Annotated in this window: 52 protein-coding genes, 1 pseudogene and 1 riboswitch (2 of these 54 only partly in view); of the genes and pseudogenes, 21 read left to right on the top strand and 32 right to left on the bottom strand. The window is 68.8% G+C overall.

Annotated elements, in window-relative coordinates:
- The 7 genes from AC1DYK_RS12180 to AC1DYK_RS12150 all read right to left on the bottom strand — a co-directional run.
- Positions 1–12: the 5' end (the start) of an ABC transporter ATP-binding protein gene (locus AC1DYK_RS12180; RefSeq protein WP_478166535.1), read on the bottom strand. Its footprint begins 1629 nt before the window's first position; the window shows 12 of its 1641 coding nt (coding positions 1–12); its start codon is at positions 10–12; its stop codon lies beyond the left edge, outside the window.
- Positions 9–851, bottom strand: coding sequence for an ABC transporter permease (locus AC1DYK_RS12175; protein WP_478166534.1), 843 nt, complete (start codon positions 849–851; stop codon positions 9–11). The genes AC1DYK_RS12180 and AC1DYK_RS12175 overlap by 4 nt, the downstream gene beginning before the upstream one ends.
- Positions 848–1825: an ABC transporter permease gene (locus AC1DYK_RS12170; protein WP_478166533.1), complete on the bottom strand. Its 978-nt coding sequence runs from the start codon at positions 1823–1825 to the stop codon at positions 848–850. The genes AC1DYK_RS12175 and AC1DYK_RS12170 overlap by 4 nt, the downstream gene beginning before the upstream one ends.
- A 38-nt stretch (positions 1826–1863) precedes the next feature.
- The gene (locus AC1DYK_RS12165; RefSeq protein WP_478166532.1) at positions 1864–3444 is read right to left on the bottom strand and encodes an ABC transporter substrate-binding protein; all 1581 of its coding nucleotides are present in this window, start codon (positions 3442–3444) and stop codon (positions 1864–1866) included.
- 22 nt (positions 3445–3466) lie between these two features.
- A complete protein-coding gene (locus AC1DYK_RS12160; RefSeq protein ID WP_478166531.1) occupies positions 3467–4849 on the bottom strand; it encodes an aminotransferase in 1383 nt (460 codons plus the stop codon).
- Between the two features lie 39 nt (positions 4850–4888).
- A complete protein-coding gene (locus tag AC1DYK_RS12155) occupies positions 4889–5929 on the bottom strand; it encodes a histone deacetylase family protein (protein WP_478166530.1) in 1041 nt (346 codons plus the stop codon).
- Positions 5930–6028: 99 nt separating this feature from the next.
- A complete protein-coding gene (locus AC1DYK_RS12150) occupies positions 6029–7072 on the bottom strand; it encodes a helix-turn-helix transcriptional regulator (protein ID WP_478166529.1) in 1044 nt (347 codons plus the stop codon).
- Between the two features lie 138 nt (positions 7073–7210).
- Between AC1DYK_RS12150 and AC1DYK_RS12145 the strand changes: the two genes are divergently transcribed.
- Both AC1DYK_RS12145 and AC1DYK_RS12140 read left to right on the top strand, forming a co-directional pair.
- On the top strand, positions 7211–7975 hold the full coding sequence (locus AC1DYK_RS12145; protein WP_478166528.1) for an IclR family transcriptional regulator: 765 nt from the start codon (positions 7211–7213) through the stop codon (positions 7973–7975).
- 102 nt (positions 7976–8077) lie between these two features.
- Positions 8078–10393, top strand: a complete 2316-nt coding sequence (locus AC1DYK_RS12140) for a molybdopterin guanine dinucleotide-containing S/N-oxide reductase (protein ID WP_478166527.1) — start codon at positions 8078–8080, stop codon at positions 10391–10393.
- A gap of 7 nt (positions 10394–10400) precedes the next feature.
- Here AC1DYK_RS12140 and ruvB read toward each other — a convergent pair whose 3' ends face one another.
- Positions 10401–11456 carry a Holliday junction branch migration DNA helicase RuvB gene (ruvB, locus tag AC1DYK_RS12135; RefSeq protein ID WP_478166526.1) on the bottom strand — a complete coding sequence of 352 codons (1056 nt, stop codon included), beginning with the start codon at positions 11454–11456 and terminating at the stop codon, positions 10401–10403.
- 115 nt (positions 11457–11571) lie between these two features.
- On the opposite strand from ruvB, the gene AC1DYK_RS12130 reads away from it, so the two are divergent.
- The 6 genes from AC1DYK_RS12130 to AC1DYK_RS12105 are packed head-to-tail and all read left to right on the top strand — an operon-like array spanning position 11572 to position 17385.
- Entirely contained in the window at positions 11572–12189 is a 618-nt protein-coding gene (locus tag AC1DYK_RS12130) for a CDP-alcohol phosphatidyltransferase family protein (RefSeq protein ID WP_478166525.1), read from the top strand.
- A gap of 13 nt (positions 12190–12202) precedes the next feature.
- Positions 12203–13963, top strand: a complete 1761-nt coding sequence (locus AC1DYK_RS12125) for a bifunctional alpha/beta hydrolase/class I SAM-dependent methyltransferase (RefSeq protein WP_478166524.1) — start codon at positions 12203–12205, stop codon at positions 13961–13963.
- Positions 13960–15294 carry a phosphatase PAP2/dual specificity phosphatase family protein gene (locus AC1DYK_RS12120; protein WP_478166523.1) on the top strand — a complete coding sequence of 445 codons (1335 nt, stop codon included), beginning with the start codon at positions 13960–13962 and terminating at the stop codon, positions 15292–15294. Before AC1DYK_RS12125 ends, AC1DYK_RS12120 begins: the two co-directional genes overlap by 4 nt.
- Entirely contained in the window at positions 15287–15715 is a 429-nt protein-coding gene (locus AC1DYK_RS12115; protein ID WP_478166522.1) for a hypothetical protein, read from the top strand. The genes AC1DYK_RS12120 and AC1DYK_RS12115 overlap by 8 nt, the downstream gene beginning before the upstream one ends.
- A 33-nt stretch (positions 15716–15748) precedes the next feature.
- Complete coding sequence (locus AC1DYK_RS12110; RefSeq protein WP_478166521.1) at positions 15749–16435, top strand: lysophospholipid acyltransferase family protein; 687 nt, start codon at positions 15749–15751, stop codon at positions 16433–16435.
- Entirely contained in the window at positions 16432–17385 is a 954-nt protein-coding gene (locus tag AC1DYK_RS12105) for a phosphatidate cytidylyltransferase (protein ID WP_478166520.1), read from the top strand. The genes AC1DYK_RS12110 and AC1DYK_RS12105 overlap by 4 nt, the downstream gene beginning before the upstream one ends.
- An 18-nt stretch (positions 17386–17403) precedes the next feature.
- On the opposite strand, the gene ruvA is transcribed toward AC1DYK_RS12105, so the two are convergent.
- Entirely contained in the window at positions 17404–17976 is a 573-nt protein-coding gene (ruvA, locus tag AC1DYK_RS12100) for a Holliday junction branch migration protein RuvA (protein WP_478092190.1), read from the bottom strand.
- A 33-nt stretch (positions 17977–18009) separates the two neighbouring features.
- Here ruvA and AC1DYK_RS12095 point away from each other — a divergent pair, with 33 nt between their 5' ends.
- On the top strand, positions 18010–18957 hold the full coding sequence (locus AC1DYK_RS12095; RefSeq protein WP_478166519.1) for a PhoH family protein: 948 nt from the start codon (positions 18010–18012) through the stop codon (positions 18955–18957).
- Position 18958: 1 nt separating this feature from the next.
- On the top strand, positions 18959–19411 hold the full coding sequence (gene ybeY / locus AC1DYK_RS12090) for an rRNA maturation RNase YbeY (RefSeq protein WP_478166518.1): 453 nt from the start codon (positions 18959–18961) through the stop codon (positions 19409–19411).
- A 16-nt stretch (positions 19412–19427) separates the two neighbouring features.
- On the opposite strand, the gene dtd is transcribed toward ybeY, so the two are convergent.
- Both dtd and AC1DYK_RS12080 read right to left on the bottom strand, forming a co-directional pair.
- The gene (gene dtd / locus AC1DYK_RS12085) at positions 19428–19868 is read right to left on the bottom strand and encodes a D-aminoacyl-tRNA deacylase (RefSeq protein ID WP_478092186.1); all 441 of its coding nucleotides are present in this window, start codon (positions 19866–19868) and stop codon (positions 19428–19430) included.
- Positions 19865–20785: a cation diffusion facilitator family transporter gene (locus AC1DYK_RS12080; RefSeq protein ID WP_478166517.1), complete on the bottom strand. Its 921-nt coding sequence runs from the start codon at positions 20783–20785 to the stop codon at positions 19865–19867. Before AC1DYK_RS12080 ends, dtd begins: the two co-directional genes overlap by 4 nt.
- Positions 20786–20913: 128 nt before the next feature.
- Here AC1DYK_RS12080 and AC1DYK_RS12075 point away from each other — a divergent pair, with 128 nt between their 5' ends.
- Together AC1DYK_RS12075 and AC1DYK_RS12070 are read left to right on the top strand one after the other, a co-directional pair.
- Positions 20914–21420 carry a FecR family protein gene (locus tag AC1DYK_RS12075; RefSeq protein ID WP_478166516.1) on the top strand — a complete coding sequence of 169 codons (507 nt, stop codon included), beginning with the start codon at positions 20914–20916 and terminating at the stop codon, positions 21418–21420.
- Positions 21417–22025: an OmpA family protein gene (locus AC1DYK_RS12070; protein ID WP_478166515.1), complete on the top strand. Its 609-nt coding sequence runs from the start codon at positions 21417–21419 to the stop codon at positions 22023–22025. The genes AC1DYK_RS12075 and AC1DYK_RS12070 overlap by 4 nt, the downstream gene beginning before the upstream one ends.
- A gap of 138 nt (positions 22026–22163) precedes the next feature.
- Here AC1DYK_RS12070 and tyrS read toward each other — a convergent pair whose 3' ends face one another.
- Positions 22164–23396, bottom strand: a complete 1233-nt coding sequence (gene tyrS, locus AC1DYK_RS12065; RefSeq protein WP_478166514.1) for a tyrosine--tRNA ligase — start codon at positions 23394–23396, stop codon at positions 22164–22166.
- A 157-nt stretch (positions 23397–23553) separates the two neighbouring features.
- Between tyrS and AC1DYK_RS12060 the strand changes: the two genes are divergently transcribed.
- Together AC1DYK_RS12060 and AC1DYK_RS12055 are read left to right on the top strand one after the other, a co-directional pair.
- Complete coding sequence (locus tag AC1DYK_RS12060) at positions 23554–24906, top strand: peptidoglycan DD-metalloendopeptidase family protein (protein WP_478166513.1); 1353 nt, start codon at positions 23554–23556, stop codon at positions 24904–24906.
- Positions 24907–24947: 41 nt separating this feature from the next.
- Complete coding sequence (locus AC1DYK_RS12055; RefSeq protein WP_478166512.1) at positions 24948–26054, top strand: anhydro-N-acetylmuramic acid kinase; 1107 nt, start codon at positions 24948–24950, stop codon at positions 26052–26054.
- A 227-nt stretch (positions 26055–26281) separates the two neighbouring features.
- Here AC1DYK_RS12055 and erpA read toward each other — a convergent pair whose 3' ends face one another.
- The 3 genes from erpA to rplM form a co-directional block, all read right to left on the bottom strand.
- Positions 26282–26653, bottom strand: a complete 372-nt coding sequence (erpA, locus tag AC1DYK_RS12050; protein WP_442283613.1) for an iron-sulfur cluster insertion protein ErpA — start codon at positions 26651–26653, stop codon at positions 26282–26284.
- Positions 26654–26775: 122 nt separating this feature from the next.
- A complete protein-coding gene (rpsI, locus tag AC1DYK_RS12045) occupies positions 26776–27168 on the bottom strand; it encodes a 30S ribosomal protein S9 (RefSeq protein WP_214681933.1) in 393 nt (130 codons plus the stop codon).
- A 12-nt stretch (positions 27169–27180) separates the two neighbouring features.
- A complete protein-coding gene (gene rplM / locus AC1DYK_RS12040) occupies positions 27181–27612 on the bottom strand; it encodes a 50S ribosomal protein L13 (RefSeq protein ID WP_015867439.1) in 432 nt (143 codons plus the stop codon).
- Positions 27613–27828: 216 nt separating this feature from the next.
- Here rplM and AC1DYK_RS12035 point away from each other — a divergent pair, with 216 nt between their 5' ends.
- Positions 27829–28788, top strand: coding sequence for a 23S rRNA (adenine(2030)-N(6))-methyltransferase RlmJ (locus AC1DYK_RS12035; RefSeq protein ID WP_478166511.1), 960 nt, complete (start codon positions 27829–27831; stop codon positions 28786–28788).
- Between the two features lie 132 nt (positions 28789–28920).
- Here AC1DYK_RS12035 and AC1DYK_RS12030 read toward each other — a convergent pair whose 3' ends face one another.
- From AC1DYK_RS12030 to ahcY, 4 genes are read right to left on the bottom strand one after another with little or no spacing between them, the layout of a single operon-like run.
- Positions 28921–29586: a septal ring lytic transglycosylase RlpA family protein gene (locus AC1DYK_RS12030; RefSeq protein ID WP_478166510.1), complete on the bottom strand. Its 666-nt coding sequence runs from the start codon at positions 29584–29586 to the stop codon at positions 28921–28923.
- Positions 29583–30416 (bottom strand): methylenetetrahydrofolate reductase [NAD(P)H], encoded by an 834-nt coding sequence (gene metF, locus AC1DYK_RS12025; RefSeq protein ID WP_478091760.1) that lies wholly within the window; start codon positions 30414–30416, stop codon positions 29583–29585. The genes AC1DYK_RS12030 and metF overlap by 4 nt, the downstream gene beginning before the upstream one ends.
- Positions 30394–31203 carry a TlyA family RNA methyltransferase gene (locus tag AC1DYK_RS12020; protein ID WP_478166509.1) on the bottom strand — a complete coding sequence of 270 codons (810 nt, stop codon included), beginning with the start codon at positions 31201–31203 and terminating at the stop codon, positions 30394–30396. Before AC1DYK_RS12020 ends, metF begins: the two co-directional genes overlap by 23 nt.
- Positions 31204–31213: 10 nt before the next feature.
- Positions 31214–32653 (bottom strand): adenosylhomocysteinase, encoded by a 1440-nt coding sequence (gene ahcY, locus AC1DYK_RS12015; protein WP_478091763.1) that lies wholly within the window; start codon positions 32651–32653, stop codon positions 31214–31216.
- A gap of 63 nt (positions 32654–32716) precedes the next feature.
- Positions 32717–32786, bottom strand: a riboswitch (S-adenosyl-L-homocysteine riboswitch).
- A gap of 181 nt (positions 32787–32967) precedes the next feature.
- Between ahcY and AC1DYK_RS12010 the strand changes: the two genes are divergently transcribed.
- The gene (locus AC1DYK_RS12010) at positions 32968–34596 is read left to right on the top strand and encodes a peptide chain release factor 3 (protein WP_478166508.1); all 1629 of its coding nucleotides are present in this window, start codon (positions 32968–32970) and stop codon (positions 34594–34596) included.
- On the top strand, positions 34596–35384 hold the full coding sequence (locus tag AC1DYK_RS12005; protein ID WP_478166507.1) for an HAD-IIB family hydrolase: 789 nt from the start codon (positions 34596–34598) through the stop codon (positions 35382–35384). Before AC1DYK_RS12010 ends, AC1DYK_RS12005 begins: the two co-directional genes overlap by 1 nt.
- Here AC1DYK_RS12005 and AC1DYK_RS12000 read toward each other — a convergent pair.
- On the bottom strand, positions 35371–36222 hold the full coding sequence (locus AC1DYK_RS12000) for a DUF4399 domain-containing protein (RefSeq protein WP_478166506.1): 852 nt from the start codon (positions 36220–36222) through the stop codon (positions 35371–35373). The two genes, AC1DYK_RS12005 and AC1DYK_RS12000, sit on opposite strands and share 14 nt — an antisense overlap.
- Before the next feature lie 195 nt (positions 36223–36417).
- On the opposite strand from AC1DYK_RS12000, the gene amrB reads away from it, so the two are divergent.
- Together amrB and amrS are read left to right on the top strand one after the other, a co-directional pair.
- A complete protein-coding gene (amrB, locus tag AC1DYK_RS11995; protein WP_478166505.1) occupies positions 36418–37224 on the top strand; it encodes an AmmeMemoRadiSam system protein B in 807 nt (268 codons plus the stop codon).
- Entirely contained in the window at positions 37221–38309 is a 1089-nt protein-coding gene (gene amrS, locus AC1DYK_RS11990; protein WP_478166504.1) for an AmmeMemoRadiSam system radical SAM enzyme, read from the top strand. The genes amrB and amrS overlap by 4 nt, the downstream gene beginning before the upstream one ends.
- A 4-nt stretch (positions 38310–38313) precedes the next feature.
- Here the strand turns inward: amrS and AC1DYK_RS11985 are convergent, their stop codons facing one another.
- Entirely contained in the window at positions 38314–38532 is a 219-nt protein-coding gene (locus AC1DYK_RS11985) for a SlyX family protein (RefSeq protein WP_478166503.1), read from the bottom strand.
- 57 nt (positions 38533–38589) lie between these two features.
- Between AC1DYK_RS11985 and AC1DYK_RS11980 the strand changes: the two genes are divergently transcribed.
- The gene (locus tag AC1DYK_RS11980; protein ID WP_478166502.1) at positions 38590–39432 is read left to right on the top strand and encodes a GNAT family N-acetyltransferase; all 843 of its coding nucleotides are present in this window, start codon (positions 38590–38592) and stop codon (positions 39430–39432) included.
- A 14-nt stretch (positions 39433–39446) separates the two neighbouring features.
- On the opposite strand, the gene AC1DYK_RS11975 is transcribed toward AC1DYK_RS11980, so the two are convergent.
- The 3 genes from AC1DYK_RS11975 to uvrA all read right to left on the bottom strand — a co-directional run bounded on the left by AC1DYK_RS11975 (position 39447) and on the right by uvrA (position 47824).
- Positions 39447–40403: a tripartite tricarboxylate transporter substrate binding protein gene (locus tag AC1DYK_RS11975; protein WP_478166501.1), complete on the bottom strand. Its 957-nt coding sequence runs from the start codon at positions 40401–40403 to the stop codon at positions 39447–39449.
- Positions 40404–40510: 107 nt separating this feature from the next.
- A complete protein-coding gene (locus tag AC1DYK_RS11970) occupies positions 40511–41557 on the bottom strand; it encodes a histone deacetylase family protein (RefSeq protein ID WP_478166500.1) in 1047 nt (348 codons plus the stop codon).
- Positions 41558–42019: 462 nt separating this feature from the next.
- Complete coding sequence (gene uvrA / locus AC1DYK_RS11965; protein ID WP_478166499.1) at positions 42020–47824, bottom strand: excinuclease ABC subunit UvrA; 5805 nt, start codon at positions 47822–47824, stop codon at positions 42020–42022.
- Between the two features lie 215 nt (positions 47825–48039).
- Between uvrA and AC1DYK_RS11960 the strand changes: the two are divergent.
- Positions 48040–48153: pseudogene (locus tag AC1DYK_RS11960) on the top strand (nucleotidyltransferase family protein); the annotation flags it as partial.
- A gap of 10 nt (positions 48154–48163) precedes the next feature.
- On the opposite strand, the gene AC1DYK_RS11955 reads toward AC1DYK_RS11960, so the two are convergent.
- From AC1DYK_RS11955 to AC1DYK_RS11920, 8 genes are all read right to left on the bottom strand, one after another.
- Positions 48164–49138: a Bug family tripartite tricarboxylate transporter substrate binding protein gene (locus tag AC1DYK_RS11955; protein ID WP_478166498.1), complete on the bottom strand. Its 975-nt coding sequence runs from the start codon at positions 49136–49138 to the stop codon at positions 48164–48166.
- A gap of 89 nt (positions 49139–49227) precedes the next feature.
- The gene (locus tag AC1DYK_RS11950) at positions 49228–50406 is read right to left on the bottom strand and encodes a thiolase (RefSeq protein ID WP_478166497.1); all 1179 of its coding nucleotides are present in this window, start codon (positions 50404–50406) and stop codon (positions 49228–49230) included.
- Positions 50403–50804 (bottom strand): Zn-ribbon domain-containing OB-fold protein, encoded by a 402-nt coding sequence (locus AC1DYK_RS11945; RefSeq protein WP_478166496.1) that lies wholly within the window; start codon positions 50802–50804, stop codon positions 50403–50405. Before AC1DYK_RS11945 ends, AC1DYK_RS11950 begins: the two co-directional genes overlap by 4 nt.
- Positions 50801–51604, bottom strand: coding sequence for an enoyl-CoA hydratase/isomerase family protein (locus tag AC1DYK_RS11940; protein WP_478166495.1), 804 nt, complete (start codon positions 51602–51604; stop codon positions 50801–50803). The genes AC1DYK_RS11945 and AC1DYK_RS11940 overlap by 4 nt, the downstream gene beginning before the upstream one ends.
- The gene (locus tag AC1DYK_RS11935) at positions 51601–53298 is read right to left on the bottom strand and encodes a long-chain-fatty-acid--CoA ligase (protein WP_478166494.1); all 1698 of its coding nucleotides are present in this window, start codon (positions 53296–53298) and stop codon (positions 51601–51603) included. Before AC1DYK_RS11935 ends, AC1DYK_RS11940 begins: the two co-directional genes overlap by 4 nt.
- A gap of 126 nt (positions 53299–53424) precedes the next feature.
- On the bottom strand, positions 53425–54558 hold the full coding sequence (locus tag AC1DYK_RS11930; protein ID WP_478086307.1) for an acyl-CoA dehydrogenase family protein: 1134 nt from the start codon (positions 54556–54558) through the stop codon (positions 53425–53427).
- Between the two features lie 17 nt (positions 54559–54575).
- Entirely contained in the window at positions 54576–55403 is an 828-nt protein-coding gene (locus AC1DYK_RS11925; RefSeq protein WP_478166493.1) for an SDR family NAD(P)-dependent oxidoreductase, read from the bottom strand.
- Positions 55404–55435: 32 nt separating this feature from the next.
- Positions 55436–55492: the final stretch of a MaoC family dehydratase gene (locus AC1DYK_RS11920; RefSeq protein WP_478166492.1), read on the bottom strand. The gene runs 372 nt beyond the window's last position; 57 of the gene's 429 nt are visible here — the last part of the coding sequence; the start codon falls outside the window, past its right edge; it ends in the stop codon at positions 55436–55438.

Genomic DNA, 55492 nt, shown 5'->3' with positions numbered 1-55492 from the left:
CAGAGCGCTCATGCACCGCCTCCCGCAGACCGCCGCCGCGGGCTCAGCGCCTGGTTCAGCGCATCGCCGAGGAAGTTGAGCCCGAGCACCGTCACGAAGATCGCGGCCCCGGGCAGCGCCGACAGCCACCAGCTCTGCAGCAGCGTGGTCCGGCCGGCGCCGATCATGAAGCCCCAGGTGATCATGCGGCGATCGCCCAGGCCCAGGAAGCTGATCGCCGATTCGAGAAGGATCGCGGTCGCCATCATCAACGAGGCCGCGACCACGATCGGCGACAGCGTGTTGGGCAGTATCTGCTGGAACAGGATGCGCAGGTCCGATTGCCCGCCGAGCACCGCGGCCTTGACGAAATCGCGCGTGCGCATCGAAAGGAACTCGGCCCGCACCAGCCGCGCCACGGACGGCCACGAGATGATGCCGATCGCGAACACGATCGAGTACAGCGACGGCCCGAAGATCGCCACCATCAAGAGCGCGAGCAGGAAACCCGGGATGGTCTGGAAGATCTCGGTGAAGCGCATGGCCAGGTCGTCGACCACGCCGCCGTAGTAGCCCGCCACGGCGCCGAGCAGCGTGCCCACGCCGACCGCGATCACGGTGGCGATGATGCCGATCAGCAGCGACACGCGCGCGCCGTGCGCAACGCCCGCGGCCACGTCACGGCCGAGCATGTCGGTGCCGAACAGATAGCCGGGGCTCAGCGGCGGCAGGTTGGGATCGGCCACCATGGCCCACGGATCGCCCGGATAGAGCCAATCGGCACCGACGGCCAGTGCCAGGATGGCGCCGAGCATCAGGCAGCCGGCGAGGCCCGCGGGTTGCTTGAGGAAGCGCATGAGGAGGTCTTTCATCTCTGCAGTTCGATGCGGGGGTCGGCCAGGCTGTAGAGCAGATCCGCCACCAGGTTGAAGACGACCACCATCACCGAGCTGACGAAGAACACCGCCAGCAGCAGGTTGTAGTCGCGCTGGAACAGAGCGTCGAAGGCCAGGCGGCCGATGCCGGGCCAGGCGAAGACGGTCTCGACCAGCACCGAGCCGCCCAGGATGTGGCCGGCCTGCAGCGAGACGAAGGTGATCACCGGCAGGATCGCGTTGCGCAGGATGTGGCGGCGCCAGATGCGGCCCTCGGGCACGCCCTTGGCGCGGGCGGTCTTGACGAAGTCCTGGTCCATGACCTCCATCGCCGCGGCACGCGTGACGCGGGTGTAGACCGCGACATAGAACAACCCCAGCGTGACCGCCGGCATCAGCAGGTGCCGGCCGGTGTCGACCCAGGCGCGCCAACCCTCGAGGTCGGCGCCCACGGTGCTCATGCCGTAGGGAGGCAGCCAGCCCAGCTTGACCGAGAACAGCACGATCGCCAGCAGGCCGAACCAGAACAACGGCATCGCGAAGAACACCAGCGAGCCCGCGGTGATCAGCGCATCGAGCACCGAGCCCGCGCGCCGCGCGGCCGCGATGCCCAATCCGATGCCGACCGCGATCGAGAATACGAAGGCACTCAAGGTCAGCAGCAATGTGGCCGGCAGCTTCTCGAGGATGATCTCCTTCACCGGCCGGTTCTCGCGGTAGGAGTTGCCGAAGTCGAAACTCAGCAGCTGCTTCATGTAGGTCAGCAGCTGCACCGGCAGGGGCTGGTCGAGCCCGTAGTCCTTGCGCACGCGCTCGACGAAGCCCGCATCGACGGCGCCGGCTTCGCCCGCCAGGATGGTGGCCGGATCGCCGGGCGCCGCGCGGATCAGCGTGAAGTTGATCGCGATGACGAACAGGATCACCAGCACGGCCTTGACGCAGCGCCGCGCGAAGAAAAGCGCGCGTTCCATCTAGGGCCTGCCGCTGCTACTGCTGATGCGCACCGGCATCATTTGTCGATCCAGACGTCGGCGAAGCTCTCGTTCATTCCCAGCCCGGTAGAGATCAGGTTCTTCACCTTGGCCCGGTACACGGTCGGCATCGCCATCTGGTGCGTCCACAGGATCGGCAGGTCTTCCGACAGCGTCTTCTGCACCTGTGAATACAGCTTGGCGCGCTCGCCGCGCTGCTGCTCGCTCTCGGCCTTGACCAGCAGCGCGTCGATTTGCGGATTGACGTAGCCGTCGACGTTGGCCGCGGTGCCGCGGTTGAGCTGGTTGGTCGAGAGGTAGGTCTGGTTGACCCCGATCGCCGGATCGCCGAGCAGGTAGACGAAGTTGTAGGCCAGGTCGAAATCGCCCGAGGACAGGCGCGAGAACCAGCCCGGCACGTCGGTCGCCACGATGTTGACCTTGATGCCGACCGCACCGAGCCGCTCGCGCGTGTACTCGGCCAGCCGCTGCCAGGTCTCGCCGTACGGCAGCGGCAGCAGGCGCAGCTCGACGCGCGTGCCGTCGGCGCCCGGCTTCAGGCCCATCGCGTCGAGCAGGGCGCGGGCCTTGGCGGGGTCGTAGGCATAGCGGGTCTCGACCGACGCATCCTTGAAGCCGTAGCTGTTGGTGAACGGCCCGTTCACCGGCTCGCCGAAGGTCGAGAAGATGTTCTTGATGATGAACTGGCGGTCGAGCGCGTAGGCGATCGCCTGGCGGAACCGCTTGTCGTCGATCGGCTTGTTGCGCAGGTTCATGTTCAGGAAGCCCATCGGCTCGAGAAACTCCCAGCCGGCCTTGGACAGCCCTACGCCGGGCGCTGCAGCCAGTCGCGCGATCTCGAAGTTCTCGACATCGCCAGCCCGGATCGCGTCGACCTTGCCGCTCTCGAAAGCGATCGATCGGCCGACCGCATCGGGCACCACGTGGAAGTACAGGGTATCCAGATGCGGCTTGCCCTTGTCCCAGTATTCGGGGTTCTTCACCAGCCGGATATAGGCGCCGCGGCGCCACTCGCCGAGCTTGAATGGACCGGTGCCGACGATCGTGTTGTTGACCTGGGTGGTGCGGTAGTCGGCCACGCCCTCGTACAGGTGGCGCGGCATGACCGTGCCGCCGGTGGCCTCGAAGATGTACACGAAGGCCGGGTACGGCTTCTTGAGCTTGAACACCACGGTGCCGGGGTCGGGCGCGGCGATCGATTCGACCTGCTCCATGATCAGCTTGGTCCGCGCGAAGGTCGCCGGCAGGTACTTCGTGAAGCTGAACACCACGTCGTCCGCCGTGAAGGGCTTGCCGTCGTGCCACTTCACGTTCGGCCGCAGCTTGAAGGTGTAGGTCTTGCCGTCAGGCGCAATCGTCCACGACTCGGCCAGCCGCGGGATCGGCTCCAGCTTGGGCGACAGCGAGATCAGGCCCTCGTAGATCTTGCTGCCGACGAACGAACTCGGGCCCAGTTTGGCATTGCCCAGGTTGATGCCCGGGGGCTCGGGCTGCACGATCAGGTTCAGCGTGCCGCCCGGCTTCGGTGCCTGGGCTTGCGCGCCGGCCATGGCCAGGGCGCAGCCGAACACGAAGGCGATTTTCCGGATGCGTTTCATGGTGCGTTCTCCGGTGTCGCGCTCAGATGAGCTTGTTCTCGCGCGCATGCCGGTGCGCGTCGTCGAGTGCGCGTGCGAAACCATCGACCAGTTCGTCGAGGTGCGCGCGCTCGGCGATCAGCGGCGGGCACAACGCGACGCAGTTGGCGATCGCGCGCACGATCACGCCGTATTCCATGGCCCGGGCCTGGATCCACGCGCCCATGCCGGCGACGGGCTCGAAGGGCTTCTTGCCCGCCTTGTCGGCAACGATCTCCACCGCAGCCAGCAACCCGGCGCCGCGCACCTGGCCGACCAGCGGATGGTCCGCGAGCGCATTCAGCCGACCGAACAGATGCGGCGACATTTCGCGCACGTGACCGACGATGTCTCGGTCGCGATAGATGTTGAGCGTCTCGAGCGCCACCGCCGCGGCGACCGGATGGGCCGCGTAGGTCAGGCCGTGGGCGAAGGCGCCGTGCTTGCGGCTGCCGGCCTTCATCGCGTCGTGGATCGCATCGGTCAGCAGCAGGCCCGAGATCGGCTGGTAGGCGCCCGACAGGCCCTTGGCCACCGTCATCATGTCCGGCCGCAGGTCGTAGGTCTCGGCCCCGAACATGTTGCCGGTGCGGCCGAAGCCGGTGATGACTTCGTCGACGATGAACAGCACGTCGTGCTTCTTCAGGATCGCCTGCACGCGCTCGAAGTAGCCGGCCGGCGGCACGATCACGCCGCCGGACCCGTTGACCGGCTCGGCGATGAACGCGGCCACGGTCTCCGGCCCTTCGCGCAGGATCATCTGCTCGAGGTTGTCCGTGATGCGCCGGGTGAAATCGGCCTCGGATTCGCCGGGCAGGCCGAAGTGGTAGTGGCTCGGGCAATCGGTGTGCAGGATGCCGGGCAGCGGCAGGTCGAAATCGCGATGCACGTGGACCAGCCCCGTGAGGCTGCCCGAGGCCACCGTCACACCGTGGTAGCCGTACAGCCGCGAGATGATCTTTTTCTTCTTGGGGCGCCCCAGCAGGTTGTTGTAGTACCAGACCAGCTTGACGGCTGCGTCATTGGCTTCGGAGCCCGAATTGGCGAACAGCACGTGGTTCAGTCCGGCGGGCGCGATCGCCGTCAGCGCCTCGGCCAGGGCGATGCCGGGCGGGTGCGAGCGATGGTTGAACAGGTGGTAGTACGGCAGCGCGTTGAGCTGGTCGATCGCGGCCTTCACCAGGCGCTTCTCGGAGAAGCCGAGCGATGCGCACCACAGGCCCGACATGCCCTCGAGGTAGCGCTTGCCATGCTCGTCATAGACATAGCAGCCCTCGCCGCGCGTGATGACCGTGGGCCCGCGTGATGCATGCGCGTCCAGGTTCGAATAGGGATGCACCACGTGGGCGATGTCCTTGTGCCAGTCGGCGCTCTCGGTATGACTCATGGTTCCTTGGCTCGCGAAGTTGGATGGGAAGAAGGGGATTCAGCGCACCGGGGCGTTGCGTGCGCGCATGAAGCCATCGAGGAAGGCGTCGAGGTTCTCGCCGAGCTTGTCGACCAGGTAGCCGCCCTCCTGCACCAGCACCACCGGGCCGCGGTAGACGCCGATGCGCTCACCCGCGGCGCGAAAGCCCTCGGTGCTGACGGCCAGGTCGGACGACGGGTCGCCCTTGAACGGATCGAAGCCCAGCGACACCAGCAGCGCGGCGGGCGCGTAGTTCAGCACCGATCGCATGCCCTGGTCGATGGCCGCCAGCCAGGCCGGATCCTCCGACTTGAGAGGCAGCGGCAGGTTCAGGTTGTGGCCCTCGCCCTCGCCTTCGCCACGCTCGTGCGCATAGCCTGCATAGAACGGGAACAGCACGTTCGGGTCGCCGTGCACCGACACGAAGTGCACATCGGCGCGTCGATAGAAGATCGACTGCGTGCCGTTGCCGTGGTGCGTGTCGATATCGACGATCGCGACCCGGCCGAGCTTGCGCGCGAGATAGTTGGCGGCGATCGCCACGTTGTTGAGATAGCAGAAGCCGCCGCCGAAATCGGCATAGGCGTGGTGTCCCGGCGGACGGCACAGCGCATAGGCCTCGCGCTCGCCTTCGAGCACCAGCCGGCTGGCTTCAAGCGCCGCTTGGGCCGAGCCCAGCGCCGCTTGCCAGGTGCCTTCGGCGATCGGGCTCGAGCCGCCCGCGAGGTAGAAGCCGACCTGGCCCTGGATGCTGCTCGGCCGCACCCGCGCGCTGTGGTGCGCGAAGGCATGCGCATGGATCAGCCTGGAGGCGTTGGGCAGTGCCTGCCAGCGCGCGTACGCGGTCTCGAGAAAGTCGAGGTAGCCCAGGTCGTGCACCGAGGAGATCCACGACCGCTCCCATTCGCCGGGCGCCACCTGCTGGTGGCCCTTCGCGAGCAGGCCCGCAAGCAAGGCGTCGGCACGCGCTGGCGATTCGAGATTCCGCACCACCGTGCCGCGCACGATGATTTCATCGGGCGCATGCAACTGGTGCGACGGCGAGAACGTGAACTTCACAAGAGACTCCTTGATGCCTGTGGTCAGCGTAGCCACGGCAGCCGGAGAAAACTTGACCGAACACGACAATCGGCGCCGCCGCGCCGCGCGACGCGCCGGTCAGACCGGCGCGAGAGCCGCCTGGCGGAACGCGCGCGGGCTCTGCCGCGCATAGCTGCGGAAGGCCCGCGTGAACGCGCTCGGCTCGCTGAAGCCGAGCTGCTCGGCGATGCGGGTCACCGGTAGCCGGCTGTCGACCAGCATGCGGCGCGCCGTCTCCATCCGGACCTGCGCGCGCAGGTCCAGGAAGCTGATGTCCAGGTCCTTGAGCCGCCGCTGCAGCGTGCGCGGCGTGATGCCGAAATCCGCCGCTGCGTGCTCCAGCGTGGCGTCCCATTTGCGCGCCGCATGCTTCATCCAGGCACGCAGCGCATCTTCCAGCAAGCCGGGATCTTCGCTCGCCGGCAGGGCTCGATCCATCTGCTCGCAAAATTGCGCATAGCGCGCGGCATCGGCGGTGCGTATCGGCATCGCCAGCAGCGGCTCCGGGAAACAGAGTGCCGTGGCCTGGGCGTCGAACACCACGGGGGCGCGAAAGAAGTGGGTGTAGGCCTGCAGCGACCGTGGCGCCTTCATCCCCATCGTGACCCGCTCGAGGAACCAGGCGTCATCCGTCGCCCGGCGCAGCGAGCGGCAGACCTTGCCGAGCGTATAGGCCGCATCCTGCAAACGGTCGGCGATGCTCGGGTCCTGAATGCCGTAGATGAAGCGTGCCATGCCGTGTTCGCGCACCAACCGGACCGAGGTGCCCGTCTGGATGACCGGGAAGAAGCGCACCAGGTCTTCGAGCGCCTGGCCGACCGTCGATGCGTAGACGAACAGATCGCTGACGATGCCGGTCTCTTGCGGCGCGTCGGCCTGCGCCATGTCGAGGCCCAGGTGGCTGCGCCCGCTCTCGACGGCTGCGATCTCGAGCAGGCTGGTGAAGCTCAGCAGCGATGTCTTGCGACGCGCCGGCAGGCCCGTGTCCTTGCGCAACGGGTCGGGCACCAGTTCGCGCACCACTTCGCCGCAGCGGCTGCCATGCAGCAACGCGCCAAGGCGGTTGGCCGCCAAGCGGGTGGCTTCGGGGCTGATCGCCCCCACGACGAGACTGGCAGTCATAGATAGAGATTCCTCGGGAAGTTCGGCGCACTCGGCCTGGCCCCGAATGTTTTCACGATTTCCATGAAATGGAACTACGGTTTTATAATTTGCAAATTACAAAACTCCAATTGGGGCAAGCCCCAAGGGCCCCGGACAATGAACAACACACTCGTCAAAGGTTTGTCCATCATCGAGTTGCTGGCCCACAGCGAGAAGGCGCTGGGCCTGACCGAGATCGCGGCGGCGCTCGACCTGGCCAAGAGCAACGTGCACCGGCTGCTGCAGGCCCTGACCGAGACCCACTACATCGTGCGCGACGAGCGCAGCGGCAGGTACATGGCCGCCATCAAGCTCTGGGAGCTGGGCTCGGCGGTGCTGTCCAAGCTCGACCTGCGCCTGCATGCCGAGCAAGTCATGGACCAACTGCTGGCGCAGACCCGGGAGACGGTCCACCTCTCGGTGCTCGATGGCGAGGAAGTGGTCTACGTGCACAAGCTCGACAGCCCGAACCCGGTCCGGGCCTACACCCAGATCGGCGGCCGGGCCAAGGCGCACTGTGTCGCCACCGGAAAGGCCATGCTGGCCTTTCGTCCGCCGGCAAGTCTCGAGCGAATCGCGCAATCGCTCGAGCCGATCACCGCCGCCACCATCGTCGACCCGGCCAGGTTCCTGCAGGAGATGGCCCGCATCCGGGTCCAGGGTTTCGCGGTGAACAAGGGCGAGTGGAACGAGAACGTGTATGGCATCGCCTCGCCGGTCACGGACGTCAGCGGCAACGTGGTGGCGGCACTGGGGCTGTCGGGTCCCAAGGAGCGCTTCAAGCCGGCGCAGCTCAAGGTGTTCTCGCCGCTGATCGTCGAGGCCGCGGCGCAGATCTCGAAGCGGCTGGGCGCCCGCGCCGCATTGCCGGCCTGGCTTTGAGATTCCATATATCGGAACATTGAGTCCGAATTGCAGAAATCTCTAGGATGGAGTCCGGACGACATGTTTGGAGACCGGAATCCGATGAGACAAAGGCGTGAATTGACCTCGGCGCATTGGGGCGTCTACGAGGTGGAGCGATGCGAGGGCCAGCCCAGCGGACTCAGGGCGCTGGCGGAAGATCCAGATCCCTCGCCGATCGGCCTCGCGATGTGGGATGCCTACCGCTCACCGCTGCGCGTGCGGCGGCCCGCGGTGCGCCGCAGCTGGCTGCGCGAGGGCCCGGGTGCGCGCCCCGAGCTGCGCGGCCGCGAACCCTTCATCGAAATCGAATGGGAACACGCGCTCGACCTGGTCGCCGGCGAACTGCGGCGCGTGCGCGAACGGCACGGCAACGAGGCGATCTTCGGCGGCTCCTACGGCTGGTCGAGCGCGGGCCGCTTCCACCATGCGCAGAGCCAGGTGCACCGGCTGCTCAACATGATCGGCGGCTACGTGCGCAGCGTCGACAGCTACAGCCTCGGTGCAGCGCGCGTGCTGATGCCGCATATCGTGGCGTCGATGGAAGAGTTGATGGGCAACCACCATGGGTGGGACGTGATGCAGCAGCACACCCGCCTGCTGGTGTCGTTCGGCGGCATCCCGGCCAAGAACGCGCAGGTCAGTGCCGGCGGCGCCGCCGAGCACCGGCTGCGCCCGGGACTCGCGGGCCTGGCCGCGGCCGGCTGCCGGATGGTCAACTTCAGCCCGGTGCGCGACAACTTCGATGCGCCCGAGGGCAGCGTCGAGTGGGTGCCGATCCGCCCGAACACCGATACCGCGGCGCTGCTCGCGCTGGCTTGCGAACTGGTGCGCGCGGGCCGCCACGACGTCGCCTTCCTGCGCCGACATTGCGTCGGCTTCGAGCAGTGGGCCGACGACCTGCTGGGCCGCCGCGACGGCATCGTGAAAGACGCCGACTGGGCCGCACCGATCACCGGCGTGCCGGCCGGGTACCTGCGCCGTCTGGCCGGCGAACTGGCCGACACGCGCTCCTTCATCAACGTGGCTTGGTCGCTGCAGCGCGCCGAGCACGGCGAGCAGCCGTATTGGGCCGCGGTCGGCCTGGCCTCGGTGCTGGGCCAGATCGGCCTGCCCGGCGGCGGCTTCGGCGTCGCCTACGGTCCGGCCAACACGATGGGCAGCCCGCACACCAAGTTTCCGGGTCCGACCCTGCCGCAAGGCAGCAACGCGGTGCGCACCTTCATCCCGGTGGCGCGCATCGCCGACATGCTGCTGCACCCGGGCCAGGCCTTCGACTACAACGGCCAGCGCCAAACCTACCCGGACATCGAACTGATCTACTGGGCCGGGGGCAATCCCTTCCATCACCACCAGGACCTGAACCGTCTGGCCCGCGCCTGGCGCAAGCCCGCCACCATCGTGGCGCACGAGCAGGTCTGGAACGCCCACGCCAAGATGGCCGACATCGTGCTGCCCGCGACCTCCACGCTGGAGCGCGACGACATCGGCTTCGCCACGCGCGAGCCGCTGCTGGTGGCCATGAAAGCCGTGCTGCCGCCGCCCGGCCAGGCGCGGGACGACTATGCGATCTTCAGCGCACTCGCGCAGCGGCTCGGCGCCGAACGCGAGTTCACCGAAGGGCGCAGCGCGGGCGAATGGCTGCGCCATCTGTACGACGAGTCGGCCGCGCGTTCGAGGAAGGTGGGCGTGGAGTTGCCGCCGTTCGACGACTTCTGGAGTGCCGGCGAGTTTCGCGTCGCCTCGGCGTCCAGGCCACTGGTCATGCTGGAAGATTTCCGCGCCGATCCCGAGGCCCATCCGCTGCCGACGCCGAGCGGACGCATCGAGTTGTTCTCCCAACGCATCGCCGGATTCGACTACGACGACTGCCCCGGCCACCCGGTCTGGCGCGAGCCGCGCGAATGGCTGGGCGCCAAGGCTGCCGCCAACTGGCCGCTGCACCTGATCTCCGACCAGCCGCACACCAAGCTGCACAGCCAGCTCGACTTTTCCTCGTACAGCCTGTCGAACAAGGTCGCGGGACGCGAACCGGTGGTGATCCATCCCGCCGACGCCGCCCGACGCGGCATCGGCGATGGCGACCTGGTGCGCGTGTTCAATGCGCGCGGCGCCTGCCTGGCCGGCGCCAGGGTCAGCGATGCGGCGATGCCCGGCGTGGTGCGCATGGCCACCGGCGCCTGGTGGGACCCCGTGACGCCGGGCGACCCCGATACGCTGGACAAGCACGGGAACCCGAACGTGCTGACCCGGGACATCGGCGCATCGCGCCTGTCACAGGGCTGCGCGGCGCAATCGTGTCTGGTGCAGGTCGAAGGCTTCGAAGGACCGGCGCCGGAGGTCACGGCGTTCGAGCTTCCGCGCTTCGAAGTCCGGGAAGCTCCGGACGGCGGCTGAAGAAGGCTCAGCTCCCGAACATGTCCCCATCCCGCTGCGGCGGCGCCACCCCCAGGTGACGGTACGCGGCCAGCGTGGCGATGCGCCCGCGCGGCGTGCGCTGCAGATAGCCTTGCTGGATCAGGTAGGGCTCGATCACGTCCTCGATGGTGCCGGACTCCTCGCCGATGCTGGCGGCGATGTTGTCGAGCCCGACCGGCCCGCCGTCGAAGCGATGGATCACGGCCTCGAGCAGCTTGCGGTCCATCAGGTCGAAGCCCTGCGGATCGACGTCGAGCATCGCCAGCGCCTTGTGCGCGACGTCGACCGTGATGCGGCCGTCGCTCTTCACCTGCGCGTAGTCGCGCACCCGGCGCAGCAGCCGGTTGGCGATGCGCGGGGTGCCGCGCGAACGGCGCGCGATCTCGAGGCCGCCGGCATCGTCCATCGGCACGCCCAGCAGGCCGGCGCTGCGCCGCACGATGCGGGCCAGTTCTTCGGCCGTATAGAACTCGAGCCGCGCGACGATGCCGAAGCGGTCGCGCAGCGGATTGGTCAGCATGCCGGCGCGCGTGGTGGCGCCGACCAGCGTGAAGGGCTGCAGGTCGAGCTTGATGCTGCGCGCGGCCGGCCCCTCGCCGATCATGATGTCGATCTGGTAGTCCTCCAGCGCCGGGTAGAGGATTTCCTCGACCACGGGCGAGAGCCGGTGGATCTCGTCGATGAAGAGCACGTCGTTGCGCTCGAGGTTGGTCAGCAGCGCCGCCAGGTCCTTCGGCTTCTCGAGCACCGGGCCCGAGGTCTGGCGCAGGTTCACGCCGAGCTCGGCCGCGATGATGTGCGACAGCGTGGTCTTGCCGAGGCCCGGCGGGCCGAACAGCAGCACGTGGTCGAGCGCCTCGGCGCGGTGGCGCGCCGCGCCGATGAAGATCTCGAGCTGCTCGCGCACCTTGGCCTGGCCGACGTATTCGTCGAGCAGCTTGGGCCGAAGCGCCCGCTCGATGGCTTCCTCATTGGGCGATGCGGGCGCGGCGGAGACCACGCGTTGCGGGGCCGGGGCGAAGTCGTCGGTCTGGATGGTCATGGGGCGGTAGGCTGAACGAACAGTTTAGTCGGCCGAACGGCCGCCCGAGGATCCGCCGCGGTTCGCCGAAGGGGTCCGCTCGTGCAGAATGCGCGACCAGGAGGGATCCCCCAGCGTGTCGATCTATGAATTGAAACCGAGGTTTCAGGCGTTGCTGCGGCCGCTGGTCGGGCGCCTGCACGCCGCCGGCGCGACGGCCAACCAGGTCACGGTCGCCGCCTGTGTGGTCTCGGTGGCGCTCGGGCTCTGGCTCTTCTTCGCCGCCCCGCCCGCATCCGCCTTCGCGCTGGTCCCGCTCTGGATGCTGCTGCGCATGGCCTTCAACGCCGTCGATGGCATGCTGGCGCGCGAGCACGGCCAGCAAAGCGCTCTCGGGGCCTTCCTCAACGAGCTGACCGACGTGGTCTCCGACGCCGCGCTCTATCTTCCCTTCGCCCTGGTCGCGCCCTTCAGCCCGTTCTGGGTCGGCACCGTGATCGTGCTGGCGGGCCTCAGCGAATTCGCCGGCGCCCTGGGCCCGACCGTCGGCGCCTCGCGCCGCTACGACGGACCGCTGGGCAAGAGCGATCGCGCCTTCGTCTTCGGCGCGCTCGGGCTCTACGTCGCGCTGGGCCTGCCGCTGCCGGCCTGGACCGCATGGCTCATGCCGCTGCTCGCCCTGGGCGTTGCGTGGACCATCGGCAACCGCATCCGCCGCGCCCTCGCCGAAGCCGGCGCCCCACCCAGCCCCTGATACAGGAAACCGAATGACCGACCCGCGCGTGCCCCGAGAAGAACAATTCAGCACACACGACGGCGTCTCGCTGTTCTACCGCCACTGGCCGGCCACCCACACCACGCGGCGCGGCGCGATCGTGCTGTTCCACCGCGGCCACGAGCACGGCGCCCGCATGGCGCACCTGGTCGACGAGCTGGCGCTGCCGGACTTCGACTTCTTTGCCTGGGATGCGCGCGGCCACGGCAAGTCGCCCGGGCAGCGCGGCTACAGCCCGAGCTTCGCGACCTCGGTGCGCGACGTGCAGACCTTCATCGAGCACATCGGCAGCGCGCACGGCGTCGCGCCCCAGGACATCCACGTGATCGCGCAGAGCGTGGGCGCCGTGCTGGTCGCGACCTGGGCGCACGACTACGCGCCCCAGGTGCGGGGGCTCACGCTGGCCTCGCCGGCCTTCAAGGTCAAGCTCTACGTACCCTTCGCGCGCGCCGGCCTCGGGCTGATGCACAAGCTGCGCGGCCTGTTCTTCGTCAACAGCTACGTGAAGGCGAAGTTCCTCACGCACGACCCGGAACGCATCGCGAGCTACGAAAGCGATCCGCTGATCTCGCGGCCGATCGCCGTGAACATCCTGCTGGGGCTCTACGAAGCGGCCGACCGCGTGGTGGCGGACGCCAACGCGATCACGCTGCCGGTGCAGCTGCTGATTTCCGGCGCCGACTGGGTGGTGCATCACAAGCCGCAGCACCGCTTCTTCGAGCGCCTCGGCAGCGCCGTGAAGACGAAGATGGAACTGCCCGGCTTCTTCCACGACACGCTCGGCGAAAAAGAGCGGGCGCCCGCGGTGCGCGCCATCCGCGAGTTCGTGCTGCAGCTGTTCGACGCCCCGCCGCCGCCGGTGGACCTGCGCGCGGCGCACCTGCACGGCGACACGGCGGACGAGTCGCGCGCACTGGCCAGGCCCCTGTCGCCGCTGTCGCCGCGCGGCGCGTACTGGGCGTTCACGCGCGCGAGCCTGCGCTTCGGCGGACTGCTGTCGCGCGGCGTGAAGCTGGGACACGACACCGGCTTCGACTCGGGCAGCACGCTCGACTACGTCTACCGCAACGAGGCGGCGGGTGCCGGACCGCTCGGCCGCTCGATCGACCGGACCTACCTCGATTCGATCGGCTGGCGCGGCATCCGTCAGCGCAAGCTCCATGTGGAGGAACTGCTGCGCGAAGCGATGGAACGGCTGGCGAAGGAACAGCGCGAGGTGCGCGTGATGGACATCGCGGCCGGCCATGGCCGCTACGTGCTCGACGCGGTGTCGACCAGCCCGGTCAAGGCGAGCTCGATCCTGCTGCGCGACTACAGCGACATCAACGTGCGCGACGGCCGTGCGCTGATCGCCGAGAAAGGCCTGGAAGGCACGGCGCAGTTCGTGCAGGCCGACGCCTTCGACCGCGCCAGCCTCGCCGGCGTGCGGCCGCGGCCCACGCTGGCCGTGGTGTCGGGGCTGTACGAACTCTTTCCCGACAACGACCTGGTGGCCCGCTCGCTGGCCGGTGTCGGCGACGCGGTCGAGGACGCCGGCTATCTGGTCTACACCGGCCAGCCCTGGCATCCGCAGCTCGAGATGATCGCCCGGGCGCTCACCAGCCACCGCCAGGGCGAGGCCTGGGTGATGCGCCGCCGCACGCAGGCCGAAATGGACCAGCTGGTCGCACAGGCGGGCTTCCGCAAGATCGCCCAGCGGGTCGACGAATGGGGCATCTTCACGGTGTCGCTGGCCGTGCGCGCGGCCCCATGAAACCGGGCACCAGGCCCCGCCTGTGGAAGCGCGCCGCCGCGTGGCTGGCGCTGCTGGGCCCGCTGTTCTATATCAGCTACGGTTTCGCCAACTGGTGGGCCGCGACGCGCGCCCATGTCCCCGCGCTGGTCTTCGAATGGGAACGCGGCACGCCCTTCTGGCCGTGGACGATCTTCCCGTACTGGACCATCAACGCCTTCTACGCGCTCTCGCTCTTCCTCGCCAAGGACCGCCACACGCAGGACCGGCATGCGGCGCGGCTGCTCACGGCCCAGGCGGTCGCGGTGAGTTGCTTCGTGCTGTGGCCGCTGCATTTCAGCTTCGGGCAGCCGGCGGTCGAGGGCGCTCCGGCCTTCCTGTTCAATGCGCTGCGCGGCTTCGACCAGCCCTTCAACCAGGCCCCCTCGCTGCACATCGCGCTGGCCGTGATCCTGTGGGACTGGTACCGCCGCCTGATTCAGGCGCGCTGGGCGCGCGCCATGCTGCACCTGTGGGCCTTCGCGATCTGCGCCTCGGTGCTGACCACCTGGCAGCATCACTTCGTCGACATCCCGACCGGCGCGCTGCTGGGCCTGCTGTGCGTCTGGCTGTGGCCGCTGGAGCGCGTGGTCGCGCTGCCGCGCGCGTGGCGGCTGGCACGCGATCCGCAGCGCTGGAAGCTCGCGGGCTTCTACGCCGCCGGCGCCCTGCTGTGCCTGGCGATCGCGCTCGGCCTGCACGGCACCGCGCTGTGGCTCGGCTGGGCGGCCCTGTCGCTGGCGCTGGTGGCGCTCAACTATGCGGGCCTCGGCGTGCGCGGCTTCTGCATGGACCGGCACGGCCGCATGCACTGGGCCGCACGCTGGCTGTTCGCGCCCTACCGGCTCGGCGCCGCCGTCAACGCCTGGCTCTGGACGCGGCGGCTGCCGGCATCGGCCGAAGTGGCGCCCGGATTGCGCCTGGGGCGCCTGCCGACCCTGGCCGAGTGGCGCGCCGCCGGCGAACCGCGGCTCGTGAGCCTGTGCGCCGAACTGCAACTGCCGCCGGTGCCACATGCGCGCTGCGTGCCGATGCTGGACCTGGCCGTGCCCTCCGTGCCGCAACTGCGGCGGGCGGTCGCGGTGATCGAGGGACAGCGCCGCGCCGGCCAGGCGGTGTGGGTCTGCTGCGCGCTCGGCTTCTCGCGCAGCGCGGCCTCGGTGGTCGGATGGCTCGGACTGCACGGGGCCGAGCGCACGCTCGCCGGTGCGCACGAAACGGTGCGCCGGGCGCGACCGCAGATCGTGCTGCGCGCCGGCTGGCTGGCGCGGCTCGAAGAGCTGCCCACCTTGGGAGACCCGCGCCATGAATGACAGCGACCGCGCCCTGTGCGTCGCCACCGCCGGCCTGCTGCGCGCGAGCGGCGCGATCGCCTTCTGGGGTCTCGCGCTCGCGGCGATCGCCGGCGTGGTGCTGTCGCTGACCGGGCGCTCGCTGCCGGCCGCGGCCTGGGCGTCTTACGCCCTGGTGGGCCTGCTCGGCCTGCCGGAACGCTACCTGGCCTTGCGCCTGCGCCTCGACGCCACGCTGTTCGAGGGGCTCGCGGGCGGCGCCATCGCCAACCTGCCCGCGCTCGATGGCGCACTCGAGATGCTGGGCCTGCGGCGCGCCGCCGACGCCACCCGCCCGCTCGCCGAGCGCGTCCTCGGAACCCGGCAGCTGATGCAGCGCCACGGCATCGTGGTGGCCACGCAGACGGTCGTCCTCATCCTGGCGCTCGTCCTGCAGGACTGAGCCCTGCACCCCCAAGAATCCCTAGGAGTTCCCATGAGTCCTTCCCCTTCCGGGGGCCTGCGCAGGCTCGCCGCCATCGCCTCGGCCTGGCTGATCGTGGTCTTTGCGCGGCTGCTGACCGGCGTGCGCGCCATCTGGGCCGGCAGCACGCCCCTGGCCGAGCAGACCCTTTACTTCGCCAACCACACGAGCCATGGCGACTTCGTGCTGCTGTGGGCCACGCTGCCGCCCGATCTGCGCGCCCTCACGCGGCCGGTCGCGGGGCAGGACTACTGGGAGGCATCGGCGCTGCGCCGCTTCATCGGCCAGGACGTGTTCAACGCCCTGATGATCCGCCGGGACGGCGCCGCGGCGAGCGGCACCACGGCCAACCCGGTCGAGCAGATGACCGAGGCGCTGCGCTCCGGCGACTCGCTGATCATGTTCCCCGAAGGCACCCGCAACACCGGCGACGAGACGCTGCTGCCGCTCAAGAGCGGGCTCTACCACCTGGCACGCGCCTTTCCGCAGGTGCGGCTGGTGCCGGTGTGGATCGAGAACCTCAAGCGCGTGCTGCCCAAGGGCACGCTGGTGCCGATCCCGCTGGCCTGCACCGTGCGCTATGGCACGCCGCTGCGCCTGGCGGACGGCGAGGACAAGGCCGCCTTCATCGCCCGGGCCCGCGCCTCGATGCTCGACCTGCGCCCCGAATACGACAAAGCGGAAGACCCGGCACCATGACCTTCTCTGTCTCTTCCCACACCACGCTGATGCTGTTCGGCGGCGTCGCGGGCGTTCTGCTGCTGGCCTCGGCCATCGGCGCGCTGCTCAAGTGGCGGGTCGCGCACGGCGAGCCGCATTCGGTGATCGACAACCTGAATTCGCGCGTCAACGCCTGGTGGGTGATGGTCGCCGTGATCGGCCTCGCCTTCGCCTTCGGCAAGGGCGGCGTGATCGTGCTGTTCTACCTGATCTCCTTCTATGCGCTGCGCGAGTTCATGAGCCTGGCCTACACGCGGCGCGGCGACCACCATGCGATCGCGGCGGCCTTCTTCATCGTGCTGCCGGTGCAGTACCTGCTGATCTGGATCGACTGGTACGGGCTCTACGCGATCTTCATCCCGGTCTACGCCTTCCTCGTGCTGCCGATCCTCGCCGCGGTCGGCGGCGACACCAAGCGATTCCTGGAGCGCACGTCCAAGGTGCAGTGGGGCCTGATGGTCTGCGTGTTCTGCATCAGCCACGTGCCGGCGCTGCTGACGCTGCAGATTCCCGGCTTCGAGGGCCGCAACCTGCTGCTGATCGCCTTTCTCGTGATCGTGGTGCAGGGCAGCGACGTGCTGCAGTACGTCTGGGGCAAGCTCCTCGGCAAGCGCAAGGTGGCGCCGGAGCTGTCGCCGTCGAAGACCTGGGAAGGCCTGGTCGGCGGCGTGCTCAGCGCCACCGCGCTGGGCGCGGCACTGTACTGGGCCACGCCCTTCAACCCCTGGCAGGCCGCGCTGATGGCGCTCACCGTGTGCGTCATGGGCTTCTTCGGCGGTCTCGTGATGTCCGCGATCAAGCGCGACCGCGGCGTGAAGGACTGGGGCACCATGATCGAAGGCCACGGCGGCATGCTGGACCGGCTCGACTCGGTGGTCTTCGCCGCGCCCGTGTACTTCCACGCGCTGCGCTACTGGTGGGTGCCCTGAAGGCGCGGCCGCGGCGCGCTATTTCGCCAGCGCCCGCAGCGCCAGCTTGATCCCCTCGCCCACCGCCACGTCCTTCGGCAGCGCCTTGAGCGAGGCCGCGGCCTCCTTGTCGCTGTAGCCGAGCGCGACCAGCGCCTGCAGGATGTCGGCCTGCGCGTCGGTGGCGGCATGCGCGGGCACCGCGATGTCCGCGCCCAGCTTGCCCTTGAGCTCGAGCAGCAGCCGCTCGGCGGTCTTCTTGCCGATGCCCGGAATCTTTACCAGCCGACCGGCCTCCTGCAGCGTGATCGCCTGCGCCAGCTCGCCCACGCTCAGCCCGCTCAGCACGCCCAGCGCCATGCGCGGCCCCACGCCCGAGATCTTGATCAGGAGCCGGAACGCCGCCCTTTCCTGCGCCGTGCCGAAGCCGTAGAGGACCTGCGCATCCTCGCGCACCACGAAGTGCGTCAGCAGCGACACCCGCTCGCCGGCGCCCGGCAGGTTGTAGAAGGTGCTCATCGGCACATCGACCTCGTAGCCGACGCCGTTGCAGTCCACCACCACCTGCGGCGGATTGCGTTCGGCCAGGATGCCGGTGAGTTTGCCTATCATGGGTGCCCTTTTCGCTTTTGAAATGAAATCCGCGTGATTCTGCGACACACCTTCGCCCCGCCCAACAACACGCGCCTCGGCCACCTCTGCGGCCCGCTCGACGCGAACCTGCGGCGCATCGAGGAAGCCCTCAACGTCAAGATCGCGCACCGCCACGAGCAGTTCAAGATCGACGGCCCCAAGGTCAACGCCCAGCGCGCCCTCGAGGTGCTGCAGGCGCTCTATGAAATCGCGCAGCGGGTCATCGATCCCGCCGTGGTCCAGCTCACCCTGGCCAGCGACGGCGCGATGGCCGAGGCCGAGGACGGCGCCATCCTGCTGGCCACGCGGCGCACCGACCTGCGCGCGCGCACGCCGAATCAGAGCGTCTACCTGGACAACATCGCCAACCACGACATCACGCTGGGCATCGGCCCGGCCGGCACCGGCAAGACCTACCTCGCCGTGGCCTGCGCGGTCGACGCACTGGAGCGCAGCGCGGTGCAGCGCATCGTGCTGACCCGGCCCGCGGTCGAGGCCGGCGAGCGGCTCGGCTTCCTGCCCGGCGACCTGACGCAGAAGGTCGATCCCTACCTGCGGCCGCTGTACGACGCGCTCTACGACCTGATGGGCTTCGACCGCGTGCAGAAGGCTTTCGAGCGCAACGCGCTGGAGATCGCGCCGCTGGCCTTCATGCGCGGGCGCACGCTCAACAACGCCTTCGTGATCCTCGACGAGGCGCAGAACACCACGGTCGAGCAGATGAAGATGTTCCTGACCCGCATCGGCTTCGGCGCCAAGGCGGTGGTGACCGGCGACGTGAGCCAGATCGACCTGCCGAAGACCCAGCCCAGCGGACTGATCGACGCCGAGCGGGTGCTCAAGCGCGTCAACGGCATCGCCATCACACGCTTCACGAGCGCCGACGTGGTGCGCCATCCGCTGGTCGCGCGCATCGTCGATGCCTACGACAACTCGCGCAAGCGCACGGTGGCCCGCTGAGATGGCGCTCTCGCAACTTTCTTTATCCCTGCAATTCGCCCGCTTCAAGGGCGTCGAGCGCCATCGCGCCGCACTGCCGCGCCACAACGTCGTCCGCTGGATCCGCCACGCGCTCGATGCCGACGGCGAGATCACGGTGCGGATCGTCGATGCCGACGAAGGCCAGCAACTCAACCGCGAGTTCCGGGGCAAGGACTACGCGACCAACGTGCTGACCTTCGACTACGCGCAGTCCCCGGTCGTGATGGCCGACCTGGTGCTCTGCGCGCCGGTGGTGGCGCGCGAGGCGAAGGAGCAGCGCAAGACGCTGGCCGCGCACTACGCCCACCTGCTGGTGCACGGCACGCTGCATGCGCAAGGCTGGGACCACGAGACCGGCGAGGCGGACGCCGAAGCCATGGAAGCCCACGAGATCGAGATCCTCGCGCGCCTCGGGATCCGCAACCCCTATTGACGCGGCCCGGCGCCGGCTACTGCATCTGCAGCGGAATGGTCACCGGACCGTCGTTCACCAGGTGCACCTGCATGTCGGCGCCGAACTCTCCGGTCGCCACCACCGGATGCGCATCGCGCGCCCGGGCCACGAAGTACTCGTAGAGCCGCCGCCCTTCGTCGGGCGGTGCGGCCTGCGTGAAGCTCGGGCGATTGCCGCCGCTCGCGTCGGCGGCCAGCGTGAACTGGCTCACCACCAGCAGGCCGCCGCCGATGTCCTGCAGGCTGCGGTTCATCTTGCCGGCATCGTCGGCGAAGATCCGCAGCTTCAGGATCTTCGCCAGCAAGCGGTCGGCCAGCAGGTCGCCATCGCCGCGTTCGGCGCACAAGAGCACCAGCAGTCCGGCGTCGATGGCGCCGACCGTGCGGCCCGCGATCTCGACCCGGGCGCCGGCCACGCGCTGCAGCAGCGCCTTCACGGCGTCGCTTCCTTCTGCGTGGCGCGCGCTTCCATGCCCAGCGGCAGCAGCTGGATCGTCACGCGCAGGCCGGGCACCGCGTCCATCAACGCCTGCTCGAGCCCGTCGCGCAGGCCCGCGGCGCGCTGCAGCGACCAGGCGCCCGGCACATGCATGTGCAGGTCGGCAAAACGCCGCTGGCCCGCACGGCGCGTGACGATGTCGTCGAAGCGCAGCTGCGCGCCTTCGGGAACGCCGGCAGCAAAGCGCTCGAGCGTCGCGTGCAGCAACGCCAGCGATTCGGGATCGAGCGCCTCGTCCATCAGCCCCTGGGAGGAACGCCACACCAGCTTCACGCCCTCGCGCGCGATGTTCAGCGCGACGCCGATCGCGAGCACCGGGTCGAGCCAGAGCCAGCCGGTCAGCCCGACCGCGACGATGCCGACCACCACCCCGGCCGAGGTCCAGACATCAGTGACCAGGTGCCGGGCATCGGATTCGAGCGCGATCGAGCGGTGCGTGCGCGCCGCCCGGAACATCACGAAGGCCAGCGCGCCATTGAAGGCGGAGCTCAGGATCGACAGCCCGAGCCCCCAGCCGAGCTGCTCCAGCGGCTGCGGCGACAGCAGGCGCAGCACCGCCACCCAGATGATGGCGATGGCCGCGCCGATGATCAGGATGCCCTCGAAGCCCGACGAGAAGTACTCGGCCTTGTGATGGCCGTAGGGATGGTCCGCATCGGCCGGCCGCGCGGCGACCGTGACCATCGCCAGCGCGAAGGTCGCGCTGGCCAGATTGACGAACGACTCCATGGCGTCCGAGATCAGCCCCATGGAATTGGTGACGTAGCCTGCCGCGCCCTTGAGAAGGATCGTGACCACGGCGACCGCGATCGACGCCCGGAGCAGTTGGGCAGGACTCAGCGAGGCGAATTTCAAGGGATGAAAAGTAACTGAAAAGCAAAGTGCGAACAATGGCGCAGACGCGGCGCCGCCGGATTATCGCGGTCCGCCCACCCTCGCGTACCATCGACCGCAACGTCCCCAATCGTTGCGGAAGTGTGTTCGTGAACAAAAAATCAACCCTGGTCCTGGTCGGCTTCGCCCTTGCCGTCTGCGGCGCGGCGGCCCAGACAAGTGCAGGCGGCACCCCTTCGGCCGAAGCGCCCAAGCCCGCCGTGGCGGTCGAGGAACGCGCCGGCATCGTGAAATCCGTGCGCGGTGACGTCCAGCTGCTCAGTGCCGATGGCAAGCCGCGGGCCGCGAGTGCCGGCGACGCCATGGCGCCCATCGACCGCCTCCAGACCGGTGCCGACTCGGGCGCCAGCGTGGTGCTGCGCGACGGCACGACGCTGGTGGTCGGTCCGTCGTCGCGGGTCGACCTCAAGCAGTTCCATTTCGACTCGACCACACAGGACGGCGGCATGCTGGTCTCGCTGCTGCGCGGGACCCTGCGGATGGTCACCGGACTCATTGGCAGGAGCCACCCCGATGCCGTGCGCGTCGAGACGCAAACCGCGGTGATCGGCATCCGCGGCACCGATTTCATCGTCGAGGCGGATCCGCAGCCGTGACCGTCCGCCGTCTCCTCCCTCTTCTCGTCGTTGTTTCTTCCCTCCTGCTCGCGGCCTGCTCCTCGCCGGGTACCCGCGTGGTCCTGCTGCCCCAGGCCGACGGCCAGCCGTCCGCCGTGGTGGTGCGCACCGAGGACGGCGAAGAGACGCTGTCCCAGCCCTACGAACGCGCGACCGCCAAGCGGGGCGCCCACGGCGCGCCGACGATCGACAAGGTCGATCCCGAGCGCCTGAAGCAGGACAACAAGATGCTCTTCGATCTGATGCCACCGCCGGCGCAGAGCTACACCGTGTATTTCGAAGCAGGCGGCATCGTGCTCACCGCGGCGTCGCAGGTCGCCATGAACGAGGCCCTGGCCGCCGCCCTGACGCGCAGCGGCGGCGAGATCGTGGTCACCGGTCACACCGACACCGTCGGCACGCTGACGCGCAACGACGACCTGTCGCTCACCCGCGCCCTGGAAGTTCGGCAGCTCTTCCTCGTTCGCGACTTCCCGCCGAACCGCATCGAAGCCGTGGGCCGCGGCGAACGCGAGCTCGCGGTGCGCACGGCCGACGAAGTCGACGAGCCGCGCAACCGCCGGGTGACCATCGAAGTGAGGTGATTGCTCGCCCCCAGGTTGGGGCTCACTTCGTGTAGCCCCGCCCACCCCCTACCGGGGGCAACACCAGCGGCCCGGCGAAGCCGGTTCCGCGGTGTTTCACCAATGGGGGCCGGGCTGCGCCGGCCCCTGTCCGGTGGGTCAGGTCAGGGTAACTTTGGCGAATTTGCGCTTGCCGACCTGGACGACATAGGTGCCCTGCGGCAGCTTGAGCGCCTTGTCGCTGATCACGGTCGAGTCGACGCGGACGCCGCCGCCGTCGATCAGGCGGTTGCCCTCGGAGGTCGAAGGAGCGAGGCCGGCCTGCTTGAGCAGTTGGGCGATGCCCAGCGGGGCGCCGGCCAGCGCGACTTCCGGGATCTCGTCGGGGACGCCCCCCTTGCTGCGGTTGATGAAGTCCTGCTCGGCGGCCTCGGCCGCTGCGGCGCTGTGGAAGCGGGCGGTGATCTCCTTGGCCAGCGCCACCTTGGCATCCTTCGGATTGCGCCCGCCCTCGATCTCGGCCCTGAGGGCGGCGATCTCCGCCAGCGACTTGAAGCTCAGCAGCGTGTACCAGCGCCACATCAGGGTGTCGGAAATCGACAGCACCTTGGCGAACATGGTGTTCGGCTCCTCGCTGATGCCGATGTAGTTGTTCTTGCTCTTCGACATCTTCTCGACGCCGTCGAGCCCTTCCAGTAGCGGCATAGTGAGTATGCACTGCGGCTCTTGCCCGTATTCCTGCTGAAGGTGTCGTCCGACCAGCAGATTGAACTTCTGGTCGGTGCCGCCGAGCTCGAGGTCCGACTTCAGCGCCACCGAGTCATAGCCCTGCATCAGCGGATAGAGGAACTCGTGCACCGAGATCGACTGGCCGGCCTTGAAGCGCTTGCTGAAGTCGTCGCGCTCCATCATCCGCGCCACGGTGTACTTGGCCGCGAGCTGGATCATGCCGCGAGCGCCCAGCGGGTCGCTCCACTCGGAGTTGTAACGGATCTCGGTCTTCGAGGGGTCGAGTACGAGACTGGCCTGTTTGTAGTAGGTCTGGGCGTTGGCCTCGATCTGCTCGCGGGTCAGCGGCGGCCGGGTGCTGTTGCGTCCCGAGGGATCGCCGATGGTGGTGGTGAAGTCGCCGATCAGGAAAATCACGGTGTGGCCGAGATCCTGCAGCTGGCGCATCTTGTTGAGCACCACCGTATGGCCGATATGGATGTCCGGCGCCGTCGGATCCAGGCCCAGCTTGATGCGCAGCGGCGCGCCGGTCGCCTCGGACCGCTGGAGCTTGCGCACCCACTCGTCCTGGGGAAGCAGCTCGTCGGTTCCACGGAGCGAAATTTCGAGGGCCTGTCCTACGCCTTCAGACAGACTTGTGCTTGTAACAAAACCGGGGTTCATTGGGCTTTTTGCCTGTTTTAACTATGGCCGAAGCTATACTCAGCCCGACTTTTCCAAGCGCCGGATTCTAAGCGGCGCTGTGAACGCACCGTCCTGCCGCCCGTTCGACACGGTCCTTGCAGTACGGATTTGCAGAACCTGAGCTGGAATTCGAAGTTTGATCAACGGCATTCTTGCCGCCGAGGAGCTGATTGCTTCGCGCGTGGCTCACACATTTCGGACCTACCCCAAGCAGATCACGGCTGCGATCGCCGCGTTGCTGCTGTCCGCCGGCGGCGGTGCCTTCGCCGTCGCCTCCCTTGGCCCCGATGCGGCCGAGCTCCCCGTCAAGCAGGTCTTCGAGGCCGTCGCGCCGGCCACCTCCTTTGCCGACCAGCTCGAGGCGCTGGACGCCCACAGCTTCACCCTGTTCCGGACCGAAATCACCCGCTCGAGCGACACCGCCGAGGCGCTGCTGCAGCGCCTGGGTCTCGCCGACCCGGCCGCGGCCGCCTTCGTCCGGGGCAATGCCGAAGCGCGCGCCGCGCTGCTGAGCCGGCCCGGCCGCACCGTGACCGCCGAGGCAACGCAGGAGAACGCGCTGAAGAAGCTCAGCGCCCGCTGGATTCCCGACGGCGATGGCGGCTTCAAGCGGATGGTGGTCGAAAAGACCCCCACGGGCTTCAGGGCCCGCACCGAAGCCGACGTCCTGGCGCCGGGCTCCCGGCTCGCCAGCGGCGTCGTCCGCACCTCCCTGTTCGCAGCCACGGACGACGCCCGCATCCCCGATGCGGTCGCCAGCCAGCTGGCCGACATCTTTTCCGGCGACGTCGACTTCCGCACGCTGCGCAAGGGCGACCGCTTCGCGGTGGTCTACGAGACCCTCGACGCCGACGGCCAGGCGCTGCGCACCGGGCGCGTGCTGTCGGCCGAGTTCGAGAGCAACGGCAAGCTCTACCAGGCGCTGTGGTTCCAGGAGCCCGGCCAGAAGGGCGGCTACTACCGCCCCAACGGCGACAGCCTGCGCCGCGCCTTCCTGAGCTCGCCCGTCGAGTTCTCGCGCGTGACCAGCGGCTTCGCGATGCGCTTGCACCCGATCCTGAACAGCTGGCGGCAGCACCACGGCATCGACTTCGCGGCCCCCACCGGCACCCCGGTGCGCGCGGTCGGCGACGGCACGGTCGAGTTCGCCGGCACGCAGAGCGGCTACGGCAACATCGTCATCCTGAAGCACCGCAACAAGCAGGAAACCGCTTACGCACACCTGAGCCGCATCGACGTCAAGGTCGGCCAGAGCGTCAGCCAGAGCCAGGCCGTCGGTGCCGTGGGTTCGACCGGCTGGGCCACCGGCCCGCACCTGCATTTCGAGTTCCGGGTGAACGGCGAATACCACGACCCGGCCAAGATCGCTCAGCAGGACGGCGGCGTTCCGATCACCGCGGCCTCTCGTCCCGCCTTCGAGCGGCTCGCCATCGCCACGCGCACCGAGCTGTCGGCCGCGTTCTCGGTCGTCCAGGCCAGCGCGGACTGACGCGCGGCGGCCAGGCCCCGTTCCCACGCTCCCCGCAACCCATGGCTGAACTTTTCATCGGCCTGATGTCGGGGACCTCGCTGGACGGTGTCGACGGCGTCCTGGCGGACTTCTCGAACGACGGCATCGCCGTCCAGGGCTACGCAGCCGCACCCTTCCCCATGGGCTTGCGCGCCGAACTGATGGCGCTCAATACCCCCGGCAACGACGAGTTGCACCGCGCCGCCCTGGCCGGCAACGGGCTGGCTCGGGTCTATGCCCGCGTGGCGAAGCAGTTGCTGGAGGATGCCGGCCTGCCGGCCGACGCCGTCACCGCCATCGGCGCCCACGGCCAGACGGTCCGGCACCGGCCCGGCGAGTTCGACGAGGTCGGCTACACCCTGCAGATCAACAACCCCTCGCTGATCGCCGAGCTCAGCGGCATCCGGGTGGTGGCCGATTTCCGCAGCCGCGACCTGGCGGCCGGCGGCCAGGGCGCGCCGCTGGTGCCGGGGTTCCACCGGGCCCTGTTCGCCCGCGACGACCAGGCGGTGGCGGTGCTGAACCTCGGCGGCATCTCGAACCTGAGCCTGCTGCCGGCCGGCAGCGGCACCGTGCTCGGCTTCGACTGCGGACCGGGCAATGCGCTGATCGACCACTGGTGCCAGACCCACATCGGCCAGCCCTACGACGCCGGCGGCCAGTGGGCCGCCAGCGGCCAGGTGCTGCCGGAGCTGCTCTCGCGCCTTCTGGCCGAGGCCTATTTCGCCAAGGCGCCGCCCAAGAGCACGGGCCGCGACCTGTTCAATCCCAACTGGCTGGCCGCGCACCTGGGCACCTCGAAAGCCGATCCCGCCGATGTGCAGGCCACGCTGGCCGAGCTGACGGCCAGTACCTGCGCGGCGCATCTGCAGCGCTACGGCGCCGACAGCCGGACGCTGATCGTGTGCGGCGGCGGTGCGCTCAACCTGCATCTGCTGGCACGGCTGCGGGCCCTGCTGCCGACCGTGGAGGTGGTGTCGTCCGCCGAGCGCGGATTGCCGCCGCAGGAAGTCGAAGCCGCCGCCTTCGCCTGGCTGGCGCGCGCCACGCTGCAGGGCCAACCCGGCAATCTCGCCAGCGTGACCGGCGCCCGCGGCGCCCGGGTCCTCGGCGCCATCTACCCCTGAATCTGGCTCGCCCCCAGGTTGCCCGCACTTCGTGTCGGGCGCCCACCCCCTACCGGGGGCAACACCGGCGGCCCGGCAAAGCCGGTTCCGCGGTGTTTCACCAACGGGCCTGGCTGCGCCGGCCGAAGCCCCAAGGTTTGCGGGGTGCGCACAGTGCGATCGTTCGGAGGGCGGGCAGCAAAAAGCCGCCCGGAGGCGGCTTCGTGGAGGCACGCGCCTGAGGGACGTCAGGCCGAGAAGCTCGATCCACAGCCGCAGGTGCTGGTGGCGTTCGGGTTCTTGATCACGAACTGGGCGCCCTGCAGGTCTTCCTTGTAGTCGATCTCGGCGCCGAGCAGGTACTGGTAACTCATGGCGTCGATCAGGAGCGACACACCGTTCTTGGTCATGGTGGTGTCGTCTTCGTTGGTGATCTCGTCGAAGGTGAATCCGTACTGGAAGCCCGAGCAGCCGCCGCCCTGCACGAACACGCGCAGCTTGAGGTCGGGATTGCCTTCTTCGGCGATCAGGTCGGCCACCTTGGCGGCCGCGCTGTCGGTGAAGACGATCGGCTCGGGCATCATGGCCGGGGTCTGGATGGTTTCTGCAACGGCGCTCATTGTGAGAGGACTCCTGTGGGGCCGAATACTGCGGCCGATCGGTGAATGCTACTTCAATCAACAAAAAACCGCCCGAAGGCGGTTTCTTGTCATTGCGAGCGGTAAGCCCAAAACGCCTTTTATTAGCGCTTCGAGAACTGCTTGCGGCGGCGTGCGGAATGCAGACCGACCTTCTTACGCTCGACTTCACGCGCATCGCGCGTCACGAAGCCAGCCTGGCTCAGCACCGGCTTGAGCGTCGCGTCGTAGTCGATCAGGGCACGGGTGATGCCGTGGCGCGCCGCGCCGGCCTGACCCGATTCACCGCCGCCAGCGACGTTGATCATGATGTCGAAAGCTTCGACGTTGTTCGTCAGGAACAGCGGCTGCTTCGCGATCATGATGGAGGTCTCCCGGCCGAAATAGGCCTGGATGTCCTTGCCATTGACCGTGATCTTGCCGGTGCCCTTTTTGATGAACACGCGGGCGACGCTGGATTTGCGACGGCCGGTGCCATTGTTCCATTCACCAATCATTCTCAAGGCTCCTTACAGTTCCAGCACTTTGGGCTGTTGGGCGGTGTGCGGGTGCTCTGCACCGCCGTACACCTTGAGTTTCTTGATCATCGCGTAGCCGAGCGGGCCCTTGGGCAGCATGCCCTTGACGGCCTTTTCCAGGGCGCGGCCCGGGTGCTTGGCTTGCATGTCGCGGAAGTTGGTGGCCGTGATGCCGCCCGGGTAGCCCGAGTGACGGTAGTACACCTTGTCGATCGGCTTGGCGCCGGTGACGCGCAGCTGGGCTGCGTTGATGATGACGATGAAGTCACCGGTGTCGACGTGAGGCGTGTAAATGGCCTTGTGTTTGCCGCGCAAACGGAGAGCAACTTCGCTGGCTACTCGTCCGAGGACCTTGTCGGTCGCGTCAATCACAAACCACTCGTGCGTCACGTCAGCGGGCTTGGCGCTGAACGTTTTGGTCATGAGTTTCTCTTCAAAAGAGGGTTTGGCGGGCCCTTTTCCACGGTCGGCGTTCCTCTGGCGGGAATCTCTTAGGTGGGTTGCCGGTTCCCGCGCAAGCGGGTTCCTGTCTTCGCCGCGGGGCCACAAAGGCGCTGCGAAGCCCGCGATTATACGAAGAATCACCTTTGAGGCGCAATCAGGACCCAGATCGGGCGGCCAGACCGTTACCATCCAGGGATGTTTAGCTACCGCCACGCCTTCCATGCCGGCAACCACGCCGACGTGCTCAAGCACACGGTGCTGATTGCCACCCTCGAGCATCTGCTCGAAAAAGAAGCGGCGCTGACCGTGGTCGACACCCACGCCGGTGCCGGCCTCTACCGCCTCGATGGAGACTACGCCGGCACCAGCGGCGAAGCGGCCGAGGGCATCCTGCGGCTGCTGGCGCCCGCCAAGGCCGCACCGGCACCCGTGCCCGGCGCAGCACCGGCCAGGAAAACGTCGAAGAAGCCCGCCGCCGAAGCGGAGGCCCCGCTCGCGGACGCCCTGGCGCGCTACCTCGAGGTAGTCCGCGACTTCAATCCCAACGGCGGCGCACGGGTCTATCCGGGCTCGCCCTTCATCGTGCATCACCTGCTGCGCGAGCACGACAAGCTCAAGCTGTTCGAGCTGCACCCGACCGACGCCCGCACCCTCGACGCCAACATCGCCCAGCTCGAGGCCGGCCGCCAGATCGCGGTGCTGCGCGACGACGGTTTCGGCAGCGCCACCAAGTTCCTGCCGCCGCCTTCACGCCGCGCCCTGGTGCTGTGCGACCCGAGCTACGAGATCAAGAGCGACTACGCCCGGGTGCTCGACTTCGTGGCCGAGGCACTCAAGCGTTTCGCGACCGGCACCTACGCCGTCTGGTACCCGATCATCCCGCGGCCGGAAGCGCACGACCTGCCGCGCCGGCTCAAGACCATGGCCACCAAGGCCGGCAAGTCCTGGCTGCACGCCACGCTGACGGTCAAGTCGAGCAAGATCACGACCGATGCGACCGGTGCGACGCACCGGCCGGGCCTGCCGGCCAGCGGCATGTTCCTGATCAATCCGCCCTACACGCTGAAGCCGCTGCTGGCGGCCGCCCTGCCCCAGATGGCCGAGCGGCTGGCGCAGGACCGGAACGCCACCTTCTCACTCGACGCCGGAGGGTAGCTCTGGCTCGCCCCCAGGTTGGGCTCACTGCGTGTAGCCCGCCCACCCCCTACCGGGGGCAACACCAGCGGACTGGCAAAGCCAGATCCGCGGTGTTTCACCAACGGGCCTGGCTGCGCCGGCCGAAGCAGATCAGCGGCGTTTGCGGGGCGGGACTTGTCGCGTCGGCTTGCTGGGTGCGGGATCCTGGGCGGCCTGGAGGGGCACCTCCACCGGACCGACCTCGGTGCCGCCGCAGCGGTCGGTCTCCTGGTCCGCGATCGACAGCGCCACCGTCTTGATGCCCATCCCGAGCATGCCGATGGCCTCGGCCGCGGCGCGGCTCAGGTCGATGATGCGGCCCGAGGCGTAGGGCCCGCGATCATTGACGCGCACCAGCACCTCGCGCCCGTTGACCAGGCTGCGCACGCACACGCGCGTGTTGAAGGGCAGCGTCTTGTGCGCCGCGGTGAACGCAGTCATGTCGAAGCGCTCGCCGCTGGCGGTCTTGCGCTGGTGGAACTGGATGCCGTACCAGGAAGCGCCGCCGCGCTCGAAGACCTCGCGCCCGCCCTCGTCGCCCGGAATGCCGTCGTCGGGCCCCAGTTCGCCGCGGCCCGACACAGCGAGGTCGTAGCGCACCGACGGCACCGCGGAGCGCGGCGGCGCGCCCGGCGGCAGGGCCGGCTGCTTCGCCAGCGGTCGCAGGCGACCCTGCGGCGCGTCGCCTGCCGCATCGCCCTGCGACGCCGGCTGCACCGCGCAGGCCGCGAGCAGCCCGGCCGCGAGCAGCGCCGCCAGGCCGCTGCGCAAACTCATGCAGCCCAGCCCAGCCGCTGCAGCACACCGAGCGTGGCCACCGACTGGTTCATCGTGTAGAAATGCAGCGCGGGCGCGCCGCCGGCGCGCAGGCGTTCGCACAAGGCCGCGACGACATCGAGGCCGAAGGCCTTGATCGATGCCGTGTCGTCGCCGAAGCTCTGCAGCCGCAGACGGATCCAGCGCGGGATCTCGGCGCCGCAGGCATCGGAGAAGCGCATCAGCTGCGTCGAGCTCGTGATCGGCATGATGCCCGGCACGATCGGCGTCGATAGCCCCAGCGCGCGCGCCTCGTCGACGAAGCGCCAGTAGGCCTCGGCACTGAAGAAATACTGCGTGATGGCCGAATCGGCGCCCGCGTGCACCTTGGCCGCGAAGGCCTGCAGGTCGGCCTCGGGCGAGCGCGCCTGCGGATGCACTTCGGGATAGCAGGCCACCTCGATGTGGAAATCGCGGCCGGTCTCTGCGCGGATGAAGGCGACGAGATCGCTCGCGTAGTGGAACTCGCCGCCCACGCCATAGCCGCTCGGCAGGTCGCCGCGCAAGGCGACCAGGCGCTTGACGCCCATCGCCTTCAGTTCGGCCAGTTGCTCGCGGACCGTCGCCTTGGTCGCGCCGATGCAGGAGAAATGACAGGCCGCTTCCACGCCTTCGGCCAGGATCTCGCGCACCGCGCCGAACGTGCCTTCGTGCGTGGAGCCGCCGGCACCGTAGGTGACGGAGCAGAACTCGGGCTCCTGCGCGTAGAGCTGCTGCCGCACGGCGCGCAGCTTGACTGCGCCCTCGGGCGTCTTGGTCGGGAAGAATTCAAAGCTCAGCGGAAGGCGCACGGCCGGCTCCTGGTTGGCCGTCCGCATGAACAGCATGGATGAAGAACTCGTGGTTGCCGTCGCCGCCCTCGATCGGGCTGTCGAGCCAACGCACGACGCGCAGGCCGAGTGCGGCGCAGGTATCGCGCAAGCGCTGCTCGACCACGGCGTACAGCGCGGGCTCGCGCACGATGCCGCCCTTGCCGACCTGGCCCGGCTGCAGTTCGAACTGTGGCTTGACGAGCATCAGCATGTCGCCATCGGGCGCCAGCAGCGGCACCAGCGCGGGCAGCACCAGCGTGAGTGAAATGAAGGAGAGATCGCCGACGATCAGGCCGAAGCTCCGATCGGCAGTCTCATCTTCAGGGGATTCGGATGCCCAGGCATCCGCCGTCAGCGTGCGGGCGTTGACGCCTTCGACCGCGGTCACCCGCGCATCGTCGCGCACGCGCGCATGCAGTTGGCCGTGGCCGACGTCGACGCCCACCACATGCTCGGCGCCTTGCTGCAGCAGGCAGTCGGTGAAGCCGCCGGTCGACTGGCCCACATCGAGGCAACGCCGGCCGCGCGGGTCGATGCCGGTGGCGGCCAAGGCGCCTTCCAGCTTGAGGCCGCCGCGCGAGACGTAGCGGGCCTCGGCGGCATCGAGCAGTTCGAGCTCGGCCGCTTCGGGGATTTCGTCGCGGTTCTTCCCGACGACGCGCCAGTCGGCACCGTCACGCCAGCGCAAGCCGCCGGCGATCAGGCGGACGGCCTGCGAGCGCGAAGCGGCGAGGCCGCGTTCGACGAGTAGCTGATCGGCACGCAAGACGCGGGACTCAGTAGCGGTAGGTGTCGGGCTTGTACGGGCCGTTCTTGTCGACGCCGATGTACGCTGCCTGCGCATCCGTCAACTCGGTCAGCATCGCTCCGACCTTCTTGAGGTGCAGGCGAGCGACCTTCTCGTCCAGGTGCTTGGGCAGCACGTAGACCTTGCCGGCCTGGTAGGCGTCGGGCTTGGTGAACAGCTCGATCTGGGCGATGGTCTGGTTCGCGAACGACGACGACATCACGAAGCTCGGGTGGCCCGTGCCGCAGCCGAGGTTCACGAGGCGGCCCTTGGCCAGCAGGATGATCTTCTTGCCGTCCGGGAAGGTGATGTGGTCGACCTGCGGCTTGATCTCTTCCCATTCGTACTTCTCGATCGAGGCGACGTCGATCTCGTTGTCGAAGTGGCCGATGTTGCAGACGATGGCCTGGTCCTTCATCTTCGCCATCGTGTCGTGCGTGATGACGTCCTTGTTGCCGGTGGTCGTCACGAAGATGTCGGCCTTGTCGGCGGCGTATTCCATGGTCACGACCTTGTAGCCTTCCATCGCGGCCTGCAGGGCGTTGATGGGGTCGATCTCGGTCACCCACACCTGCGCGCTCAGCGCGCGCAGGGCCTGGGCCGAGCCCTTGCCCACGTCGCCGTAGCCGGCCACGCAGGCCACCTTGCCGGCGATCATCACGTCGGTCGCGCGCTTGATGCCGTCGACCAGCGATTCGCGGCAGCCGTAGAGGTTGTCGAACTTGCTCTTGGTGACCGAGTCGTTGACGTTGATGGCGCGGAACAGCAGCGTGCCCTTGGCCGACATCTCGTTCAGGCGGTGCACGCCGGTGGTGGTCTCCTCGGTCACGCCGATGATCTCGGCCGACTTGCGGGTGTACCAGGTCGAATCGACCGCCAGCTTGGCCTTGATGGCCGCGTACAGGATGCGCTCTTCCTCGCTGGTCGGGTTGGCCAGCACGCTCTGGTCCTTCTCGGCGCGCTGGCCCAGGTGCATCAGCAGCGTGGCATCGCCGCCGTCGTCGAGGATCATGTTCGGGCCTTCGCCGGCCGAGCCCTTGGGGCCGAATTCGAAGATGCGATGGGTGTAGTCCCAGTAGTCTTCCAGCGACTCGCCCTTGATCGCGAACACCGGCGTGCCGGCCGCGGCGATGGCGGCGGCGGCGTGGTCCTGGGTCGAGAAGATGTTGCACGAGGCCCAGCGCACGGTGGCCCCGAGCGCCTGCAGCGTCTCGATCAGCACGGCGGTCTGGATCGTCATGTGCAGCGAGCCGGTGATGCGCGCGCCCTTGAGCGCCTGGCCCTTGGCGAACTCTTCGCGGATCGCCATCAGGCCGGGCATCTCGGTTTCGGCGATTCGGATTTCCTTGCGGCCCCAGGCGGCAAGGGAGAGGTCGGCGATCGCCTGGTCGACGGTGGAAACGGGGGACGGTTTGAGAACTGCGCTCATGTTGGCTCCAAAGCAAGCTTGAAAGATGCCACTGCGATCGGGGAATGGACTCACCGCGAGAACAGCGGGTGAGCGTGGTTGCGATGATGGTCCGAGCCTCACGCCTGTCGGCGCTGCAACGCTCCTCGGAACGCCGTATTTTAACGCGCGGCGCTAGCCGCCCGCCAGCACGGCTTGAGAAGGTCGCGCTGACCGCCTCGGGCATGCTGGTGGGCCGCAAAGGCCTCACCCCCCGATGTGAGCGCCCGAACGGTAAAATCGTGGGTTTTGCCTCCAGCAGCCCGCGCCCGTGAGCGCGCACCGCGTTCACCTCCATGACCTTCGCCTCCGAAACCAAACGCCGCCGCACCTTCGCGATCATCTCCCACCCCGACGCCGGCAAGACCACGCTGACCGAGAAGCTGCTGCTGTTCTCGGGCGCGATCCAGATCGCCGGCTCGGTGAAGGCGCGCAAGGCCTCGCGCCACGCGACCTCCGATTGGATGGAGATCGAGAAGCAGCGCGGCATTTCGGTCGCCTCGTCGGTGATGCAGATGAGCTACCGCGACCACGTCATCAACCTGCTCGACACGCCGGGCCACAAGGACTTCTCCGAAGACACCTACCGCGTGCTGACCGCGGTCGATTCGGCCCTCATGGTGATCGACGCCGCCAACGGCGTGGAAGCACAGACCCGGCGGCTGATCGAGGTCTGCCGCCAGCGCGACACGCCGATCATCACCTTCGTCAACAAGATGGACCGCGAGGTGCGCGAGCCGCTCGAGCTGCTCGACGAGATTGAGCGCGAGCTCGGCATGCCCTGCGTGCCGATGACCTGGCCGGTGGGCCAGGGCAAGAGCTTCGGCGGCATCATCAACCTGCGCACGAAGGCGATGACGGTGTTCGAGTCGGGCCAGGAAAAGCTGCCGCAGGACTTCGAGACGATTTCGCTGACCGACCGCGACGCGCTGCACAAGCGCTTCGGCCGCGAGTTCGACCACGCGATGGAAAGCATGGAACTGGCCACCGGCGCCTCGCCCACCTGGGACCGCGAGGCCTTCCTGTCCGGCAAGCAGACGCCGGTGTTCTTCGGCTCCGGCGTCAACAACTTCGGCGTGATGGAAGTGCTCGACGCGCTGGTCGACCTGGCGCCGCCGCCGCAGCCGCGCATCAGCACCACGATGGTCAACCGGCAGCCGGTGGTCAAGGAGATCCGGCCCGAGCACAAGGACTTCGCGGGCGTGGTGTTCAAGGTGCAGGCCAACATGGACGCCAACCACCGCGACCGCATCGCCTTCGTGCGAATGGCCTCGGGGCGCTACACGCCGGGCATGAAGCTCAAGGTACAGCGCACCGCGAAGGAACTGCGCCCGACCAGCGTCGTGACCTTCATGAGCCAGCGGCGCGAAGCGGTCGAGGAGGCCTACGCGGGCGACATCGTCGGCTTCACGACCCACGGCGGCGTGCAGCTCGGCGACACCATCACCGACGGCGCCTCGCTGCAGTTCACCGGCCTGCCCTTCTTCGCGCCCGAGCTGTTCATGACCGTGATCCTCAAGAACCCGCTGCGTACCAAGCAGCTGCAGCAGGGACTGGCCCAGCTCGGCGAAGAGGGCGCGATCCAGGTGTTCCGCCCCGAGGTCGGCGGTCCGATGCTGCTGGGCGCGGTCGGGCAGCTGCAGTTCGAAGTGGTGCAGCACCGCCTGAAGACCGAGTACGACGCCGACGTCCGGCTCGAGGGCTGCCAGTACACCGGCGCGCGCTGGATCACGGCCGACACCCCGGCCGAGCTGCGCGCCTTCGTCGATGCCTATCCGGCGCGGATGGCGCTCGACGCGGCCAACACGCTAGCCTACCTGTGCACCTCGCCCTACGACGTGCGGCTGGCGCAGGAGCGCTTCCCGAAGATCCACTTCCATCCGCTGCGCGAGCACGCCGGCCTGGCGCTGCAGACCGCCTCCTGATGACGCCCCTCTGCGACTGGCCGCTGGCGGCGCGGCGCGCGCTGGTCGGCGTCTTCACCGACATCGACGACACGCTGACGACCGAAGGCGCGATCAGCGCCGATGCGCTGGCAGCGCTGGCCGACCTGCGCGCAGCCGGCCTGCATCGGGTGGCGATCACCGGCCGCCCGGTGGGCTGGAGCGAGCCCTTTGCCAGCGTCTGGCCGGTGGACGCCATCGTGGCCGAGAACGGCGCCGTCGCGCTGCTGCCTGCACCCCATGGCGGCCTCGAGAAGCGCTACCAGCAGGACGCGCCCACGCGTGAGCGCAATTTCGCGCGCATGCAGGCCGTGCTGGCCCGCATCGAGCGCGAGATCCCCGGCGCCCGGCGCGCCACCGACTCGCCGGGCCGCGAATGCGACATCGCGATCGACCACAGCGAATTCACGCAACTCGGCGATGCGCAGATCGCCGCTGTCGTCGCGCTGATGCGCAGCGAGGGCATGCACGCCACCGTCAGCAGCATCCACGTCAACGGCTGGTACGGCGAGCACAACAAGCTGGCCGGCGCCCGCTGGATCGTGCGCGAGCTCTGGGATCGCCGGCTCGACGACGAGATGCAGCGCTGGGCCTACGTCGGCGACTCGACCAACGACGCGCTGATGTTCGAGCATTTCGAGCACAGCATCGGCGTGGCGAACGTCCGCCGGTTCGAGGCCGCCCTGTCGCACCTGCCGAGCTACGTCACCGAGCGCGAGCGCGGCGCCGGCTTCGCCGAGGTGGCGGCCGCGATACTCAAGGCACGGTGAAGGCGACCGGCCTGGCGCGTGCGACGACGTTCCCGGCCGCGGTGTTGCTCAGGAGCTCGAGCCGGGCGCTGTAGCTGCCCTTGGGCGGGTTGAGCCATACCTCGGTCTGCCCGCCGTCGAGGTCGATGGTTTCCGCCTTCTGGCCCGGGCGCTCCAGCACCAGCCGGAAGTGGCCGGTGTCGGGCACCTTGGGCGCTGCGTTCGACACGTTCAGGCCGCTGGCATGGAACTGCACGCGCAGCGGCAACTGCACCGTGCTGTGATCGGCGGGACTCAGCAGTTCGATGCGCGGCTCGCCCAGCAGGCTGGCCGGCGTGACGCCCTTGTTCTGCTTGCTGACCGTGAACCTGAGCGGCTTGCTGTAGACGAAATACGGGATGTGTCCCTGGTCCGCCAGCACCAGCCGCATCGTGTAGGTGCCCGGCGGCAGGTCGACCACGGTCTCCATCTGGCCCTTCCCGAAGTGGATGTAGTGCTCGGTGAAGGGCAGCGGCCTGGTGAAGTCGAGCGGCAGCGGCTGGTTGATCAGCAGGTGGTGGTGGCCGGCCGTGCCCGCGGTCCTGCCGGCCGGGACAATGCCGCGCATCGAAAGACCGAAGCGCGCGACGAAGGGCGCCTCGGTCGTGGCGCCGTCCTTCAGGTTCGTGAAATAGGCCTCGGGCGACCAGTTGGGCGGCGGCACCACCCAGGGATGGACGACCAGATCGGCACTGTCGGCCGCCGGCTGCGACGCGGGTGCCTGAGGCGCTTGCGCCCAAGCCCCGCCCGCCAGCAGCAGGAGCCAGGCCGCCGCTGCCACCATTCCCGCCCGCGTCCCGTGACGAATTCGACCGCCCATGCCTGCTCCTCCTGTGGTTGCCGGATTGTGTATCAGGAAGTTCTAGATTGTTAGAACTTAAGACGGACCAAACGTGACAAAAGGCCGCCAGCAGTGAGGCGGCTGCGTGCAGCGCGACGCGCATCCGCGCGCGCCCTGGCAAGGTATTGATTTTCGATCCCGGAGGGTTCAGATTCAGGTCAGGAGCCCTGCTCGATGCCTGCCGTACGCCGCGCCGTTGTCGATGGCCTGTTCTACCCCGCCGCGCCCGAAGCGCTGCGCAGGCAGGTCGCTGACCACCTGGCCGGCGTCGGCGCCGMCGACGACCCGGCGCGCGGGCCCGCGAAGCTGCTGATCACCCCCCATGCGGGCTACGAGTATTGCGGCGCGGTGGCGGCGCACGCCTATGCCCTGCTCGGTCGGCGGCGCGAGCCGGCCATCCGCCGCGTGGTGCTGCTCGGCCCCGCACATCACGTCTGGGTGAGCGGCCTGGCGCTCCCCGAGGCGGAAGCCTTCGAGACACCGCTGGGCGAGGTCGCGCTCGATGTCGCCGCACTCGCCAGCCTCGGCGACCTGCCCCAGATGGTCCGCAACGACCGGGCCCACGAGCGCGAGCATTCGCTCGAGGTTCAACTGCCGTTCCTGCAGATGCTGCTCGGCAGCTTCACCCTGGTGCCTCTGGTCGTCAGCGACGCCAGTGCCGAATCGGTGGCGCAGGTGCTCGAGCGGCTGTGGGGCGGCGCGGAGACGCTGATCGTGATCAGCTCCGACCTGTCGCACTACCTTCCGTACGCGCAGGCGCAGGCCGTCGACCGTGCCACCGTGCAACGCATCCTGGCGCTCGATGCCGGGCTGGCGCCGCACCAGGCCTGCGGATCGGCGGCGATCAACGGCGCGCTGCTGGCCGCGCGCCGCCACGGCCTCGCGCCGCGCCTGCTCGACCTGCGCAACTCCGGCGACACCGCGGGCGGTCGTGACCGCGTCGTCGGCTACGGCGCGATCGCGTTCGAGGAGCGGCAATGACGAGCCTCGATGGGCCGAACGCGACGCCTGGGCGCTGGTGGCACCGGCTCGACGACGGCCGCATCCAATGCGACCTGTGTCCGCGCGACTGCCGGCTGCACGACGGCCAGCGCGGCATGTGCTTCGTGCGCCAGCGCGCCGGCGATGCGATGGTGCTCACCACCTACGGGCGCAGTTCGGGCTTCTGCATCGACCCGATCGAGAAGAAACCGCTCAACCACTTCTTCCCCGGCAGCAGCGTGTTCAGCTTCGGCACCGCGGGCTGCAACCTCGCGTGCAAGTTCTGCCAGAACTGGGATATCTCGAAGAGCCGCGAGATGGACCGGCTGCAGGACACGGCGTCACCCGGGCGAATCGCCGAGGCGGCCCGCGCGAGCGGCGCTTCGAGCGTGGCCTTCACCTACAACGACCCCGTGATCTTCGCCGAGTACGCGATGGACACCGCCGACGCCTGCCATGCGCTCGGCCTGCACAGCGTTGCAGTGACCGCGGGCTACATGCACGCCGCGCCCAGGCGCGAGTTCTACGCCAAGATGGACGCGGCCAACGTCGACCTGAAGGCCTTCACCGAGCAGTTCTACTTCCAGCAGACCGGCGCCCACCTGGCGCCGGTGCTCGAGACGCTGCAGTACCTGCGGCACGAGACCGACTGCTGGTTCGAGATCACGACGCTGCTGATCCCGCAGCACAACGACAGCGACGCCGAGATCGACGCGATGACACGCTGGATTGCCGACCGGCTCGGGCCCGATGTGCCGCTGCACTTCACGGCCTTCCATCCGGACTACAAGATGATGGACGTGGCGCCCACGCCGCCCGCCACGCTGACGCGGGCCCGCACGATCGCGCTCGGCAACGGCCTGCACCACGTCTACACCGGCAACGTGCATGACCTCGAAGGCGGCACGACTTTCTGTCCGGCCTGCCATGCAGCGCTGGTGCGGCGCGACTGGTATGTCGTGCTGGCCTGCGAGCTCGATGCGCATGGCACCTGCCCGCATTGCGCCACGCCGATCGCAGGTCGCTTCGGGGCATTCGGCGGCGGCTTCGGCCGGCGACGGATTCCGGTGCAGCTGGCGGCGTAGCCCTTCAGTAGTGAGGCGGCAGCTCGTCGCGCAGGTTGCGCGCGGCGCCGGGGCCGCCCTCGGGGCTTTGCTGACGAAGCTGCGTGACCTGCAGGACCAGGCTGTCGATCTGCTCCTGTTGCCTGTAGATGACCAGGTTGAGCTGGTCCAGCAGGTCTTCGGTGAAGCTCGCCTTGATCTCCAGATCGGTCAGTCGGCGTTCCACATCGGGCGAGGTTTCCATGCCGCTATTGGACAGGAATTTTCCCTGCTGCCGGCAGGGCGCGTCAGAATGCCGCGCATGGACCTGACGATCCGCACCCTCCGCGCCGACGAGATGGCCCTCGTGATCGAGCTTGCGGCGCGCGAAGGCTGGAACCCGGGATTGCATGACGCCGCCTGCTTCCATGCGGCGGATCCCGGCGGCTTCCTTGTCGCCGAACACCGCGGCGAGGCGGTGGGCTGCATCTCTGCCGTGTCATACGCAGGTCGCTTCGGCTTCATCGGGCTCTACATCGTGGCGCCGGCGTGGCGCGGCAAGGGCGTCGGCCTCCGCCTCTGGCGCGAAGGCATGGCCCGGCTCGCCGGCCAGGTGGTGGGGCTCGACGGCGTGCCGGCCCAGCAGGACAACTACCGCCGCAGCGGTTTCGCGCTGGCCTGGAACAACGCCCGCTTCGCCGGTGTCGCCCGCAGTGGCGGCGAGACGCCGCCGCAGGTCGTTCCCCTGTCCACCGTCGACTTCGCCGCGCTGTGCGCCGACGACCGCCGCGTCTTCCCGGCGCCGCGCGACGCCTTCCTGCGCGCCTGGATCGACATGCCCGATGCGACCGGACTGGCCTGGGTCGACCAGGGCCGGCTGGTGGGCTGGGGGCTGATCCGGCGCTGCCGCGAAGGCCACAAGATCGCGCCGCTGGTGGCGGACGATCCGGCAGTGGCGCGCGCATTGCTGGCTGCGCTGTGCGCCACCGTGCCGGCCGGCGACACGGTCTACCTCGACGTCCCGCTGCCGAATGCCGAGGCGGTCGCGATGGCGCGGGCCGAAGGCATGCACCACGTGTTCGAGACCGCGCGCATGTACGCCGGCAGCGCGCCGGCCTGCGAGCTGCAGCGCCTGTACGGGCTCACCAGCTTCGAGCTCGGTTAGCCTAGCCTAGCCCCTTACTGAGGCTTGGCCAGCCCCAGCTTCTCGATCAACGCCTTCTCCCGCGCGAAGGTCGTCTGCGCGAACTTCGCGTAGTCCGCGGAACTCATGTAGATCGGCAGCATGTCGTAGCGCCCCAGCGCGGCCACGTAGCTCGGCTCCTCCATCGCCTGCTTGAACGCGTCGTGCAGCTTCTTCACGACCTCGGGCGGCGTGTTCCTGGGCGCGCCGATGCCGAAGGGCGAGTTCTGCACGATGTCCAGGCCGAGCTCCTTGAGCGTCGGCGCATCCGGGAACTTGGCAAGCCGCTTGTCACCCCAGGTGTTGAGCACGCGCAGCTTGCCCGACTCCACCAGCGGCGCGAAGCCGGTCGAGTCGGCGATCGCCATCAGGTGGTTGCCGAGCACCGCCTGCGCCAGATCGGCGCTGCCCTTGTAGGGCACATGCTGCAGCTGGATGCCGAGCTGCTGCGCCATCAGTTCGGTCGTCAGGTGCGGGCTGGTCAGGTTGCCGGTCGAGCCGTAGGTGAGCTTGCCCGGGTTGGCCTTGGCATAGGCGACGAAGTCGTTCCAGGTCTTGAACGGGCTGTCGGCCGGCACCGCGATGCCGAAGGCGTAGCCGGTGACGTTGATCACGTAGCTGATGTCCTTGACCGGGTCCCAATTGATCTTGGTGGTGTAGGGCAGGCGAAACACGCCGAGCGGAATCTGGCCGATGGTGTAGCCGTCAGGCTGCGCGGTCTGCAACGCCTGCGCGGGCAGCGTGCCGCCGGCGCCCGGCTTGTTGTCCACCACGATCGGCTGGCCGAGGATCTTCGATGCATTGTCGGCCAGCTGCCGCATCGTGATGTCCGTCGGGCCGCCCGCGGGGAAGGCAATGATCAGTTTGATCGGCCGGGTGGGAAAGGTCTGCGCATGCGCAGCCGTGACAGCCGCGCCGAGCAGGGCGGCGCACAAAAGGGAACGACGAATCATGTGGCGGCCTCCGGTACCAGTTGAATGCCGCATTGGGCCGCATGGGGCACGGGCGGGACAAGCGGGTATCTCCCCGGTCCGTGTCGCCGCCGCGTCAGCGCCCTGGCTCAGCCCGCCCGCTGCCTGAATCCGTCGAGCACGTTGACCGCGTTCACGCCCACCTCCGCCACCGCGTAGCCGCCCTCGAAGACGAACACGCTCGGCAGGCCTGCGCGCGCGATGTCTTCGCCGATCCGCAGGTAGTCGGGCGTGGCGAGCGTGAAGCCGGCGACCGGATCGCCCGCGAAGGTGTCGAGCCCGAGCGAGACCACCAGCGCGCCGGGCTTGAAGTCCGCGATGCCGCGCAGCGCGGTCGCCAGCGCTTCGCGCCAGGCCGCGAAACCGGTGCCGCGCGGCAGCGGCAGGTTGTGGTTGAAGCCCAGTCCCTCGCCCGTGCCGCGCTCGTCGGCGTAGCCCAGGTAGTAGGGGTACTCGGTGTGCGGATCGCCATGCAGGCTGGTGAACTGGACGTCGGCGCGCTCGTAGAAGATGGCCTGCGTGCCATTGCCGTGGTGGTAGTCGATGTCGAGCACCGCGACGCGGTCGATGCCGGCATCGCGCAGCGCCTGGGCCGCGATCGCCGCGTTGTTGAGGAAGCAGTAGCCGCCGAAGAAATCCGCGCCCGCGTGATGGCCCGGTGGCCGCGTGAGCGCGAAAGCCGCGCGCTCGCCCTGCAGCACGCGGGCCGCGGCCGTCAATGCGCAGCAGGCACCCGCGCGTGCCGCGGTCCAGGTGCCCGCGGTCAGCGGCGTGCCGGCGTCGTACGAGAACAGGCCCATGCGCGCCGGGAAGCTGGCGGGCAGCACGTCGGAGCGGAAGGTGCGGATCGGCCAGTACGAAGGCAGCGCGTCGCGGTCGGCGTTGGCGGGGTCGAGTGCGACCCACTCGTTCCACGCATTCGACAGGAAATCGAGGTAGCGCGGCGCGTGGACGCGCGCGATCGTCGCGTCGTCGAAAACACCCGGCGCTTCGATGGGACCGAGCCCGCGCTGCTCCAGTTCCTGCAGCACATAGTCGGCACGCGCCGGAACCTCGAAGCACGGCACGAGTTCGCCGCGAAACATTTCGACCTTGCCGTGGTGAAGGACGTGGCGGTCGTTGTAGATCGTGAGCATGGCGCTAGGGTAACGCGGAAGAGCGCGGGGCGGCGGCGGGCGGTATGCCCCGGGCCGGCCGACGTCACCGGCCGCTTCGCGGCTGCCCTGCGCTGCTCACGGTACGCGGGGTCTCGCTCAAACTCGCTCCGCTACGCTCCACTCAAACAGTCGCGAGCCCTGATCCGCGCACCGCTGCGCTGCTCGGCGGTGCCTCAACGGCCGGCCCGGGGCATACCGCCCACCGCCGTGGACACGCTGGGGTTGCATTGGACGTTGGAGGCGCAGCTGGCCGTTGAACACCCCAAAGCCCGGCATGCGGTGCGGGACGGGCGATCCCCTCTGCGCCGCTGAGGAGCGCAGCGAGTTTGCGCGGACCCCGCCTGAAGCGAGCACCGCAAGGCAGCCCGAAGGGCCGGCGCAGTGGGGTCGACGGGCCCGCACCGCGTGCCGGGCGCCTCCCGAACGAACAAGCCGACACAATCACGCTTCACGCCGCTTCGGCTCCGGCTTCGACGCCGCTTCGCGCACCGGCAGCGTCAGCACCTCATGCCGTTCGCGCGAACGCGCCAGCACCGGCGCCAACGCGACGCCCGTGTGCGTGCCCAGCTTCACCACGTCTTCCGGCGGCGCGGCCGCCACCACGCGTCCACCGCCGTTGCCACCTTCGGGCCCGAGGTCGATCAGCCAGTCGGCTTCGGCGATGACGTCGAGGTCGTGCTCGATCACGACCACGCTGTGGCCGCCGTTGACCAGCCGGTGCAGCACATGGATCAGCTTCTCGACGTCGGCCATGTGCAGGCCGACCGTCGGCTCGTCGAGCACGTAGAGCGTGTGGGGCGCCTTGTTGCCGCGTCGCGTGACGTCGTCGCGCACCTTGCTGAGTTCGGTCACCAGCTTGATGCGCTGCGCCTCGCCCCCCGACAGCGTCGGCGACGGCTGGCCCAGCGTCAGGTAGCCGAGCCCGACGTCCTTCAGCAGCTGCAGCGGATGGCTGATGTTCGGCATCGAGGCAAAGAAATCGACCGCCTCGTCGACCTCCATCTGCAGCACGTCGCCGATGCTCTTGCCGCGCCAGCTGACCGCCAGCGTCTCGGGGTTGAAGCGCGCGCCGTGACAGACCTCGCACGCCACCTTCACATCCGGCAGGAAGCTCATCTCGATGGTGCGCACGCCCGCGCCGTCGCAGCCCGGGCAGCGGCCCTCGCCGGTGTTGAAGCTGAAGCGTGCAGGCCCATAGCCGCGCGCCTTGGCTTCGAGCGTGTCGGCGAACAGCTTGCGGATCGTGTCCCAGAAGCCGATGTAGGTCGCCGGGCAGCTGCGCGGCGTCTTGCCGATCGGGGTCTGGTCGACCTCGAGCACGCGGTCGATGGTCTCGTAGCCTTCGACCGCGCTGCATCCCACCCATTTCGGATGCTTGCCCGCGGCATCGGCGTCGCGTCCGGCCTTGGTCATGCGCTGCACCACCACCGCATACACGTTGGCCAGCAGCACGTCGCGCGCCAGGGTCGACTTGCCCGAGCCGCTGACGCCCGTGACCGCCACCAGCCGATGCAGCGGCAGCGAGACCGTGACGTCCTTCAGGTTGTGCAGGTCGGCGCAGCGCACGCTGAGCCAGTCCGGCGCGCCGGGCTCGGGCGCCGGCACGTTGCGCCGGGCCTGCAGCGGGTGTTTGATCGCATCGCGCAAATAGCGGCCGGTCTGCGAGTCGCCCGCGCCCTGGATGTCTGCGACGCTGCCTTCAGCCACCAGCCGGCCGCCGCGCTTGCCCGCGCTGGGACCGATGTCGATGATGTGGTCGGCACGCCGGATCGTGTCCTCGTCATGCTCGACCACCACCAGCGTGTTGCCCTTGTCGCCGAGCTTGTGCAGCGCGTCGAGCAGGATCTGGTTGTCCCGCGCATGCAGGCCGATGGTCGGCTCGTCGAGCACGTAGCACACGCCCTGCAGATTGCTGCCGAGCTGGGCCGCGAGCCGGATGCGCTGGGCCTCTCCGCCCGAGAGGGTGGGCGCGCCGCGGTCGAGCGTGAGATAGCCCAGTCCGACCTCTTCGAGGAATTCGAGCCGGCTCTTGATCTCGGGCACCAGGTCGCGCGCGATCTCGGCCTGGCGGCCGCTGAGCGCGATGTTCTCGAACCAGATGCGGATATCGCTCACGCTCATGCGTGCCAGCTCGGTGATGCCGATACCGCCGCCTTCGCCGAACAGCACGGCGCGCGCGGTCGCGTTGAGCCGCGTGCCTTCGCAGGTCGGGCATGCCACGTCGCCGACGTCTTCGGCCTCGGGCTCGGCGAAAGTCTGCTCGCGCCCCTTCTGGTCGTCGGCCATCACCGAGTCGTCGTAGACCTTGCGCTGCTCCTTGGTCAGCTTGACGCCGGTGCCCACGCAGTCGGGACACCAGCCGTGCTTGCTGTTGTAGGAGAACAGGCGCGGGTCGAGTTCCGCGTAGCTGGTGCTGCAGACCGGGCAGGCGCGCAGGGTCGAGAAGACCTGGGTGCGGCCGATGCCGGCGGTCGGTGCGCCGGCCATCATCGCGCCGCGCAGGCCGGTGAGTTCGCTCAGCACGTGCAGCACGCCCTTGCCATGCTCCAGCGCCCGGGTCAGGGCCTGGCGCAGCTCGGTCTCCCGCGCCGGCAGCACATCGAGGCTGGCCACCGGCAGCTCGATGCTGTGCTCCTTGAAGCGGTCGATGCGCGGGAAGCCCGTGGTCGGCAGGAATTCGCCATCGACCCGCAGGTGCGTGAAGCCGCGCGGCCGGGCCCAGTCGGCCAGCTCGGTGTAGACGCCCTTGCGGTTGCTCACCAGCGGCGCCAGCAGGCCGATGTGCTGGCCCTTGAAGTTCTTCAGCAGTTGCGCCGCGATGCTGTCGGGCGTCTGCGGCTGCACCGCTGCGCCGTCGTGGATGCAGTGCTGGATGCCCAGCTTGACGTACAAGAGGCGCAGGAAGTGCCAGACCTCGGTGGTGGTGCCGACGGTGCTCTTGCGGCCGCCGCGCGACAGCCGCTGCTCGATCGCGACCGTGGGCGGAATGCCGTAGACCGCATCCACTTCCGGCCGCCCCGCGGGCTGCACGATGCTGCGCGCATAGGCGTTGAGCGATTCGAGATAGCGCCGCTGCCCTTCGTTGAACAGGATGTCGAAGGCCAGCGTGGACTTGCCCGAGCCGCTGACCCCGGTGACCACGCTGAACTTGCCGCGCGGGATGTCGACCGAGAGGTTCTTGAGGTTGTGCTCGCGCGCATTGACGATCTGGATCGCATCGCGGCCCGGCGCCGGCTGCACCCTCGCCGCGTAGCTGCGCGCGGCACGCTCCGCCACCTTGTAGGCACCCGGCCCGACCGCGAGTTCGTAGTCGGCCAGCGCCGCACCGGTCAGCGAGGCGGCGTTCTCGCGCACCTGCTCCGGCGTGCCGACCGCGACCACCTGGCCGCCGCCCTCGCCGCCTTCGGGCCCGAGGTCGATCAGCCAGTCGCTGGCGCGGATCACGTCGAGGTTGTGCTCGATCACGACCAGCGAATGGCCGGCGTCGAGCAGCTTGCGCAGCGCCCGCATCAGGCGCGCGATGTCGTCGAAGTGCAGCCCGGTGGTGGGCTCGTCGAACAGGAACAGCGTGCCCTTGCGCGCCAGCGGCTGCTTGCTGGCGCTGCCGCTCTTGGCGGCTTCGGCCAGGAAGCCCGCGAGCTTCAGGCGCTGCGCCTCGCCGCCGCTGAGCGTCGGCACGGGCTGGCCCAGCTTCACGTAGTCGAGGCCGACGTCGACGATCGGCTGCAGCACGCGCAGCACCTCGCGGTCGTTGCCAAATGCGGCGGCCGCCTCGGCCACAGTGAGGTCGAGCACGTCGGCCACGTTGAGGTTGCGGTCCGCGCGCTCGATCGTCACCTCGAGGATCTCGGGCCGGTAGCGCTTGCCGTCGCAGTCGGGGCAGCGCAGGTAGACGTCCGACAGGAACTGCATCTCGACATGCTCGAAGCCCGAGCCGCCGCAGGTCGGACAGCGGCCGTCGCCGCTGTTGAAGCTGAACTTCGAGGCCGTGTAGCCGCGCTGCCGCGACAGCGCCGCCGTGGCGAAGATCTCGCGGATCGCATCCCAGGCGCCGACGTAGCTCGCAGGATTGGAGCGCGCCGTCTTGCCGATCGGCGACTGGTCGACGAAGACCACGTCGCTCAGGCGATCGGCGCCGAGCATGCGGTCGTGCGCGCCCGGGCTTTCGGTCGCCTTGCCGAAGTGGCGCATCAGCGCCGGCGCCAGCACGTCCTGCACCAGCGTCGACTTGCCCGAACCGCTGACGCCGGTGATGCAGACCAGCCGCGACAGCGGCAGCTCGACCGTGATGTCCTGCAGGTTGTGCTCGCGCACGCCTTCAAGAATGAGGCGCGGTGTGTTGTCGCTGACCATCCGCCGGAAGCCCATGCCGATCTGCTTGCGCCCGCCCAGGTACTGGCCGGTGAGCGTGTCGGCATCGCGCAGCGCGTCGGTGCTGCCGTCGAACACGATCTGGCCGCCACGCACGCCCGGTCCCGGACCCATGTCGATCACGCGGTCGGCGGCCAGCATCACGGCCGGGTCGTGCTCCACCACCACCAGCGTGTTGCCGGCGTCGCGCAGCCGAAGCATCGCCTCGGTGATGCGGTTCATGTCGCGCGGATGCAGGCCGATGCTGGGCTCGTCGAGCACGAACAGCGTGTTGACCAGCGAGGTGCCGAGCGCCGTCGTGAGGTTGATCCGCTGTACCTCGCCGCCGCTCAGCGTGCGGCTCTGGCGGTCGAGCGTCAGGTAGCCGATGCCGACATCGTGCAGGTAGCGCAGCCGGGTCGTGATCTCCTCGAACAGCAGCTTGAGCGCCTGCACGTCGCCTTCGCTCGCCGTGCTGCTGTTGCCGTGGCTTTCGATGCCGTCGAAAAGGCGGCGCAGCCGCTCGATCGGCAGCAGCATCAGGTCATGCAGGCACAGGCCCGGCAAGGCCTCGAGCTGCTCGCGCGACCACCTGGCGCCGACCGGCATGACGCGCTTCGCGGGGGCGAGCACCGCGTCGGCGTCCTCCTTGCTGCCGATGCGCCACAGCAGGCTCTCGAGCTTGAGCCGCGCACCGGCGCAGGTCGGGCACGGCGTATAGCTGCGGTACTTCGACAGCAGCACGCGGATGTGCATCTTGTAGGCCTTGCTCTCGAGGTAGGCGAAGAAGCGACGCACGCCATACCACTGCTGGTTCCACTTGCCCTTCCAGTTGGGCGAGCCCTCGATCACCCAGGCCTGCTGCTCGGGCGTGAGCTTGTTCCACGGCGTGTCGCGCGGGATGCCGGCCGCCTCGGCGTGGCGCATGAGGTCGTCCTGGGCCTCTTTCCAGGCGGGCGTCTGGATGGTCTTGATCGCGCCGGCGCGCAAGGTGAGCTTTTCGTTCGGGATCACGAGCCCGAGATCGACGCCGATCACGCGGCCGAAGCCGCGGCAGGTCTCGCAGGCGCCGACGGCCGAATTGAACGAGAACATGGAGGGGATCGGGTCGGCGTAGCGGATGTCGCTCTCGGGGCAGTGCAGGCCGGTCGAGAACTTCCACACCTCAGGCGGCGTTCCTTCATCCGCCGACAGGGCATGCGCCGTGAGCCGCCCGCTGCCCCGCTTGAGCGCCACCTCGATCGCCTCGACCACGCGCACTCGCTCGGCCCCGGCGATGCGGAAGCGGTCGGCCACCACGTCGAGCACCTTGCGCGGACCGGTCGGCGTGGCGACCTCCCGCTCGGCCTGCACGCGCGTGAATCCGCTGGCGGACAGCCACTGCGTCACTTCCTCGGCCGAAGTGCCGGCCGGCAGTTCGACCGGGAAGGTGAGCACCACCCGCGGATCGCCGGCCGCCGCGGCCCGCGCCACCAGTTCGGCGTAGATCGAATCCGGCGAATCGTGCCGTACCGGCAAGGCCGTCTCGCGATCGAACAACTGGGCCGCGCGCGCGAACAGCAGCTTCAGGTGGTCGTTGAGCTCGGTCATCGTGCCAACGGTCGAGCGCGAGGATCGCACCGGATTGGTCTGGTCGATCGCGATGGCGGGCGGCACGCCCTCCACCTTGTCGACCGCCGGCTTGTCCATGCGGTCCAGGAACTGGCGCGCATAGGCCGAGAAGGTCTCGACATAGCGCCGCTGGCCTTCGGCATAGAGGGTGTCGAACACCAGGCTCGACTTGCCCGAGCCGCTCGGCCCGGTGACCACCGTCATCTCGCCGGTGCGGATGTCGAGGTCGAGGTTCTGGAGGTTGTGCTGCCGTGCACCGCGAATCCGGATGGAGCCCTGTGTCATGAATGCCTTGGGGGGTGGGGCAGACATTCTAGGAACTCGGCCCGACCTTGGCTTGCTAAAGGACAACCGGATACAGGCGCCCCGAGTTGCCCCGGATTTCTGTGGACAAGGCTGTGCGTGGCGCCGGGACGGCCCCCGCGAAACGCAGAAGCGGCGCGGCTTTCCGCTGGTTTGCCTGCAAATGAGGCATCCGCGATCACCACCCCTCGAAACAGATGGAAATCGCCGACATTCTCGAAAATCGCAACAACCGGGCCATCCTGGAGCGATGGCGCGATCTGTCCCTACCGGATGGTTGGCTGGTTGCCGGCTGCCTGTTTCAACCGGTGAGCGAGCCCCTCACTGCGCCAGCCGGATATTCGCGTCCTTGATGATCTTCGCGTAGATCTCCGAGTCCGTCCGCAGCACCTTCTGGAACTCCTCCGGCTTGCCGCCCGCCACCTGCAGGCCCAGCGACTCGATCTTGGCCGAGACATCGGGCAGGCGGAGGATGCGATTGATCTCTTCCGAGAGCTTGTGCACCACCGGTGCCGGGGTGCCAGCCGGCACGAACACGCCGAACCAGCCGTAGGGATCGAAGGAGTGATAGCCCAGCTCGGCGAAGGTGGGCACATCCGGCAATCCGGGCATGCGCTGCGTGCCCGTCACCGCCAGGGGGCGCATGGACTTCAGGTGCGGCCGGGCGCTCGCGCTGTCGATGAAGGCCGAGGCGAGCTGACCGCCGACGAGGTTCGTGACCAGCGGCGCGGCGCCCTGGAAGGGCACGTGGACCAGGTCGATGCCGGCCTGCATGTTGAGCAGCGAGCCCTGAATGTGCGCCGAGGTGCCGGCGCCGTAGCTGCCGAAGTTGTACTTGCCGGGGCTGGCCTTCACCATGGTGATGAAGTCCTGCAGGTTCTTCGCGGGCGAATCCAGCGGCACAGCGAGCAGGCTCGGGCTACGCGCGATCATCGCGACGGGTGCGAAGGCCTTCAGCGGATCGTAGGGAAGCTTCTCCATCAGCGGCGGCTGCTGGATCAGCGCGGTGATGCCGATGAGCAGCGTGTAGCCATCCGCCGGCGCCTTGGCGACAAACTGGTTGCCGATGGTGCCCCCGGCGCCGGGCCGGTTGTCCACCATCGCGGGCTGCCCCCAGGCTTCCTGCAGCTTTTGACCGATGGTGCGCGCCAGCGTGTCGGTGGCGCCGCCCGCGGGATAGGGCACGACCAACTTCAGCGGCTGGCTGGGGTAGGGCGTCTGTGCCAGCACCGGCGCGACCAGCAGGCACGCGAGGCCGGCGGCAACGCAGAGCCTGCGCATCATCGATGTCTTCATGGGCTTGTCTCCTTGATGAAAGATGGGAAAGTGAGCGCGCCGCCTCGGCACCGGATCGGGGGTGGTGCCGGGCAACGTCGTTTTTTTGTTCAAAGCACCTCGGCAGTGCCGAGGATCGCGGTCGCCTGGCTGGACAGCATCCCGCCGTTGCCGTGCGCGAGTGCGGTGCGCGCGCCGGCCACCTGGCGGTCGCCACCTTCGCCGCGCAACTGCCGCACGGCCTCGATGAGCGCGAAGATGCCGTACATGCCGGGATGCACGCAGGACAGGCCGCCGCCGTTCGTGTTGACCGGCAGCCTGCCGCCGGGCGCGATGGCGCCGTCGGCGACAAAGCGGCCTCCTTCGCCCTTGGGGCAGAAGCCCAGGTCTTCGAGGAACAGCAGCGTGTTGATGGTGAAGGCGTCGTAGAGCTGCACCACGTCCATGTCCCCCGGCGCAAGCCCCGCCATGGCGAAGGCCTCGCGGCCCGACTGGCTGGCCGCCGTGACCGTGAGATCCGCCATCGAGGAGATCTGGCGGTTCCACACCGCCGTCGCATTGCCCAGCACGTAGACCGGCTTCTTCGGCAAGTCCCGGGCGCGCTCGGCGCTCACCAGCACATAGGCGCCGCCGCCATCGGTGACGAGGCAGCAGTCGCGCACCGTCAGCGGGTCCGAGATCATGCGTGATGCCAGCACGTCCTCGCGCGTGAGCGGATCGCGCACGAAGGCTTCCGGGTTGAGCCGGGCCCAGGCACGGGCCGCCACCGCGATGTCGGCAAGCTGCTCGCGCGTGGTGCCGAACTCATGCATGTGGCGCGATGCCGCCAGCGCATAGGCGGACACCGGCAGCATCGGCTCGTAGGGATGCTCGTAGGGCTGCGGATCGAGAAAGCGGCGCGCCGCGACGATCTCGCGCCGTCCGAAGGCGGCGCTGCGTTGCGCGCTGCCGTAGCAGACCAGCACGGCGCTGCACTGGCCGGAACGGATCGCGTGCATCGCGGGCAGCAGGTGCGCGATGAAGCTGCTGCCGCCCAGCATGGTGCCGTCGATGTAGCGCGGGTTGAGGCCGAGGTACTCGACGACCGGCAAGGCCCACATCGCGGCGGAAGCGCTCGCGGTGCACAGTCCGTCGATGTCGGCCATGGTCAGGCCGGCATCGGCGACGGCCGCGCGCGCCGAGCGGGCCAGCAGTTCCATGTCCGTGAAGCCCGGCTGCTCGCCGCAACCGAAAGTGGCGGCCCCGGCGATGGCGGCGCTGCCGCGCAGTGACCGCAGTCCGGCGCTCATGACGCAGCTCCCTCGATGGCATCGAACAGCACGAGACCACGGCCGTCCTTCGATTGCACCCGTGCCTTGACGCGCTGGCCGATGCGCACCGCGCCGGGCGCGAGATTGTCGACACGGCTCATGAGCCGCACGCCCTCATCGAGCTCGATCAGGCTGACGTTGAGGTCGCCGCCGTCGGCCGGTTTGCGCCGCACGGTCGTCACGGCATGCACGGTGCCGAGGCCGACGGGCGTCGTCCATTCGAGCGTCGTCCCGCCGCAGTGCGGGCAGTGCTCGCGCGGGTAGTACACATGGCGGCTGCAATCGGCGCAGCGCTGGATGAGGAAGCGGCAGGCATCCAGCTCGCCCTGGTGGAAAGCCTGCACGCCGGTGGTGGCGTCGATCGGGGTCTGGCTCACTGCGCTCGCTCCTTGTTCGTGGGCCACTGGAAGGGCAGCGGCTGCTTGTCGAGAAAGCGGTTCACCGCATCGCGGTGCTCCGTGGTGCCGAAGGCCAACGCCTGCGCATTCGCCTCGGCGTCGAGCATGGCGGCCAGCGCGCCCGCGTCGCCCGTGGCGCGCTTCACGAGGCTCACGGCCAGTGGCGAGGCACCGGCGAAGCTGTCGGCCAGGGCCAACGCGCGCGGTACGAGTTGCGCGGGGTCGTGCAGTTCCATCACGATGCCGAGGTCGCAGGCTTCGATGGCGCCGACCTCGCGCGCCGACAGCATCAGCTCCCGCGCCCGCTGGGCGCCCACCACGCGCGGCAGCGTGTAGAAGGCACCGCAGTCGGGCACCAGGCCGAGCTTCAGGAAGGACATGCAGAAGCGCGCACGCGGCGTCGCGAGCACGAAGTCCGCGGCCAGCGCCAGGCTGAAGCCGGCGCCATAGGCGGCGCCATCGACGGCCGCGATCACCGGCTTGTCCATCAGGATCAGGTCGCTGAACCAGCGTTGCGTGTCCTGCATGCGGGCGCGCCAGCCGGCGTTGCCGAGCTCGGCCTGCGCAATGCCGCGCAAGTCACCGCCCGAACAGAACTGCCCGCCGGCGCCGGTCAGCACCAGAGCGCGCACGTCGGTATCGCTGCGCGCCTGCGCGATGGCCCGGGCCAGGTCGTCTCGCAGTGCGGGGGTGAAAGCGTTGCGGTTGGACGGCATGTCCAGCGTCAGCACGGCAGTGCTGCCCTGGCGCTCGTAGCGAATGGCCGTGAAATCGCTCATGATCGTTGTTCCTGGGCTGCGGCGCGGTGCGCTTCCTGCAACTCGCGCCAGAGGATCTTTCCGGTGCCGGACTTCGGCAGGCTGTCGATGAACTCCACCAGCCGGGGCGCCTTGTAGACCGCCATGTGGTCGCGGCACCATGCCACCACATCCTGCTCGCTGACGTTCCCGCGCTGCTGCGGCTTCAGCACCACCAGCGCCTTGACGGTCTCGCCGCGCCTGTCGTCCGGCACCGCGATGACGCAGGCCTCGTGGATGGCCGGATGCTCGTACATCGCGTTCTCCACTTCGGTGGGCCACACCTTGTAGCCGGAGGCGTTGATCATCCGCTTGAGGCGGTCGCGCAGGAAGAAGTAGCCCTCCTCGTCCATCGAGGCCAGGTCCCCGGTGCGGAAGAAGCGCTGGCCGCCGATGTCGATGAAGGCGTCGCGATCCGCCGCCGGATTGCGCCAGTAGCCCTTCATCACCTGTGCGCCGCGCGTGACCAGCTCGCCGACTTCGCCGGGCGGCAGCTCCTCCAAGGTGACCGGATCGACGATGCGCGACTCCACGCCCTGCGTCGGCATGCCAAGGCACTGGCGCTTGCCGCGCGCGGGCGGATTGGCATGCAGGAAGGACGCCGTCTCCGTCAGGCCGTAGGCCTCGTTGTAGGTGAGCCCGTAGCGCTGCGAGAGCATGGCCGCGACCGCCTCGGGCATCGCGGCGCCGCCGCCGGACATCAGGGCCAGGCTGGACAGGTCGCGCCGCTGCGCCTCGGCATGCGAGAAGAGATCGATCACCATCGCCGGCGGCGCCGACCACGCGGTCACCGCGTGGCGCTCGATCAGGCGCGCCGCCATCGCGGGATCCCAGCGCGGCATCATCACCGCCGTCGCGCCCAGGAAGATCGTCAGGTTCATGCCGTTCTGCAGGCCCAGCATGTGGAAGAGCGGCGCGACGGCCAGCGTCACCGTCTCCACGTGCACCTGCTTCCACACGGCCGAAGCGGCCAGCGATGCCAGCAGCGTCGCATGCGTGTGCATGCAACCCTTGGCGAGGCCGGTCGTGCCGGATGTGTAGGGCAGCACGGCCAGATCGTCCGGCGCGGCGGGGAGTGCGTCGGGGACCAGGCCGAGCGCGACCGCCTGCTCGAAGCCATGCAGCGCCGCGTCGTCCAGGCGCATGCGCGGCGCCGCGACCCAGTCGGGCAGTTCGTCGCCATCCGCCTGCGCGCCAACGACATCCGCGTAGGCGTGGACGAGCACCGCGCGCAGCGCGCCATCGCCCTCGCCCTCGCCCTCGCCCAGCGTCAAGGCCGGGAGCAGATCCTGCGCCGCGATCGCGACGCGGGCTCCACTGTCGGCGGCGTAGTGGCGCACCTCGGATGCCTTGCTCATGGGGTTCACCGGCACCACCACGGCACCGGCGCGCAGCACGGCGTAGAAGGCCGTGACGAACTGCGGGCAGTTCTGGCTCGCGATCAGAACGCGATCGCCGGGCGCAACACCCATGCGCTGCCGCAGGTAGGCGGCCAGCGCGTCGACGCGCTCGCGCAACTGCGCATACGTGGTCGACGCGCCGCAGTAGACGATGGCCGGCTTGTCCGGGTAGCGGCGCGCCGCCGTGTCCAGGTACTCCGGCAGCGTCGCGCGCGGCACGCGCAACTCCCGCGCGACGCCCTTGGGCCAGAAGCGCAAGTGAGGCGCGGCGCTCATTGGGCAACCTCCGTGCTTCGCACTTCGGTGCGAGCTTGCTTGGAGCGGTCCGGCGCGGCGCTCATTGGGCAACCTCCGTGCTTCGCACTTCGGTGCGAGCTTGCTTGGAGCGGTCCGGCGCGGCGCTCATGGCTTCTCCAGGGCCCGGGCGATGATCTCCTTCATCACCTCGTTGGCACCGCCATAGATGCGGCCGACGCGCACGTCGGCATAGAGGCGCGCGATGGGGTATTCGTTCATGAAGCCGTAGCCGCCGTGCAACTGCAGGCACTCGTCGACGATGCGGCAGCAGGCGTCGGTGGTCCACCACTTGGCCATCGCCGCGGTCGGCACGTCCAGCTCGCCCACCATCAGGCGGGCGATGCAGTCGTCGACGAAAGCGCGAGCCACCTGCGCCTGCGTCTCGCATTCGGCCAGCTTGAAGCGGGTGTTCTGCATCTTCAGCAGCGGCTGGCCGAAGACCTGGCGGTCGCGCACATAGGCCACGGTCTCGGCGATCGCGCGCTGCATGGTCGCCACCGCGCCGACGGCGATCAGCATGCGCTCGCGCGGCAATTGCTGCATGAGCTGCGCGAAGCCGCGGCCCTCCTCGCCACCCAGCAGGTTGTCGGCGCCGACGCGCACGTCGTCGAAGAACAGCTCGGTGGTGTCGAGCGTCTTCTGGCCCATCTTGTCCAGCAGCGGCCCGCGGCGGAAGCCCGGGGCGCCCTCGGTCTCCACCATCAGCAGCGAGATGCCTTTCGCGCCGCCGGCCGCATCGGTCTTGGCGGCCACGCAGACGAGGCCGGCATGCATGCCGTTGGTGATGAAGGTCTTGTTGCCGGTGATGCGCCAGGTGTCGCCATCGCGCCGCGCCTGCGTGCGGATGCGCTGCAGGTCGGTGCCCGCGCCGGGCTCGGTCATCGCGATGGCCGCCACGAGTTCGCCGGTCGCCATGCGGGGCAGCCAGCGGCGCTTCTGCTCCTCGGTGCCGTAGGCCAGCAGGTAGTGGGCGACGATGCCGCTGTGCACGTTGTTGCTGAAGCCCTGCGCCATCGCACGCATCTGCTCCTCGCAGATCACCGCCTCGTGCAGGAAGTTGCCGCCGCCGCCGCCGTATTCCTCGGGGATGCTGGCGCACAGCAGCCCGGCCGCGCCGGCCTTGGTCCAGATGTCGCGGTCCGCGTGGTGCTGCGCGCGCCAGCGAGTCTCGTTGGGAACGCACTCGCGCTCGAAGAAGCGACTTGCGCCGTCGCGCAACATCTCCAGCTCCGGCGTCATCCAGGCGCGGGTCGCGTTCACGGCCTTCCGCCTCCGCAGACCAGCACCTGTCCGCTGACATAGTTCGATTCCGGGATGCAGAACATGTAGACCGCACCGGCCGCTTCCTGCGGCGTGCCGCCGCGACCCAGCGGGATCAGGGCTTCGGCGTTCTTCAGGATCTGCGGATTGACGCCCACCTTGATCTGCCGGCCCTCGACGTCGATGCTGGCGCCGGCGGTGGCATCCGCTTCGGTCAGGCGTGTCTTGATCAGGCCGAAGGCGACGCTGTTGACGTTGACCTTGTAGCGGCCCCATTCCTTGGCCATCGCCTTGGTCAGGCCGTTGATGCCGGCCTTGGCGGCCGCGTAATTGGCCTGGCCCGCGTTGCCGTACACGCCGGAGGTGGATGAGACGTTGACGACCTTGCGAAACACTTCGAGGCCTTCGTCGGCCTCGCGCCGCGCAGCCTCGCGGATGAAGCCCGACGCCGCGCGCAGGATGCGGAAGGGCGCGGTCAGGTGCACGGCCAGCATAGCCTCCCACTGCTCGTCGGTCATCTTCTGCACCACGTTGTCCCAGGTGTAGCCGGCGTTGTTGACGATGATGTCCAGGCCGCCGTAGGTGTCGATGGCCGTGCGCACGAAACGGTCTGCAAAGCCGCTTTCGGTGACGCTGCCGACGCAGGCCGTGGCGCTGCCGCCCGCGGCCACGACGTCGCTGACGGTCTGCCGGGCCGGTTCGGCGTCGAGGTCGTTGATCACGACGCTCGCGCCTTCGCCGGCCAGCTTGAGCGCGATCTCGCGCCCGATGCCGCGGCCGGAGCCGGAGACCAGGGCGACCTTGCCTTCGAGTTTGCGGTTCATATGTGTCTCTCTCCTGTGGTCCGTGATGTCAGTCAGTTCCAGGCGACCAGCGCCTCGCCGCTCAGGCGGGTGGTGCCTTCCTGGTTGGC

It is taken from the genome of Variovorax sp. P2_H12, assembly GCF_056403395.1.
The sequence above is the reverse complement of the archived record's forward strand: the minus strand, read 5'-3'. Positions and strand labels throughout refer to the sequence as shown.

What these genes read in the sequence shown, in the direction of transcription:
- AC1DYK_RS12175 (WP_478166534.1), bottom strand. Translation starts at nt 851, where the DNA reads ATGAAAGACCTCCTCATGCGCTTCCTCAAGCAACCCGCGGGCCTCGCC.
- AC1DYK_RS12170 (WP_478166533.1), bottom strand. Translation starts at nt 1,825, where the DNA reads ATGGAACGCGCGCTTTTCTTCGCGCGGCGCTGCGTCAAGGCCGTGCTG.
- AC1DYK_RS12165 (WP_478166532.1), bottom strand. Translation starts at nt 3,444, where the DNA reads ATGAAACGCATCCGGAAAATCGCCTTCGTGTTCGGCTGCGCCCTGGCC.
- AC1DYK_RS12160 (WP_478166531.1), bottom strand. Translation starts at nt 4,849, where the DNA reads ATGAGTCATACCGAGAGCGCCGACTGGCACAAGGACATCGCCCACGTG.
- AC1DYK_RS12150 (WP_478166529.1), bottom strand. Translation starts at nt 7,072, where the DNA reads ATGACTGCCAGTCTCGTCGTGGGGGCGATCAGCCCCGAAGCCACCCGC.
- AC1DYK_RS12145 (WP_478166528.1), top strand. Translation starts at nt 7,211, where the DNA reads ATGAACAACACACTCGTCAAAGGTTTGTCCATCATCGAGTTGCTGGCC.
- ruvB (WP_478166526.1), bottom strand. Translation starts at nt 11,456, where the DNA reads ATGACCATCCAGACCGACGACTTCGCCCCGGCCCCGCAACGCGTGGTC.
- AC1DYK_RS12125 (WP_478166524.1), top strand. Translation starts at nt 12,203, where the DNA reads ATGACCGACCCGCGCGTGCCCCGAGAAGAACAATTCAGCACACACGAC.
- AC1DYK_RS12120 (WP_478166523.1), top strand. Translation starts at nt 13,960, where the DNA reads ATGAAACCGGGCACCAGGCCCCGCCTGTGGAAGCGCGCCGCCGCGTGG.
- AC1DYK_RS12115 (WP_478166522.1), top strand. Translation starts at nt 15,287, where the DNA reads ATGAATGACAGCGACCGCGCCCTGTGCGTCGCCACCGCCGGCCTGCTG.
- AC1DYK_RS12110 (WP_478166521.1), top strand. Translation starts at nt 15,749, where the DNA reads ATGAGTCCTTCCCCTTCCGGGGGCCTGCGCAGGCTCGCCGCCATCGCC.
- AC1DYK_RS12105 (WP_478166520.1), top strand. Translation starts at nt 16,432, where the DNA reads ATGACCTTCTCTGTCTCTTCCCACACCACGCTGATGCTGTTCGGCGGC.
- ruvA (WP_478092190.1), bottom strand. Translation starts at nt 17,976, where the DNA reads ATGATAGGCAAACTCACCGGCATCCTGGCCGAACGCAATCCGCCGCAG.
- ybeY (WP_478166518.1), top strand. Translation starts at nt 18,959, where the DNA reads ATGGCGCTCTCGCAACTTTCTTTATCCCTGCAATTCGCCCGCTTCAAG.
- tyrS (WP_478166514.1), bottom strand. Translation starts at nt 23,396, where the DNA reads ATGAACCCCGGTTTTGTTACAAGCACAAGTCTGTCTGAAGGCGTAGGA.
- AC1DYK_RS12055 (WP_478166512.1), top strand. Translation starts at nt 24,948, where the DNA reads ATGGCTGAACTTTTCATCGGCCTGATGTCGGGGACCTCGCTGGACGGT.
- erpA (WP_442283613.1), bottom strand. Translation starts at nt 26,653, where the DNA reads ATGAGCGCCGTTGCAGAAACCATCCAGACCCCGGCCATGATGCCCGAG.
- rpsI (WP_214681933.1), bottom strand. Translation starts at nt 27,168, where the DNA reads ATGATTGGTGAATGGAACAATGGCACCGGCCGTCGCAAATCCAGCGTC.
- rplM (WP_015867439.1), bottom strand. Translation starts at nt 27,612, where the DNA reads ATGACCAAAACGTTCAGCGCCAAGCCCGCTGACGTGACGCACGAGTGG.
- AC1DYK_RS12035 (WP_478166511.1), top strand. Translation starts at nt 27,829, where the DNA reads ATGTTTAGCTACCGCCACGCCTTCCATGCCGGCAACCACGCCGACGTG.
- AC1DYK_RS12030 (WP_478166510.1), bottom strand. Translation starts at nt 29,586, where the DNA reads ATGAGTTTGCGCAGCGGCCTGGCGGCGCTGCTCGCGGCCGGGCTGCTC.
- ahcY (WP_478091763.1), bottom strand. Translation starts at nt 32,653, where the DNA reads ATGAGCGCAGTTCTCAAACCGTCCCCCGTTTCCACCGTCGACCAGGCG.
- AC1DYK_RS12010 (WP_478166508.1), top strand. Translation starts at nt 32,968, where the DNA reads ATGACCTTCGCCTCCGAAACCAAACGCCGCCGCACCTTCGCGATCATC.
- AC1DYK_RS12005 (WP_478166507.1), top strand. Translation starts at nt 34,596, where the DNA reads ATGACGCCCCTCTGCGACTGGCCGCTGGCGGCGCGGCGCGCGCTGGTC.
- AC1DYK_RS12000 (WP_478166506.1), bottom strand. Translation starts at nt 36,222, where the DNA reads ATGGGCGGTCGAATTCGTCACGGGACGCGGGCGGGAATGGTGGCAGCG.
- amrS (WP_478166504.1), top strand. Translation starts at nt 37,221, where the DNA reads ATGACGAGCCTCGATGGGCCGAACGCGACGCCTGGGCGCTGGTGGCAC.
- AC1DYK_RS11985 (WP_478166503.1), bottom strand. Translation starts at nt 38,532, where the DNA reads ATGGAAACCTCGCCCGATGTGGAACGCCGACTGACCGATCTGGAGATC.
- AC1DYK_RS11980 (WP_478166502.1), top strand. Translation starts at nt 38,590, where the DNA reads ATGGACCTGACGATCCGCACCCTCCGCGCCGACGAGATGGCCCTCGTG.
- AC1DYK_RS11975 (WP_478166501.1), bottom strand. Translation starts at nt 40,403, where the DNA reads ATGATTCGTCGTTCCCTTTTGTGCGCCGCCCTGCTCGGCGCGGCTGTC.
- AC1DYK_RS11970 (WP_478166500.1), bottom strand. Translation starts at nt 41,557, where the DNA reads ATGCTCACGATCTACAACGACCGCCACGTCCTTCACCACGGCAAGGTC.
- uvrA (WP_478166499.1), bottom strand. Translation starts at nt 47,824, where the DNA reads ATGACACAGGGCTCCATCCGGATTCGCGGTGCACGGCAGCACAACCTC.
- AC1DYK_RS11955 (WP_478166498.1), bottom strand. Translation starts at nt 49,138, where the DNA reads ATGAAGACATCGATGATGCGCAGGCTCTGCGTTGCCGCCGGCCTCGCG.
- AC1DYK_RS11950 (WP_478166497.1), bottom strand. Translation starts at nt 50,406, where the DNA reads ATGAGCGCCGGACTGCGGTCACTGCGCGGCAGCGCCGCCATCGCCGGG.
- AC1DYK_RS11940 (WP_478166495.1), bottom strand. Translation starts at nt 51,604, where the DNA reads ATGAGCGATTTCACGGCCATTCGCTACGAGCGCCAGGGCAGCACTGCC.
- AC1DYK_RS11935 (WP_478166494.1), bottom strand. Translation starts at nt 53,298, where the DNA reads ATGAGCGCCGCGCCTCACTTGCGCTTCTGGCCCAAGGGCGTCGCGCGG.
- AC1DYK_RS11930 (WP_478086307.1), bottom strand. Translation starts at nt 54,558, where the DNA reads ATGACGCCGGAGCTGGAGATGTTGCGCGACGGCGCAAGTCGCTTCTTC.
- AC1DYK_RS11925 (WP_478166493.1), bottom strand. Translation starts at nt 55,403, where the DNA reads ATGAACCGCAAACTCGAAGGCAAGGTCGCCCTGGTCTCCGGCTCCGGC.